General features: G+C 53.9%; 58 protein-coding genes and 2 rRNA genes (2 of these 60 cut by a window edge). 47 read left to right on the top strand and 13 right to left on the bottom strand.

The features are described from left to right. The 3 genes from AAIE02_RS18510 to AAIE02_RS18500 all read left to right on the top strand — a co-directional run. Window positions 1–2482: ribosomal RNA gene (locus AAIE02_RS18510) — 23S ribosomal RNA — on the top strand; it begins 425 nt to the left of the window's first position. Window positions 2483–2580: 98 nt separating this feature from the next. Then, window positions 2581–2696 (top strand): 5S ribosomal RNA (gene rrf / locus AAIE02_RS18505). A gap of 385 nt (window positions 2697–3081) precedes the next feature. Further along, window positions 3082–4380: an MFS transporter gene (locus AAIE02_RS18500; RefSeq protein WP_336981739.1), complete on the top strand. Its 1299-nt coding sequence runs from the start codon at window positions 3082–3084 to the stop codon at window positions 4378–4380. Between the two features lie 40 nt (window positions 4381–4420). Here AAIE02_RS18500 and pssA read toward each other — a convergent pair whose 3' ends face one another. The 4 genes from pssA to trxC all read right to left on the bottom strand — a co-directional run bounded on the left by pssA (window position 4421) and on the right by trxC (window position 9781). After that, entirely contained in the window at window positions 4421–5776 is a 1356-nt protein-coding gene (pssA, locus tag AAIE02_RS18495) for a CDP-diacylglycerol--serine O-phosphatidyltransferase (RefSeq protein WP_034809554.1), read from the bottom strand. 114 nt (window positions 5777–5890) lie between these two features. After that, entirely contained in the window at window positions 5891–8551 is a 2661-nt protein-coding gene (locus AAIE02_RS18490; RefSeq protein ID WP_336981742.1) for a bifunctional acetate--CoA ligase family protein/GNAT family N-acetyltransferase, read from the bottom strand. Window positions 8552–8583: 32 nt separating this feature from the next. Continuing rightward, on the bottom strand, window positions 8584–9285 hold the full coding sequence (locus AAIE02_RS18485; RefSeq protein ID WP_336981744.1) for a tRNA-uridine aminocarboxypropyltransferase: 702 nt from the start codon (window positions 9283–9285) through the stop codon (window positions 8584–8586). 76 nt (window positions 9286–9361) lie between these two features. Continuing rightward, window positions 9362–9781, bottom strand: a complete 420-nt coding sequence (gene trxC, locus AAIE02_RS18480; RefSeq protein WP_038479759.1) for a thioredoxin TrxC — start codon at window positions 9779–9781, stop codon at window positions 9362–9364. Window positions 9782–9987: 206 nt separating this feature from the next. Here trxC and AAIE02_RS18475 point away from each other — a divergent pair, with 206 nt between their 5' ends. Next, entirely contained in the window at window positions 9988–11058 is a 1071-nt protein-coding gene (locus AAIE02_RS18475) for a tRNA/rRNA methyltransferase (protein WP_008459530.1), read from the top strand. Between the two features lie 57 nt (window positions 11059–11115). Here the strand turns inward: AAIE02_RS18475 and ung are convergent, their stop codons facing one another. Then, complete coding sequence (ung, locus tag AAIE02_RS18470; protein WP_336708990.1) at window positions 11116–11805, bottom strand: uracil-DNA glycosylase; 690 nt, start codon at window positions 11803–11805, stop codon at window positions 11116–11118. Window positions 11806–12124: 319 nt separating this feature from the next. Between ung and grcA the strand changes: the two genes are divergently transcribed. Beyond that, complete coding sequence (gene grcA / locus AAIE02_RS18465) at window positions 12125–12508, top strand: autonomous glycyl radical cofactor GrcA (RefSeq protein ID WP_008459527.1); 384 nt, start codon at window positions 12125–12127, stop codon at window positions 12506–12508. A gap of 252 nt (window positions 12509–12760) precedes the next feature. Here the strand turns inward: grcA and srmB are convergent, their stop codons facing one another. Then, window positions 12761–14098: an ATP-dependent RNA helicase SrmB gene (srmB, locus tag AAIE02_RS18460; protein WP_008459524.1), complete on the bottom strand. Its 1338-nt coding sequence runs from the start codon at window positions 14096–14098 to the stop codon at window positions 12761–12763. A gap of 121 nt (window positions 14099–14219) precedes the next feature. Between srmB and trmN the strand changes: the two genes are divergently transcribed. Then, window positions 14220–14957, top strand: coding sequence for a tRNA(1)(Val) (adenine(37)-N(6))-methyltransferase TrmN (gene trmN, locus AAIE02_RS18455; RefSeq protein WP_008459522.1), 738 nt, complete (start codon window positions 14220–14222; stop codon window positions 14955–14957). On the opposite strand, the gene nadB is transcribed toward trmN, so the two are convergent. Next, window positions 14942–16558 (bottom strand): L-aspartate oxidase, encoded by a 1617-nt coding sequence (gene nadB, locus AAIE02_RS18450; RefSeq protein WP_498533020.1) that lies wholly within the window; start codon window positions 16556–16558, stop codon window positions 14942–14944. The two genes, trmN and nadB, sit on opposite strands and share 16 nt — an antisense overlap. Window positions 16559–16832: 274 nt before the next feature. On the opposite strand from nadB, the gene rseD reads away from it, so the two are divergent. From rseD to acpS, 12 genes are all read left to right on the top strand, one after another. After that, window positions 16833–16994 carry a rpoE leader peptide RseD gene (rseD, locus tag AAIE02_RS18445; protein WP_157141424.1) on the top strand — a complete coding sequence of 54 codons (162 nt, stop codon included), beginning with the start codon at window positions 16833–16835 and terminating at the stop codon, window positions 16992–16994. Beyond that, window positions 16991–17566, top strand: coding sequence for an RNA polymerase sigma factor RpoE (gene rpoE, locus AAIE02_RS18440; protein WP_008459517.1), 576 nt, complete (start codon window positions 16991–16993; stop codon window positions 17564–17566). The genes rseD and rpoE overlap by 4 nt, the downstream gene beginning before the upstream one ends. A gap of 31 nt (window positions 17567–17597) precedes the next feature. Next, the gene (gene rseA / locus AAIE02_RS18435; protein WP_008459515.1) at window positions 17598–18245 is read left to right on the top strand and encodes an anti-sigma-E factor RseA; all 648 of its coding nucleotides are present in this window, start codon (window positions 17598–17600) and stop codon (window positions 18243–18245) included. Then, window positions 18245–19210, top strand: coding sequence for a sigma-E factor regulatory protein RseB (gene rseB / locus AAIE02_RS18430; RefSeq protein ID WP_008459512.1), 966 nt, complete (start codon window positions 18245–18247; stop codon window positions 19208–19210). Before rseA ends, rseB begins: the two co-directional genes overlap by 1 nt. Next, a complete protein-coding gene (gene rseC / locus AAIE02_RS18425) occupies window positions 19207–19689 on the top strand; it encodes a SoxR-reducing system protein RseC (RefSeq protein WP_008459510.1) in 483 nt (160 codons plus the stop codon). The genes rseB and rseC overlap by 4 nt, the downstream gene beginning before the upstream one ends. Before the next feature lie 194 nt (window positions 19690–19883). Further along, the gene (gene lepA, locus AAIE02_RS18420; RefSeq protein ID WP_039297355.1) at window positions 19884–21683 is read left to right on the top strand and encodes a translation elongation factor 4; all 1800 of its coding nucleotides are present in this window, start codon (window positions 19884–19886) and stop codon (window positions 21681–21683) included. A gap of 14 nt (window positions 21684–21697) precedes the next feature. Then, a complete protein-coding gene (gene lepB / locus AAIE02_RS18415; protein ID WP_008459507.1) occupies window positions 21698–22672 on the top strand; it encodes a signal peptidase I in 975 nt (324 codons plus the stop codon). 172 nt (window positions 22673–22844) lie between these two features. After that, the gene (gene rnc, locus AAIE02_RS18410; protein ID WP_008459505.1) at window positions 22845–23525 is read left to right on the top strand and encodes a ribonuclease III; all 681 of its coding nucleotides are present in this window, start codon (window positions 22845–22847) and stop codon (window positions 23523–23525) included. Beyond that, window positions 23522–24430: a GTPase Era gene (gene era, locus AAIE02_RS18405; protein WP_008459503.1), complete on the top strand. Its 909-nt coding sequence runs from the start codon at window positions 23522–23524 to the stop codon at window positions 24428–24430. The genes rnc and era overlap by 4 nt, the downstream gene beginning before the upstream one ends. A gap of 5 nt (window positions 24431–24435) precedes the next feature. After that, on the top strand, window positions 24436–25173 hold the full coding sequence (gene recO / locus AAIE02_RS18400; RefSeq protein WP_008459502.1) for a DNA repair protein RecO: 738 nt from the start codon (window positions 24436–24438) through the stop codon (window positions 25171–25173). A 74-nt stretch (window positions 25174–25247) separates the two neighbouring features. After that, window positions 25248–25979, top strand: coding sequence for a pyridoxine 5'-phosphate synthase (gene pdxJ / locus AAIE02_RS18395; protein WP_008459500.1), 732 nt, complete (start codon window positions 25248–25250; stop codon window positions 25977–25979). Further along, complete coding sequence (acpS, locus tag AAIE02_RS18390) at window positions 25979–26359, top strand: holo-ACP synthase (protein WP_008459499.1); 381 nt, start codon at window positions 25979–25981, stop codon at window positions 26357–26359. The genes pdxJ and acpS overlap by 1 nt, the downstream gene beginning before the upstream one ends. Here the strand turns inward: acpS and AAIE02_RS18385 are convergent. Beyond that, window positions 26356–26616, bottom strand: a complete 261-nt coding sequence (locus AAIE02_RS18385; protein ID WP_008459497.1) for a YfhL family 4Fe-4S dicluster ferredoxin — start codon at window positions 26614–26616, stop codon at window positions 26356–26358. The genes acpS and AAIE02_RS18385 overlap by 4 nt on opposite strands. A gap of 261 nt (window positions 26617–26877) precedes the next feature. Between AAIE02_RS18385 and AAIE02_RS18380 the strand changes: the two genes are divergently transcribed. From AAIE02_RS18380 to AAIE02_RS18280, 21 genes are all read left to right on the top strand, one after another. Continuing rightward, the gene (locus AAIE02_RS18380) at window positions 26878–27624 is read left to right on the top strand and encodes a LexA family transcriptional regulator (RefSeq protein ID WP_336981864.1); all 747 of its coding nucleotides are present in this window, start codon (window positions 26878–26880) and stop codon (window positions 27622–27624) included. Between the two features lie 345 nt (window positions 27625–27969). Beyond that, window positions 27970–28305, top strand: a complete 336-nt coding sequence (locus AAIE02_RS18375) for an antitermination protein N (RefSeq protein WP_498533019.1) — start codon at window positions 27970–27972, stop codon at window positions 28303–28305. A 57-nt stretch (window positions 28306–28362) separates the two neighbouring features. Then, entirely contained in the window at window positions 28363–28662 is a 300-nt protein-coding gene (locus tag AAIE02_RS18370) for a hypothetical protein (RefSeq protein WP_008459490.1), read from the top strand. Further along, a complete protein-coding gene (locus AAIE02_RS18365; RefSeq protein WP_034809540.1) occupies window positions 28662–29153 on the top strand; it encodes a lysozyme in 492 nt (163 codons plus the stop codon). Before AAIE02_RS18370 ends, AAIE02_RS18365 begins: the two co-directional genes overlap by 1 nt. Next, the gene (locus tag AAIE02_RS18360) at window positions 29153–29605 is read left to right on the top strand and encodes a lysis protein (protein ID WP_498533018.1); all 453 of its coding nucleotides are present in this window, start codon (window positions 29153–29155) and stop codon (window positions 29603–29605) included. The genes AAIE02_RS18365 and AAIE02_RS18360 overlap by 1 nt, the downstream gene beginning before the upstream one ends. A 50-nt stretch (window positions 29606–29655) precedes the next feature. Next, complete coding sequence (locus AAIE02_RS18355; RefSeq protein WP_008459483.1) at window positions 29656–30534, top strand: esterase/lipase family protein; 879 nt, start codon at window positions 29656–29658, stop codon at window positions 30532–30534. Window positions 30535–30579: 45 nt separating this feature from the next. Then, entirely contained in the window at window positions 30580–31119 is a 540-nt protein-coding gene (locus AAIE02_RS18350; RefSeq protein WP_498533017.1) for a phage neck terminator protein, read from the top strand. A 3-nt stretch (window positions 31120–31122) separates the two neighbouring features. Beyond that, window positions 31123–32262, top strand: a complete 1140-nt coding sequence (locus AAIE02_RS18345) for a DUF3383 domain-containing protein (RefSeq protein WP_498533016.1) — start codon at window positions 31123–31125, stop codon at window positions 32260–32262. Window positions 32263–32272: 10 nt separating this feature from the next. Beyond that, on the top strand, window positions 32273–32713 hold the full coding sequence (locus AAIE02_RS18340; RefSeq protein WP_085541535.1) for a phage structural protein: 441 nt from the start codon (window positions 32273–32275) through the stop codon (window positions 32711–32713). 3 nt (window positions 32714–32716) lie between these two features. Beyond that, window positions 32717–33130 (top strand): phage tail assembly chaperone, encoded by a 414-nt coding sequence (locus tag AAIE02_RS18335; RefSeq protein ID WP_336981877.1) that lies wholly within the window; start codon window positions 32717–32719, stop codon window positions 33128–33130. Between the two features lie 113 nt (window positions 33131–33243). Beyond that, the gene (locus tag AAIE02_RS18330; protein ID WP_441302654.1) at window positions 33244–33318 is read left to right on the top strand and encodes a DUF6889 family protein; all 75 of its coding nucleotides are present in this window, start codon (window positions 33244–33246) and stop codon (window positions 33316–33318) included. Then, entirely contained in the window at window positions 33308–35152 is a 1845-nt protein-coding gene (locus tag AAIE02_RS18325) for a phage tail tape measure protein (protein WP_336981879.1), read from the top strand. The genes AAIE02_RS18330 and AAIE02_RS18325 overlap by 11 nt, the downstream gene beginning before the upstream one ends. A 1-nt stretch (window position 35153) precedes the next feature. Beyond that, entirely contained in the window at window positions 35154–35735 is a 582-nt protein-coding gene (locus AAIE02_RS18320; RefSeq protein ID WP_085541539.1) for a phage baseplate protein, read from the top strand. A 10-nt stretch (window positions 35736–35745) separates the two neighbouring features. Further along, window positions 35746–36054 (top strand): phage baseplate plug family protein, encoded by a 309-nt coding sequence (locus AAIE02_RS18315; protein ID WP_336981882.1) that lies wholly within the window; start codon window positions 35746–35748, stop codon window positions 36052–36054. A 9-nt stretch (window positions 36055–36063) separates the two neighbouring features. After that, window positions 36064–37065, top strand: coding sequence for a hypothetical protein (locus AAIE02_RS18310; protein WP_498533015.1), 1002 nt, complete (start codon window positions 36064–36066; stop codon window positions 37063–37065). A gap of 39 nt (window positions 37066–37104) precedes the next feature. Further along, the gene (locus tag AAIE02_RS18305; RefSeq protein ID WP_336981886.1) at window positions 37105–37788 is read left to right on the top strand and encodes a Gp138 family membrane-puncturing spike protein; all 684 of its coding nucleotides are present in this window, start codon (window positions 37105–37107) and stop codon (window positions 37786–37788) included. After that, window positions 37785–38135, top strand: coding sequence for a contractile injection system sheath initiator (locus AAIE02_RS18300; protein WP_085541543.1), 351 nt, complete (start codon window positions 37785–37787; stop codon window positions 38133–38135). The genes AAIE02_RS18305 and AAIE02_RS18300 overlap by 4 nt, the downstream gene beginning before the upstream one ends. Then, on the top strand, window positions 38136–39335 hold the full coding sequence (locus AAIE02_RS18295) for a baseplate J/gp47 family protein (protein WP_498533014.1): 1200 nt from the start codon (window positions 38136–38138) through the stop codon (window positions 39333–39335). It begins immediately after the preceding gene. Further along, on the top strand, window positions 39332–40012 hold the full coding sequence (locus tag AAIE02_RS18290; protein ID WP_336981890.1) for a DUF2612 domain-containing protein: 681 nt from the start codon (window positions 39332–39334) through the stop codon (window positions 40010–40012). The genes AAIE02_RS18295 and AAIE02_RS18290 overlap by 4 nt, the downstream gene beginning before the upstream one ends. Then, entirely contained in the window at window positions 40012–40716 is a 705-nt protein-coding gene (locus tag AAIE02_RS18285; RefSeq protein WP_498533013.1) for a gp53-like domain-containing protein, read from the top strand. Before AAIE02_RS18290 ends, AAIE02_RS18285 begins: the two co-directional genes overlap by 1 nt. Before the next feature lie 3 nt (window positions 40717–40719). Continuing rightward, on the top strand, window positions 40720–41139 hold the full coding sequence (locus AAIE02_RS18280) for a tail fiber assembly protein (RefSeq protein WP_336981896.1): 420 nt from the start codon (window positions 40720–40722) through the stop codon (window positions 41137–41139). Here the strand turns inward: AAIE02_RS18280 and AAIE02_RS18275 are convergent. Beyond that, window positions 41111–41710, bottom strand: a complete 600-nt coding sequence (locus AAIE02_RS18275) for a tail fiber assembly protein (RefSeq protein WP_336981894.1) — start codon at window positions 41708–41710, stop codon at window positions 41111–41113. The two genes, AAIE02_RS18280 and AAIE02_RS18275, sit on opposite strands and share 29 nt — an antisense overlap. After that, window positions 41710–42243, bottom strand: coding sequence for a phage tail protein (locus AAIE02_RS18270; RefSeq protein ID WP_498533012.1), 534 nt, complete (start codon window positions 42241–42243; stop codon window positions 41710–41712). Before AAIE02_RS18270 ends, AAIE02_RS18275 begins: the two co-directional genes overlap by 1 nt. A 29-nt stretch (window positions 42244–42272) precedes the next feature. Between AAIE02_RS18270 and AAIE02_RS18265 the strand changes: the two genes are divergently transcribed. Further along, window positions 42273–42830, top strand: coding sequence for a recombinase family protein (locus tag AAIE02_RS18265; protein WP_166990415.1), 558 nt, complete (start codon window positions 42273–42275; stop codon window positions 42828–42830). Here the strand turns inward: AAIE02_RS18265 and AAIE02_RS18260 are convergent. Beyond that, window positions 42827–43675 (bottom strand): MurR/RpiR family transcriptional regulator, encoded by an 849-nt coding sequence (locus AAIE02_RS18260; protein WP_166990418.1) that lies wholly within the window; start codon window positions 43673–43675, stop codon window positions 42827–42829. The two genes, AAIE02_RS18265 and AAIE02_RS18260, sit on opposite strands and share 4 nt — an antisense overlap. 207 nt (window positions 43676–43882) lie before the next feature. Here AAIE02_RS18260 and yfhb point away from each other — a divergent pair, with 207 nt between their 5' ends. Together yfhb and tadA are read left to right on the top strand one after the other, a co-directional pair. After that, window positions 43883–44521, top strand: coding sequence for a phosphatidylglycerophosphatase C (gene yfhb / locus AAIE02_RS18255; RefSeq protein WP_498533011.1), 639 nt, complete (start codon window positions 43883–43885; stop codon window positions 44519–44521). A gap of 96 nt (window positions 44522–44617) precedes the next feature. Then, window positions 44618–45088, top strand: a complete 471-nt coding sequence (tadA, locus tag AAIE02_RS18250; protein ID WP_442892767.1) for a tRNA adenosine(34) deaminase TadA — start codon at window positions 44618–44620, stop codon at window positions 45086–45088. On the opposite strand, the gene mltF is transcribed toward tadA, so the two are convergent. Continuing rightward, window positions 44979–46529, bottom strand: a complete 1551-nt coding sequence (gene mltF / locus AAIE02_RS18245; RefSeq protein WP_498533010.1) for a membrane-bound lytic murein transglycosylase MltF — start codon at window positions 46527–46529, stop codon at window positions 44979–44981. The genes tadA and mltF overlap by 110 nt on opposite strands. 248 nt (window positions 46530–46777) lie before the next feature. Between mltF and purL the strand changes: the two genes are divergently transcribed. The 5 genes from purL to glnB all read left to right on the top strand — a co-directional run bounded on the left by purL (window position 46778) and on the right by glnB (window position 55196). Further along, complete coding sequence (gene purL / locus AAIE02_RS18240; protein WP_498533009.1) at window positions 46778–50665, top strand: phosphoribosylformylglycinamidine synthase; 3888 nt, start codon at window positions 46778–46780, stop codon at window positions 50663–50665. Between the two features lie 601 nt (window positions 50666–51266). Next, complete coding sequence (locus AAIE02_RS18235; protein ID WP_442892321.1) at window positions 51267–52703, top strand: sensor histidine kinase; 1437 nt, start codon at window positions 51267–51269, stop codon at window positions 52701–52703. 4 nt (window positions 52704–52707) lie between these two features. After that, a complete protein-coding gene (gene qseG / locus AAIE02_RS18230; protein WP_442892766.1) occupies window positions 52708–53457 on the top strand; it encodes a two-component system QseEF-associated lipoprotein QseG in 750 nt (249 codons plus the stop codon). Next, entirely contained in the window at window positions 53454–54791 is a 1338-nt protein-coding gene (glrR, locus tag AAIE02_RS18225) for a two-component system response regulator GlrR (RefSeq protein WP_008459460.1), read from the top strand. The genes qseG and glrR overlap by 4 nt, the downstream gene beginning before the upstream one ends. 66 nt (window positions 54792–54857) lie before the next feature. Continuing rightward, window positions 54858–55196, top strand: a complete 339-nt coding sequence (glnB, locus tag AAIE02_RS18220) for a nitrogen regulatory protein P-II (protein WP_002438074.1) — start codon at window positions 54858–54860, stop codon at window positions 55194–55196. A 49-nt stretch (window positions 55197–55245) separates the two neighbouring features. On the opposite strand, the gene hmpA is transcribed toward glnB, so the two are convergent. After that, window positions 55246–56144, bottom strand: partial view of an NO-inducible flavohemoprotein gene (gene hmpA / locus AAIE02_RS18215; RefSeq protein ID WP_498533008.1) — the 3' portion only. The gene runs 292 nt beyond the window's last position; the window shows 899 of its 1191 coding nt (coding positions 293–1191); the start codon falls outside the window, past its right edge; the stop codon is at window positions 55246–55248.

Here is a 56144-nt window from a genome sequence, read left to right as displayed (position 1 = left end):
CTAAATACTCCTGACTGACCGATAGTGAACCAGTACCGTGAGGGAAAGGCGAAAAGAACCCCGGCGAGGGGAGTGAAAAAGAACCTGAAACCGTGTACGTACAAGCAGTGGGAGCCTCATTTATGGGGTGACTGCGTACCTTTTGTATAATGGGTCAGCGACTTATATTCTGTAGCAAGGTTAACCGTATAGGGGAGCCGCAGGGAAACCGAGTCTTAACTGGGCGTTAAGTTGCAGGGTATAGACCCGAAACCCGGTGATCTAGCCATGGGCAGGTTGAAGGTTGGGTAACACTAACTGGAGGACCGAACCGACTAATGTTGAAAAATTAGCGGATGACTTGTGGCTGGGGGTGAAAGGCCAATCAAACCGGGAGATAGCTGGTTCTCCCCGAAAGCTATTTAGGTAGCGCCTCGTGAACTCATCTTCGGGGGTAGAGCACTGTTTCGGCTAGGGGGCCATCCCGGCTTACCAACCCGATGCAAACTACGAATACCGAAGAATGTTATCACGGGAGACACACGGCGGGTGCTAACGTCCGTCGTGAAGAGGGAAACAACCCAGACCGCCAGCTAAGGTCCCAAAGTCATGGTTAAGTGGGAAACGATGTGGGAAGGCACAGACAGCCAGGATGTTGGCTTAGAAGCAGCCATCATTTAAAGAAAGCGTAATAGCTCACTGGTCGAGTCGGCCTGCGCGGAAGATGTAACGGGGCTAAACCATGCACCGAAGCTGCGGCAGCGACACTATGTGTTGTTGGGTAGGGGAGCGTTCTGTAAGCCGTCGAAGGTGAACTGTGAGGTTTGCTGGAGGTATCAGAAGTGCGAATGCTGACATAAGTAACGATAAAGCGGGTGAAAAGCCCGCTCGCCGGAAGACCAAGGGTTCCTGTCCAACGTTAATCGGGGCAGGGTGAGTCGACCCCTAAGGCGAGGCCGAAAGGCGTAGTCGATGGGAAACAGGTTAATATTCCTGTACTCGGTGTTACTGCGAAGGGGGGACGGAGAAGGCTATGTTAGCCGGGCGACGGTTGTCCCGGTTTAAGCATGTAGGCGGAGCGTTTAGGTAAATCCGGACGCTTATTAACGCTGAGGTGTGATGACGAGGCACTACGGTGCTGAAGTAACAAATGCCCTGCTTCCAGGAAAAGCCTCTAAGCATCAGGTAACATTGAATCGTACCCCAAACCGACACAGGTGGTCAGGTAGAGAATACCAAGGCGCTTGAGAGAACTCGGGTGAAGGAACTAGGCAAAATGGTGCCGTAACTTCGGGAGAAGGCACGCTGTCGGTAAGTGAAACCCCTCGCGGGTGGAGCTGAAGGCAGTCGAAGATACCAGCTGGCTGCAACTGTTTATTAAAAACACAGCACTGTGCAAACACGAAAGTGGACGTATACGGTGTGACGCCTGCCCGGTGCCGGAAGGTTAATTGATGGGGTTATCCGCAAGGAGAAGCTCTTGATCGAAGCCCCGGTAAACGGCGGCCGTAACTATAACGGTCCTAAGGTAGCGAAATTCCTTGTCGGGTAAGTTCCGACCTGCACGAATGGCGTAATGATGGCCAGGCTGTCTCCACCCGAGACTCAGTGAAATTGAAATCGCTGTGAAGATGCAGTGTACCCGCGGCAAGACGGAAAGACCCCGTGAACCTTTACTATAGCTTGACACTGAACATTGAGCCTTGATGTGTAGGATAGGTGGGAGGCTTTGAAGCGTGGACGCCAGTCTGCGTGGAGCCAACCTTGAAATACCACCCTTTAATGTTTGATGTTCTAACGTAGACCCGTGATCCGGGTTGCGGACAGTGTCTGGTGGGTAGTTTGACTGGGGCGGTCTCCTCCTAAAGCGTAACGGAGGAGCACGAAGGTTAGCTAATCACGGTCGGACATCGTGAGGTTAGTGCAAAGGCATAAGCTAGCTTGACTGCGAGAGTGACGGCTCGAGCAGGTGCGAAAGCAGGTCTTAGTGATCCGGTGGTTCTGAATGGAAGGGCCATCGCTCAACGGATAAAAGGTACTCCGGGGATAACAGGCTGATACCGCCCAAGAGTTCATATCGACGGCGGTGTTTGGCACCTCGATGTCGGCTCATCACATCCTGGGGCTGAAGTAGGTCCCAAGGGTATGGCTGTTCGCCATTTAAAGTGGTACGCGAGCTGGGTTTAGAACGTCGTGAGACAGTTCGGTCCCTATCTGCCGTGGGCGCTGGAGAATTGAGGGGGGCTGCTCCTAGTACGAGAGGACCGGAGTGGACGCATCACTGGTGTTCGGGTTGTCATGCCAATGGCATTGCCCGGTAGCTAAATGCGGAAAAGATAAGCGCTGAAAGCATCTAAGCGCGAAACTTGCCCCGAGATGAGTTCTCCCTGACCCTTTAAGGGTCCTGAAGGAACGTTGAAGACGACGACGTTGATAGGCTGGGTGTGTAAGCGTAGCGATACGTTGAGCTAACCAGTACTAATGATCCGTGAGGCTTAACCTTACAACACCGAAGGTGTTTTGAGAGACGAAAGATTTTCAGCTTAGTTCAGGATTAGATTGATGGTTATATGGAAATATAACGGTCAATAACAGAATTTGCCTGGCGGCCGTAGCGCGGTGGTCCCACCTGACCCCATGCCGAACTCAGAAGTGAAACGCCGTAGCGCCGATGGTAGTGTGGGGTCTCCCCATGCGAGAGTAGGGAACTGCCAGGCATCAAATAAAACAGAAAACCTCAGCCTGATGGCTGGGGTTTTTTGTTTATATGGTATCAGGCCATTCCCTGCACGAGCATGGGCATGCGACAAACGTGTCGGGAACACGTTTGAACGCCGCGTGCGGCGGCCCCGGAGGGGCGAGTATCAGGATGATGCGCGTATTGTAGGGAACGGCCAGGCATCAAATCAGCATTAACCCCGACCGAAAGGCCGGGGTTTTTTGCTTTTTAAAGCATACTTTTTCGCAAAAATATCCGTCCGCTCACAAAAGTTAATGTAACAACTCCGCAACAAGATACTTCACCTCACAAAATTTCTTTCTCCTGCTTTACTGGATCCTGGGTTATTAGACCCATTCAGGAAGACAGGAGAAGAAAATAAAATGATTGAAACAACAAGTGAATCAAATATTGTGCCGTCGGCGGCTGATACCCGTCGTCGCGTCTGGGCCATTGTGGGTGCTTCATCAGGGAATCTGGTTGAGTGGTTTGATTTTTATGTTTACTCGTTCTGCTCACTCTATTTTGCTCATATCTTTTTCCCAACGGGAAACACCACGACTCAGCTTCTGCAAACCGCCGGTGTCTTTGCCGCAGGTTTTTTGATGCGACCCATTGGAGGCTGGTTATTCGGGTATATTGCCGATAAACATGGACGTAAAAACTCCATGCTTATCTCAGTGTGTATGATGTGTTTTGGCTCGCTGGTCATTGCCTGCCTGCCAGGATACGCCACCATTGGCACATGGGCCCCTGCATTATTGCTTTTAGCACGCCTGTTCCAGGGGTTATCTGTTGGAGGGGAGTACGGCACCAGCGCAACTTACATGAGTGAGGTGGCGGTCGAAGGTCGTAAAGGGTTCTATGCCTCATTCCAGTACGTGACGCTCATTGGCGGGCAGCTGGCCGCGTTGCTTGTTGTGGTTGTTCTCCAGCAAGTGCTAAGTGATGAAGATTTGCGTAGTTGGGGATGGAGAATTCCCTTCGCGATTGGAGCCGTACTGGCGATAGTTGCTCTCTATCTTCGCCGTTCTCTGGATGAAACATCGGATAAAGCAAGCCGCGCGCACAAGGATGCCGGTACGCTTTCCGGGCTGTGGAAAAATAAAAAAGCCTTCATTATGGTGCTTGGTTTCACCGCCGGCGGCTCCCTGGCTTTCTATACCTTCACCACCTATATGCAGAAATATCTGGTGAATACTGCGGGGATGCATGCGAACACGGCCAGCGCGTTGATGACCTGTGCGCTGTTTATCTTCATGGTACTTCAGCCGTTTTTCGGTGCGCTGTCGGATAAAATTGGTCGTCGAAGTTCTATGCTTTGCTTTGGCGGACTGGCAGCGGTGCTGACTGTGCCTATTTTGACGACACTGCAGAATGTTAGCTCACCTTATGCGGCCTTTGCTCTGGTGATGGCGGCGATGCTAATTGTCAGTTTTTACACTTCAATCAGCGGCATCCTTAAGGCAGAAATGTTCCCGCCGGAAGTCCGTGCGCTAGGTGTAGGTCTGTCTTATGCAGTTGCAAATGCCTTGTTTGGTGGCTCGGCAGAATATGTCGCCTTATCGCTGAAATCGATGGGCAGCGAAACGACCTTCTTCTGGTATGTCTCTGCGATGGGGGCGCTGGCATTTGCTGTTTCTCTGTTGCTGCACCGTAAAGGCAAAGGGATCAAGCTCTAGAAAGAAAAAGCCCTGCAGTGCAGGTGCAGGGCTTAAACGTTTAGAGAATACGGCTTATTAGTCGGTCGATACGGATACGGCGCAGGCGGCGAATCAGCTTGCGAACTTTCACCGGATATTCGGCGATGCTTTGCAGATCGCGATAATGCTTAACAGCCGTCGTATGGGTGCGGATAAGCTCCAGCTCCTTGGTGCGAATGCCTTCAAGCTCTCTTTTGGGATCGTGAATCAGCAGAGCATTTTCCAGATCCAGGCGCCACGCGCGCGGATTAAGGTTATTCCCGGTCAGCAGCATCCACTCGTTGTCCACCCACATGCCTTTCAGGTGGTAACTGTTATCCCCATCTTTCCACAAACGCACAATCAACTGCCCGGTATTCACATAATATTGCAGGCGGCTCAGGAAGCGGCGCAGGTTAATTTCATAGAGATAAGGTAGCGCGCCAATAATTTTGAACGGCTGATCTTCCGGAATATAAAAATCATTCGCTGTCTTATCGCCAACGATAATCTCAACCTGTTTACCGTCCCGCAGCAGCTGTATGATATTGCGGACCAGGACAGCTGGCAGGTTGAAGTATGGCGTGCAGATAGTCAGCTTCTGCTCTGCGCAAGGCATAAGATGGAAGATGGTTTTATTCAGCAGGCTGGATTTTCCCAGACCGACCAGCGGCGTAACCGAGAGCTGATCGTTATCTGCATCACCGTGGAAGATAAAGCTAGCGTCACGCAATTCCTGGCGGAAGAGACGGATATCGTTTTTGATTTCTGGACTTTTTACGCGCTCAGCGACATCTAAGCGATGAACCGCCCGGCCATTTATCAAATTCTGGTTAACCCAGCCATGCATGATATCTGCCAGGGCGCGATTGCGAATGATTTGATAGCGGTCATAGCGATATTTATCGTGCTGATGCAGGTAAACATCGTTGAGGCTGGCGCCGCTATAGATGACGCTGTCATCAATAATAAAGCCTTTGAAATGCAGCACGCCAAGGGCTTCGCGAGTATTGACGGGAACGCCATAGACAGGAACATTCACGTCGGGGAACTGCTCGGCCATGCGGTGATACCAGTCCGCATTGGTGTTGGACGCGGCAACACCAATACGTCCGCGCTGGGCACGGTGCCAGTCAACCAGCACGGAAACATCTAAATCTGGCCGCTGCTGTTTGGCTTGATAAAGCGCGGACAGAATTCCTTTGCCGCCGTCATCCTGTTCAAGATACAACGCAATAATACAAATACGCTGCGTTGCGCTGGCGATTTTTTTCAACAGCGTTTCGCGGAAATCCGCAGGGGAGAACAGGGTTTCTACATCATCAACTGATTGAGAAAGCTTCGGTAACTGGGCAAGGTGTTGTTGATGTTTATTACGCTTAAATTTAGACAACATCACAGTGCTTATCTTCTCTCTTCATTGGATGGCCTTCTGCAAAATCCAGACGTCAGAACTTGCTGATAATACCACTACTACTGCGCAAAGTGAGTATGTTTTCCAGTACCTTACTCACGAATCTGCGCTTTTGCTCAATGGAAGCGTCAGACTTACAATACCGTCTTCCAGCTGAATATCGACGCTGAAACCCAGTTTGCGGGCCAGGGTAATCATGCCCTGGTTGTTCGGCATCGTTATGCCATTCAGTCGCTGAAGGCCATGCTCTCTGGTGTAATCGATGAGCTTAGTCAGTAAGCGTCGGCCGAGTCCGAGGCCTTTTAAGTCGGAGCGAACCAGCACGGCGAACTCGGCATCAACGTTGTCAGGGTCTGAAATGGCGCGTGTGACGCCGAGGATCTCATCGTTGTCTTTTATTCTTCTGACTGCAACGAACGCCATTTCTCGATCGTAGTCGATCTGCGTCATATTGGCTAAATCTTCGTGGGTAAATTCATTGATCTCGCTGAAATAGCGATAGTAGAGATCCTCTTTTGTTACCTGGGCAATAAAACGCTGCAGCTGAGGTTCGTCCTCGGGCAGGATCGGCCGGAACAGGCAGCGGTCACCGTTCTTAAGCTGCACCAGCTCTTCAAGCTGATGAGGATAAGGACGCACGGCCAGCCTGGCATCCGCATCCCCCGTAAATTCGGCCAATTCCAGAGTGACGTCGAGCAGGGTGAATTCACTGCCGGATGCCAGTAGAGGGTGAATATCGAGTCTGACAATCTCGGGGCAATCAACTATCAGGTTAGAAACTTGCACCAGAACTTCGCTGATCCCGGCGATATCCAGCGGGCGTAATGCGCTCCGGCTACGGATCTTGCCGCTTTTGATCGCCTGAATGACAAGGTATCGGGCCAGATTCATGTTTAGCGGGGGGAGGGCTACCGCCGCCTGCCTTTCAGGTCGCCACTCTACGCCGCCTTCGCCCAGCATGATCAATGGACCAAATACCGGATCGTGCTCAACGACGACTCTTAGTTCCTGCGCGCCTGCGCGGTTTGCCATGCTTTGCACCAGCAGGCCGTGAATACGAGCCTGGGGCCAGGCCATTTTTACACGGTCGATGATGGCTTCGGCGGCCTGTTGTACTTCACTGGCCGTTCTCAAATAGAGCATAACGCCCTGAACTTCCGACTTGTGGGGAATATCCGGAGAACGAAGCTTTAATGCGACGGGATAACCAATTTGCTCTGCGATATGCACCGCTTCTGCACTGTCTCCAGCAATCCATGTCGACAGGGTCGTTAAGCCATAAGCTTCAAGCACCGGCCTGACTTCATGGGTATCCAGCGTCGTAGCTCCCTGATGCAAGGCCTGCTGAATCAGATGGTGGGCGTCGCTGGTGTTTGCCGTCAGGTTAGCCGGCAGGGCCGGCGTTTCGCGCAATTGCTTCTGGTTACGGCGATACTCGACCATGTGCATAAACGCCGTGACCGCACCCTCTGGCGTTCTGTAAGTCGGAATACCGGCATCGCTAAACAGACGTCTCGCTTCCTGGGAGGAATACTCCCCGCACCAGTTGGTGACAATGGTGAGATATTTGCCACGAGGATGCCGCTGCAGAAGATCGATCAGGGCAAGGGCGCTTGCGGTTCCTGGGGCGGCGGCACTGGGGGAATGGATAACCATTAAGGCATCAAAATCATGGCTATCCAGCAATTTCTCTATGGCCAGCAGGTACCGGCCAGGCGTCGCGTCATCCCGTAGATCTATCGGGTTTCCTGCCTCAACGCCAGGAGGAAGCACGCCCGCAAGAGCCTGCAGAGTTTCTTCACTTAACGTCGCTAGTTTGCCATTACGTATCCAAAGCTCATCAAGGGCCAGCGCCGCAGGTGCCGCGCCGTTGCTGACAATCATCAGTCGCTCACCGCGCAGAGGTCGCATGTGGCTAAGGGTTTCTACGGCGGAAAAGAGCTCATGCGTATCCTGAACCCGAAGTAAGCCTGCTCGTTGTATCGCCGCGTCCCAGGCGGCATCCAGGCCCGGATGGGTTTTCAGCAGCGTTTGTGCTTTGCTGCTGCGCCCGCTTTTGATGACCAGAATCGGCTTGTTACGTGAGGCGCTTCTTGCGGCGGAAACAAAGCGGCGGGCATCGCTCAGATGTTCAAGATACAGCAGGATGGCGCTGGTTTTCGTATCCCTGGCCAGATAATCAAGCAGTTCATCCACGTCGATATCCAGGCTATCGCCAAGCGCAATAAACCAGGAAAAGCCCATCTCGCGCTGCTGTGCCCAGTCCAGAATGGTGTTGGACACTGCGGCAGACTGAGAAATAAACGCCAGTTTGCCCTTTTGAATCGGAACAGGGGAGAAGCTGGCGTTTAACCCTTGCCACGGAGCCAGTAGGCCAAGGCTATTCGGGCCAAGCAGGCGAATTTGCCAGCGAGCGGCACAGGCCAGCAATTCGGGTAATTGCTCAGGTGGGGCAGATAAAATAATGCAGGCCTTGCAGCCTTTATTACCCAGGGCTTTCAGTAGCGTAAGATTTCGCCGGGAATGCGTACAAACAATAGCGAGGTCAGGAGCCAGCGGCAGGCTGGCAATATCCGGCCAGGCAAGCACTCCGCACACGGCTTTGTGAGTCGGCGTCACCGGCATTACCGGGCCATTGAAGCCGCCAGCAAGCAAGTTGCGCATCATTAAATAACCGGCGCGGTCGGCTTTTGCCGAAGCGCCGATAACGGCAATGGATTTTGGACGCAGCAGCGCTTCCAGGCCTCGTTGACTCACGACGCTCTCCCCTGAGTGATGTTCAGGAGAGTCTAAACGTTTTCTTCCACTTCTGCTGTGACGCTGCCCTGATGATGGGGTTTCCCCGCCAGATAGCGCTCGCGGAAAAGAGTGAAATGCTGGGTTAATCCTTTGGACGCTACTACATCTCCCGCCAGTTCTAGCAGGGCTGCGGCGACTTCCGCGGTGCAATACTGGCCGTCCGCATGGGCCTCGCGCAGGCGATAAGCTGAGGTAATACTTAAATCTACGGAAATTATCGGCAGCGCATCGAGATAAGGGCTTTTACGGAACATTTTACGTGCTTCAGTCCACGTGCCATCAAGCATGATAAATAGCGGTGGCTTACCGGTGGTTGCTGGCGTGGTCAGTACCTCGCGACTTGCATCGGCATAAGAGGCGGGAAAAACTACCATTGGCTGGTAATCCGGGTTAGCGACAAGATCCAGCAGCGCCTGAGGGGGCTCCGTGCGCGACCATTGAAATGCCTCCGTTTCCGGCAAAATATCGGCAATAAGCCGCCCGGTGTTACTCGGCTTCATCGGTTCGGTGTCAAACATCACCAGGCAAAAGCGACTGCGGGCAAGTTGTGGCTTAAGCGTCTCACACAGGCAATTTTTCAACGGCAGCAGGCAGCGCTGGCAGCGACGAACGCGATTACCCCGGGCGAGAAAGGGACGAGTTGCGCGAGCAAGGCGGGCTGCACGAAGGCGAAGAACGGCGTTTTCGGTCATTAATGAAGGATGTCTGGCTAAAAACGCCATTCTACCGTAGATAGAGAAAGGAGGCCTAAAAAATGCCCCCTTATAATCAGATATTTTCGTCCAGCCAGCTATCAAACGGGGCTTTAGGCATGGCGCCATTCAGCATATCGACGACCTGGCCATTTTTGAAAATCATAATGGTCGGGATGCTTCTGATGCGAAAACGTGCGCTCAGTTCCTGCTCCGCTTCGGTGTTCACCTTCACAAAGCGAACTTTACCGCTGCGTTCTTCGGCAACATCTTCAAAAATAGGGGCGAAGTTCACGCACGGGCCGCACCACGGCGCCCAAAAATCAACCACAACCGGCAGCTCATCTTTCAGGAGTTTATCCAGCGTCGCCGTCGTGGCGTTAACGACTTCACCGTCAAACAGTTCATGGCCGCAGCGACCGCATTTTGCACCGTCATCGATACGGTCGTCAGGAATGCGGTTAATGGCCTGGCAGTCGGCACAAACGGTATTCATAACTAACCTCAAAGAGAATGATTGAAATCGGTGCCATGCACCACGGATGTTTCAAATATGTTACATATTATCGGCGAAGATTGGGAGGCCAACAAAGTGATTTATTCGATGAGTACAATAGTTTTTAGCTTTTAAGCAAAGTTAATGGCTAACCCATGGCACATCAGGTAATCTGCGCGCTTCGCGCTCAGCCAGGTGGAGGAACAATGAACGACGAATTTAAAGGTAAAAGCGGCAAGGTCAAAGTGATGTATGTCCGCAGTGACGACGAAAGCGAACAGCGCAGCCAAAACCCGCGTACCGGGAAAGGCGGTGGGCGTCCTGCCGGTGCGTCACGTGGTGAAGGCGGCGGTCGCCGTCAGTCTCGTCACGATGATAAACCTCGCGGCGGGCGCGATCGTAATGAACGTAGTGACAGAGGCGATCGCGGTGAAGCGGCCTCGCCATGGCGTACGGTTTCCCGTGCCCCGGTAGACTCTTCACTGTCGGCATCAGACAATGAAGGTACAACTAAACATATCGTTGATCCGGAAGTGATTCGTCGCCAGCGCGCCGAAGAAGCCCGTGTGTACGGTGAGAATGCTTGTCAGGCGCTGTTCCAGAGTCGCCCGGAAAGCATCGTGCGCGCCTGGTTTATCCAGAGCGTTACGCCTCGTTTTAAAGAAGCGCTGCGCTGGATGGCGGCAAATCGCAAGGCTTACCACGTGGTGGATGACGCTGAGCTGACAAAAGCCTCAGGCACGGAACACCACGGCGGCGTTTGCTTCATTATTAAAAAACGCAGCGGCATCAGCGTGCAGACCTGGCTGAACAAAGCCGGGGAAGAAGACTGCGTGCTGGCACTGGAGGATGTGGGCAACCCACATAACCTGGGCGGGATCATGCGCAGCTGCGCACACTTCGGCGTGAAAGGTTTGCTGATTCAGGATGCTTCTCTGCTGGAATCCGGTGCGGCGATTCGTACCGCAGAAGGCGGGGCCGAGCACGTGGTGGCGATCAGCGGCGAGACGTTTGGCGATGGGCTGGAAGCTTTCCGTAAAGCGGGCTACACCATCGTGACAACCTCAAGCCACCAGGGCACCCCGCTGTATAAAGCTGAGCTGCCTAAGAAAATGGTGCTGGTGCTGGGCCAGGAGCGCGATGGCGTTTCCGACACGACTTTTGAAAACGCAGATATGAGCGTAGCCATTGAAGGTACAGGTAATGTTGAAAGCCTCAACGTATCGGTAGCGACCGGCGTGCTGCTGGGCGAATGGTGGCGCCAGAACAAGGCCTAAGGCCTTCTCCAGCTATAAAAAAACCAGCGTAATTGCTGGTTTTTTTTCGCCCCGATTTTAGCCATTGTCCTGTGGCAGCTGCGGCACCCAATCAATGGGCTGTTCTCCGCGCCCGGCCAGATACTCATTCGCCTTCACAAAATGCCCGCAGCCCAGAAAACCACGATGCGCAGAAAGCGGAGAAGGGTGCGGTGCGGTCAGGACATGGTGGCGCTGGCGATCGATAATGCTGCCTTTGCGTTGGGCATGAGCACCCCACAGCAGGAACACCACCCCTTCACGGTGTTCATTAATGAGGGCGATAACCTTGTCGGTAAACGTCTCCCAACCAAAATTGGCGTGGGAATGCGCTTTACTCGCTTCGACGGTAAGTACCGTATTGAGCAGCAACACGCCCTGCCGAGCCCAGCTTTCAAGGTAGCCGTGCGTAGGGCGGGTAAAGCCTGGGACAGAAGCCTCAAGCTCTTTATACATATTGACCAGCGAAGGCGGGGGAGCGATTCCTGGACGGACGGAGAAAGAGAGCCCGTGTGCCTGGCCTGGTCCATGATAAGGATCCTGCCCCAGAATCACGACTTTGACATCGCCCAGCTCGGTAAAGCGAAAAGCGTTGAAAACATCCTTTTGCGGAGGGTAAACGGTCACGCCTGCTGCGCGCTCTGCCGCGACGGCGCTGAGCGTATTGATAAAGTAGGGCTGCTGTTTCTCTTCTGCCAGCACGTCGTGCCAGGTGAGGTGGGTCGTCATCTCGCTCTCCCGCGAATCTGTATTGCCCGATAGCTTAACTGCTTCTTCCTTCTGAGCAAAATAGTGCGTGGCATCAATGAGCTACAGTGATAAATAAAGTTGAAAATTTACAAAAGTTTTAGCATGGCGCTGACCGTCTAAGTTGATGTAAAACAAATAAAACCAGCTAAAGCCATTTTTAGTGTGTGGATTTAATTGATTTAAGTCAAAGAATCACGCCTGGTGGACTGATATAAGAACAACAAAGCAACAAAGGTTTTACCAATGAGCCAGAGCGCTGGCCCAAAGAATCAGCACATTACCCTGAGGGAGAAATAAAATGATTACTGGTATCCAAATTACAAAAGCGGCAAACGACGAACTTCTGAACTCTTTCTGGCTGCTCGACAGTGAAAAAGGAGAAGCTCGCTGCGTGTGCGCGAAAGCAGGTTTTGCGGAAGATGAAGTGGTTGCGGTCAGTAAACTGGGCCAGTTTGAATACCGTGAAATTCCAATGGAAGTGAAACCGGAAGTTCGCGTTGAAGGTGGGCAGCACCTGAACGTTAACGTTCTGCGTCGTGAAACGCTGGAAGATGCGGTTAAGCATCCGGAAAAATATCCGCAGCTGACCATCCGTGTTTCCGGCTACGCGGTGCGCTTTAACTCCCTGACTCCGGAACAGCAGCGCGACGTGATTACCCGTACTTTCACTGAAAGCCTGTAATTCAGTTCCTGCCGTTGAGAATAAAGAGCGCCTTCTGGCGCTCTTTCACGTTAATAGAATACATAGTAAACCCGCATCAGCATCCGGTACAGGTTCCCTAAATTTCCTGGGGCTGCCAGCACTACGCTCATTTCTTCGATGTCACTATCTTCGCCGTATACGACAGGGCAGGAATGCCGTAAAGAATGATTGTTTGCAGGAAAACGCAGAACCCGGGCAATAAAAAACGCCGGGATTATCCCGGCGTTCATGTTATTCGTCGACTTTTGGCGACTCTGTCGTGGTAGCTGCCGTTGGTTTACGGCGCTTACCGATGTTTTTCTGATCGCGATGGCGCACTTTAACGCGCGGCTTCTCTTTGTCTTTCTCTTTCTTCTTCTCTTCGCGCTTAGCCAGCACTTTCTTGGATGGCTTACCGGTCAGCTTTTCGCTTGGCGCACGCGTCGTTGGGCGCAGCTCGTCGATAACGCGGGATTTCAGAGGCTCTTTCATGTAGCGGGTAATTTTACCCAGCAGCAGATGATCGTGCGCCTCAACCAGCGAAATCGCGGTTCCTTTCATGCCTGCGCGACCGGTACGACCAATACGGTGCAGATAGATATCCGCGGTACGTGGCAGGTCAAAGTTGAATACGTGGCTAACGTCAGGGATATCGATCCCACGGGCAGCAACGTCGGTAGCAACCAGAACGTTTACGCGACCATCGGTCAGGCGCTTGATGGCCTCGTTACGCTTGGCCTGTACCATTTCGCCTTCGAGATAGCAGGTGTTGATGCCCGCTTCACGCAGCCAGGCAACCAGCTCATGCACACGCTCGCGCTTACGCACAAAGACGATAGAGCGGGTGGTATCTGGCTGGTTCAGCAAATGAACGAGTAACTTCGTTTTGTGCTCAACGTCATCGGCGCGATAGTACCACTGATGGATCTTCTTGCGCTCACGCGTGGATGGCGTGGCGGAAACTTCAACCGGATCTTCCAGCAGGCGTTCAGCAAAATCTTTAACCGCGTTGCCTTCCAGGGTAGCGGAGAACAGCATGGTTTGCTTGCGCCAGCGGGTTTCCGCGGCAATGGTTTCAATATCTTGCGCGAAGCCCATGTCCAGCATGCGATCTGCTTCATCGAGGATCAGCGTTTCAACCGCTCGGCAGTCGAAGTTCTCTTCCTTTATGTATTGCAGCAGTCGGCCGGTGGTAGCGACGACAATATCCTGATTCTCGCTGAAAACTTCAGCGTGGTTCATATACGCTACGCCGCCGGTGATGGTGGCGATATCCAGATGGGTATGTTTTGCCAGTTCACGCGCGTGGTCGGCGACCTGCATAGCGAGTTCACGGGTTGGCGTGACGATCAGAATACGCGGCGGGCCAGATTTCTTACGAGGAAAGTCGACCAGATGCTGTAGCGCTGGCAGCAGGTAAGCTGCGGTTTTACCGGTACCCGTCGGTGCTGAACCCAGCACGTCGCGTCCTTCAAGTGCAGGAGGAATGGCCGCAGCCTGGATGGCAGTCGGGCGAGTAAAGCCTTTCTCCTGGAGCGCGTCCAAAAGGCTTTCATCAAGTTCGAGTTCGGAAAAAGTGCTTACAGTCATGGTCTACCTCTGTTTGGGACGCCGATTATAGACATAATGACCGCGATCTTCATCTGTTTGTGTCTTTCCGTAGATGTCCGTTTCACTTATGCTACGGCGGTTTCTTTGCAAGGTAGATAAGATGTCGGATCAAAAAGCGGTATTACGTCGGGATGGTTTCACCTTCAAACAGTTCTTTGTGGCGCACGATCGCTGCGCCATGAAGGTGGGAACAGATGGGACGCTGCTCGGTGCATGGGTGCCGGTAGTTAATGTAAAAAGCGTCCTGGATATTGGCACCGGCAGCGGTTTGCTGGCGTTGATGCTCGCCCAGAGAACCGCTGATGACGTCACGATTGAAGCCGTGGAGCTGGATCCGGTTGCTGCAGAACAGGCGGCAGAAAACGCCAAAGGCTGCCGCTGGGCTTCGCGTATTCACGTTCACTGCGCGGACATCCGCGAGTGGGCGCAGCAGGCTACTCAGCGCTACTCCTTAATTGTCAGTAATCCGCCTTTCTTTGAGCAGGGCAGTAACTGCGCATCACCAGAACGAGCTCAGGCACGTTATACCACGACGCTGGATCACCAGGCCTTGCTCAGCAGCGCTGAACAACTGATCACCGAAGACGGTTTCTTCTGCGTGATTATGCCGGAAACTGCCGGGACGGCATTCAGCGAGCTGGCGAAATCACAGGGTTGGCACGTTCGTTACCGTACCGATGTGGCCGACAATGAAACTCGCCTGCCGCATCGGGTGATGCTCGCGCTTTCTCCTACGGGCGGAGAATACTACAACGACCGCCTGGTGATCCGTGGGCCAGACCAAACCTACTCTGAAGGCTATTGCAGCCTGACCCAGGACTTCTACCTGTTTATGTAGAGCGGGGAAAGCACGCTTGGGCCGGATTCAGCGAGCTGATCCGGATAATCGAGTGTGTAGTGCAGGCCCCGGCTCTCTTTACGCTGCATGGCGCAGCGCACAATGAGTTCGGCAACCTGCACCAGGTTTCTCAGCTCAAGCAAATTGTTTGAAACGCGGAAGTTGGCATAGTACTCATCAATCTCTTGCTGCAGCATGGTAATTCTTCGCAGCGCCCGCTCCAGCCGACGAGTGGTGCGAACGATCCCAACGTAGTCCCACATAAAGAGCCGCAGCTCATGCCAGTTATGCTGGATAACAACCTGTTCGTCTGGATTATCCACACGGCTGTCATCCCAGTCGGGCAGATTTTTACTTTCGCGCGCATACGGCAGTCGCTTCAGAATATCTTCTGCGGCAGACCAGCCATAAACCAGGCATTCGAGCAGAGAGTTTGAGGCCATTCGGTTAGCGCCGTGCAGGCCGGTATACGTCACTTCGCCAATGGCATACAGCCCGTCAACGTCGGTGCGCCCATGTTCATCTACCATTACGCCACCGCAGGTATAATGCGCGGCAGGGACTACGGGAACCGGATCTTTGGTTAAATCAATGCCTAGCCCAAGCAGCTTCTCATAAATAGTGGGGAAGTGCTGGCGAACAAACGCCTCTGGCTTATGGCTGATATCCAGATACATGCAGTCTGCGCCCAGGCGTTTCATTTCGTGATCGATAGCCCTGGCGACGATATCACGTGGCGCAAGCTCGGCACGTTCATCAAACTCCGGCATGAAGCGTGAACCATCCGGACGCTTCAGGTATGCACCTTCGCCGCGCAATGCTTCGGTAAGCAGGAAGTTTCGGGCCTGAGGATGGAACAGCGCCGTAGGGTGAAACTGGTTGAATTCAAGATTGGCGACGCGGCAGCCTGCACGCCATGCCATAGCGATACCGTCACCGGAGGCGATATCCGGGTTTGTCGTGTACTGGTAGACTTTTGAAGCGCCACCGGTGGCTAGAACGACAGATTTCGCACGGCAGGTTTCGACCTTTTCAAGGTTCCGGTTCCAGACCCAGGCACCGACGACGCGCCTTGTGCCCGGCAGGCCAATTTTGTCCGAAATAATTAGGTCTACGGCGTTGCTGCGCTCGATCACGCGGATATTGGGGTGATTGAGGGCTTTGCCGACTAGCGTGGTTTCAACTTCCTTCCCGGTGGCATCCGCCGAATGAAGAATTCGGCGATGGCTGTGGCCGCCTTCACGCGTCAAATGGTAGCTCTCTTCACCATTTGCCAGCGTGTGGGTATCGAACATGACGCCCTGATCAATCAGCCACTGGACGCAGTGCTTTGCATTGCTTGCCACAAATTCTACGGCCTCACGATCGCAAATTCCTGCCCCGGCTATCAGCGTATCGTCAATATGGGAAGCTATGCTGTCGGTTTCATCGAAAACGGCGGCAATTCCCCCCTGTGCATAAAAAGTTGAGCCTTCGTTAACTGGGCCTTTGCTTAGCACAATGACCTTGCTGGTTTGAGCCAGACGCAGCGCGAGAGAAAGGCCAGCAGCACCGCTACCGACAATTAATACGTCACAGCTCAGATCGCTATTTTTGTTCATGGTGTTTAATTTACTAAACAATAGTGGCCCGAGCATAGCACCGGGTGGGACGCTGAACACGCTTTTTTTGTTTTAGCGTTGTGCAGACTAAACAGAGTCATCGGTAAAGTCATTGGGAGGGCTCGAGCAAACTGCGTAAATAAATCTCACTACGGAAGGATAAATGGCAGATTAGATGATGAAATACCCTGATTCATGAGATACTCTTCTCGCTAACTTTTTGAGCATTGATTCAGAAGAATCGGCGTTACCGTTTTGCGAAGCGGAATTTATAATGAAAAGATGCAATCCGCTAAACATGACAGAAAAACAAAGGCGTAACGGAACTTTGCTGGCCTCGGGCACTCAAACTCAAAGCTTGCTCAAAAATGCAGGGTTCGAGTGGCATTTCGATTACGCGTGGAAATTGGGTTTGGGGAGACATTACCTCGGATGAGCGAGCAGTTAACGGATCAGGTCCTCGTCGAACGGGTCCAAAAGGGAGATCAGAAATCATTTAACCTACTGGTGATACGCTACCAGCATAAGGTTGCGAGCCTGGTTTCCCGCTATGTACCTTCGGGAGATGTACCCGATGTGGTGCAGGAATCTTTTATTAAAGCTTATCGCGCGCTGGATTCATTCCGTGGCGATAGTGCGTTTTATACGTGGTTGTACCGCATCGCGGTCAACACGGCTAAAAATTATCTGGTTGCTCAGGGGCGGCGTCCGCCATCAAGTGATGTGGACGCCATTGACGCTGAAAACTACGAAAGTGGCAGCGCATTGAAAGAAATTTCGAACCCTGAGAACTTAATGTTGTCTGAAGAACTGAGACAAATAGTTTTCCGTACTATTGAGTCACTCCCGGAAGATTTACGCATGGCAATTACGTTGCGGGAGTTGGATGGCCTGAGCTATGAAGAGATAGCCGACATCATGGATTGCCCGGTAGGTACTGTGCGTTCTCGTATTTTCCGCGCAAGGGAAGCTATTGATAATAAAGTTCAACCGCTTATCAGGCGTTGACGATAGCGGATTACTGGAAGGGTATTTAGGCATGCAGAAAGAACAACTTTCCGCTTTAATGGATGGCGAATCTCTCGACAGCGAGTTGCTCAATCGCCTGTCAAACGACAGTGAATTGCAGCAAAGCTGGGAGAGTTACCACCTTATCCGCGACACAATGCGCGGAGATACCAGCGAAGTGCTCCACTTTGATATTTCTGCCAACGTGATGGCGGCTATCGCAAATGAGCCTGTGCGTAACGTCGCGCCGCTCATTACCGAATCTCAGCCGCAGCCTCAGCAGTGGCAGAAAATGCCGTTCTGGCATAAGGTGCGTCCGTGGGCAAGCCAGCTTACCCAAATGGGCGTTGCCGCGTGCGTATCGCTTGCGGTTATCGTGGGTGTGCAGCACTATAATGGCCAGTCTGACAGCACCGCACAGCCGGAAACGCCGGTCTTTAACACTTTGCCGATGATGGGAAAAGCCAGTCCGGTAAGTCTGGGTGTACCGTCTGACACGACCGCCAGCAACAGCAGTCAGCAAGTACAGGAACAGCGTCGTCGTATTAACGCTATGCTGCAGGATTACGAATTGCAGCGTCGTTTACACTCCGAGCAGCTCCAGTTTGAACAGGCGCAAACCCAGCAGGCCGCTGTGCAAGTGCCAGGAAACCAAACTTTAGGAACGCAATCGCAGTAATGAAGCAACTTTGGTGTGCCCTGTCTCTCGTGGCAGGCAGCCTGTTGTTCACCTCCAGCGCCTCGGCGGACACTGTTTCGTCCGGGGCGTTGTTGCAGCAGATGAACCAGGCTAGTCAGTCACTCAATTATGAGCTGGCGTTTATCAATATCAGCAAACAAGGGATTGAGTCCCTTAGTTATCGCCATGCACGTCTTGATAATCGCCCGCTTGCGCAATTCCTGCAAATGGACGGCCCGCGCCGCGAAGTCGTTCAGCGCGGCAATGAAATCAGCTATTTTGAGCCTGGGCTCGAGCCATTCACGCTCACCGGGGACTACATCGTCGATTCTCTGCCTTCCATCGTTTATACCGACTTTAAGCGCCTGACGCCGTACTACGACTTTATTTCTGTCGGGCGTACGCGTATTGCCGACAGATTATGCGAAGTTATTCGCGTCGTTGCTCGGGACGGCACTCGCTATAACTACATTGTTTGGCTCGATACCGAAACCAAGCTGCCGCTTCGCGTTGATTTACTGGATCGCGACGGCGAAACGCTCGAACAGTTCCGGGTTGTGTCATTCTCTGTTGAAAATCAGGCGAGCGGGCTTCTGCAGAATTTAGCAAAAGCGACGTTGCCACCTCTGCTGTCCGTACCGGGTGCGGAAAAGGCCAGTTTTACATGGGCACCGACATGGCTGCCGCAAGGCTTTAGCGAAGTGTCGAGCAGCCGCCGGCCACTGCCAACCGTGGGCGTGCCTATCGAATCCCGACTTTATTCTGACGGGTTATTTAGTTTCTCGGTGAACATCAGCCAGGCCCCGTCTCAGGCAAGTAATGGCGAACAGCTTGTGCGGACCGGTCGCCGGACTATTAGCACAGAAATTCGTGATAAAACCGAAATTACCGTTGTAGGTGAGTTGCCTCCACAAACGGCGAAACGCATTGGCGATAGCGTGAAGTTTAACGGAGCGACACAATGATTAAAGAATGGGCGACGGTCGTCTCCTGGCAAAATGGTGAAGCATTGCTGCACTGTGATGTTAAAGCCTCTTGCAGCAGCTGCGCTTCGCGCTCCGGATGTGGGACTCGTGTCCTAAACAAATTGGGGCCACAAACCAGCCATCTGCTGTCTGTGCCAAGCGAACAGCCGCTGGTTGCCGGGCAAAAAGTGGAGCTGGGCATTGCGGAAGGTAGCCTGTTAGGGTCCGCGCTGCTGGTGTACATGTCGCCGTTGGTCGGACTATTTTTGTGTTCAGGTCTTTTCCAGACGCTGTTTGGTACCAACCTGGCCGCTATGTGCGGAGCTTTGCTTGGTGGCGTAGGGGGCTTCCTGCTTGCTCGCGGTTTTTCCCAGCATTTCAGCCGTCGTGAGAGCTGGCAGCCGGTGATTCTAAGCGTTGCGCTTAGCCCGGATGCAGTGCGCGTCGATACGTCCGCGCCGCCGGCTGAAAATCAATAAATTCCCTTCAAATGACATCTCTTTGCACATCCTGCTTATGGCTTACCTAAGCTTGCAGGATGAGCAGTTTCCTCACTTTCTGGTTGTAGTGTAGAATGCGGCGTTTCAGGCAGAAGACAGTCTCTGACATCCTGCTCCGTACAGCGCGAAGCGCCGAGCTCACAGGCCATTTGTAAGGCATAAAACCTCTAACTATGAAGAACATACGTAACTTTTCTATTATTGCCCACATCGACCACGGTAAATCGACGCTGTCTGACCGTATCATCCAGATTTGCGGCGGCTTGTCCGACCGTGAAATGGCCGCGCAGGTTCTTGACTCAATGGACCTGGAACGCGAACGTGGTATTACCATCAAAGCGCAGAGCGTCACCCTCGACTACAAAGCCAGCGACGGTGAAACTTACCAGTTGAACTTCATCGATACCCCTGGGCACGTTGACTTCTCTTATGAAGTGTCCCGCTCGCTTGCGGCCTGTGAAGGGGCGCTGCTGGTGGTGGATGCCGGGCAGGGCGTTGAGGCTCAAACCCTGGCGAACTGCTACACGGCGATGGAAATGGACCTGGAAGTGGTTCCGGTTCTGAACAAAATTGACCTGCCGGCGGCCGATCCTGAGCGCGTGGCGGAAGAAATTGAAGACATCGTGGGCATCGACGCCACCGATGCGGTTCGCTGCTCGGCGAAAACCGGCGTTGGCGTACCTGATGTATTAGAACGCCTGGTGCGCGATATCCCCGCACCGGAAGGCGATCCAGATGCACCGCTACAGGCGCTGATCATCGACTCCTGGTTCGATAACTACCTGGGCGTTGTCTCCCTGATCCGCGTGAAAAACGGCACGCTGCGTAAAGGCGACAAAGTCAAAGTCATGAGCACCGGCCAGGTGTACAACGCCGATCGTCTGGGCATCTTTACGCCTAAGCAGATCGACCGTAACGAACTGAAATGCGGTGAAGTAGGCTGGCTGGTTTGTGCCATCAAAGACATCCTGGGCGCCCCGGTAGGCGATACTCTGACCCTGTCCCGTAACCCGGCGGACAAAGCGCTGCCAGGCTTCAAAAAAGTGAAGCCGCAGGTTTATGCCGGCCTGTTCCCGGTCAGCTCCGACGACTACGAAAACTTCCGCGATGCACTCGGCAAGCTCAGCCTGAACGATGCCTCTCTGTTCTACGAGCCAGAAAGCTCAACGGCGCTGGGCTTCGGCTTCCGCTGTGGCTTCCTGGGCCTGCTGCACATGGAGATCATTCAGGAGCGTCTGGAGCGTGAATACGATCTCGACCTGATCACCACCGCGCCAACCGTAGTTTACGAAGTGCAAACGACCAGCAAAGAGATTGTCTACGTTGATAGCCCGTCTAAGCTGCCGCCGCTCAACAACATTGAAGAGCTGCGCGAGCCGATTGCGGAATGTCACATGCTGCTGCCGCAGGAGTTCCTCGGCAACGTGATCACGCTTTGTATCGAAAAACGCGGCGTGCAAACCAACATGGTTTATCACGGCAACCAGGTTGCGCTGACCTATGAAATCCCAATGGCGGAAGTGGTGCTCGACTTCTTCGATCGCCTGAAGTCCACTTCTCGTGGCTATGCGTCGCTGGATTACAATTTCAAACGTTTCCAGGCTTCCAACATGGTGCGCGTTGATGTACTGATAAATGGCGATCGCGTTGATGCGCTGGCGCTTATCACACACAACGACAACGCGCCTTACCGTGGTCGTGAGCTGGTGGAAAAAATGAAGGATCTGATCCCTCGCCAACAGTTCGACATCGCGATTCAGGCAGCCATCGGCAACCACATTATCGCGCGTTCGACGGTGAAACAGCTGCGTAAAAACGTTCTGGCTAAGTGCTACGGCGGCGACGTCAGCCGTAAGAAAAAGCTGCTGCAGAAACAGAAAGACGGTAAGAAACGCATGAAGCAGGTCGGCAACGTCGAGCTGCCTCAGGAAGCGTTCCTGGCCATTCTGCACGTTGGCAAAGACAGCAAATAATCTAAGGAGTTGGCATGGCGAATATGTTTGCTTTGATCCTCGTGGTAGCCACGCTGGTGACGGGCATTTTGTGGTGTCTGGACAAGTTTATCTTTGCACCAAAACGTCGTGAAAAACAGGCGGCAGCGCAGGCTGCCACCGGTGACGCACTGGACAAAAAGACGCTGAAAAAAGTCGGCCCTAAACCGGGCTGGCTGGAAACCGGTGCGTCGGTGTTTCCGGTGCTGGCGATTGTGCTGGTGGTGCGCTCATTTATTTATGAGCCTTTCCAGATCCCATCCGGTTCGATGATGCCAACGCTGTTAATCGGTGATTTTATTCTGGTAGAGAAGTTTGCCTACGGCATTAAAGATCCTATTTATCAGAAAACCTTAATTGAAACCGGGCACCCTAAACGCGGTGATATCGCGGTATTTAAATACCCTGAAGATCCGCGCCTGGATTATATTAAGCGCGTTGTTGGGCTGCCGGGCGACCGGGTAAGCTACGACCCGCAGTCGAAAGAAGTCACCGTGCAGCCTAATTGCAGTTCCGGCCAGGCCTGCGACAACGCGCTGCCAATCACGTATTCCAACGTGGAAGCCAGTGATTTTGTGCAGACGTTTGCCCGCCGCAACGGCAGTGAAGCTACCTCCGGGTTCTTCCAGTTGCCGAAAGATCAGACCCGTGAAGACGGTGTCCGCTTGAGCGAGCGTAAAGAAACGCTGGGTAACGTCACCCATAACATTCTGACGGTGCCTATCGCTCAGGATCAGGTGGGGATGTACTACCAGCAGTCAGGCTTGCCGCTTGCGACATGGATTGTTCCGCCGGGTCACTATTTCATGATGGGTGATAACCGCGACAATAGCGCAGACAGCCGCTATTGGGGTTTTGTGCCAGAGCAAAATCTGGTCGGTAAAGCGACAGCAATTTGGATGAGTTTCGAGAAACAAGAAGGCGAATGGCCAACGGGCGTTCGTTTAAGCCGAATTGGCGGCATTCATTAAACAATTAATCCCACAAACTAACGACATCCCCTGCCGTTGTGTATAGAATATTCCCGCCTTTAAAGATTGGCTCCCGAAAGGGAGCCACGGCACACGAAACAGCGTTGGTTTCCTTTTTTCAGGTCTGTTCCGTGTGCTGAATAGTTGACGCATTCATTAATTTTGGTATCGCATGAATCCCATCGTAATAAATAGGCTGCAGCGTAAGCTGGGCTACACTTTTCAACATCAGGATCTGTTGCAACAGGCATTAACCCACCGGAGTGCCAGCAGCAAACACAACGAGCGTCTTGAGTTTTTGGGTGACTCCATTCTCAGTTATGTCATCGCGAATGCGCTGTATCATCGTTTTCCTCGCGTAGATGAAGGCGACATGAGCCGCATGCGTGCGACGCTGGTGCGCGGCAATACGCTGGCGGAAATCGCCCGCGAGTTCGAACTGGGTGAGTGTCTGCGTCTTGGGCCGGGTGAACTGAAAAGTGGCGGTTTCCGTCGCGAGTCGATTCTTGCTGATACCGTAGAAGCGTTGATCGGTGGCGTCTTCCTCGACAGCGACATTCAGAACGTTGAGCGTCTGATTCTCTCGTGGTATCAGACCCGTCTCGACGAAATCAGTCCAGGCGACAAGCAAAAAGATCCGAAAACGCGTCTGCAGGAGTACCTGCAGGGTCGCCATCTGCCGCTGCCGTCGTATCTGGTGGTGCAGGTGCGTGGTGAAGCGCACGATCAAGAATTTACCATTCACTGTCAGGTGAGTGGCCTGCCTGAGCCTGTCGTAGGGACGGGCTCAAGCCGCCGTAAAGCGGAACAGGCTGCGGCTGAGCAGGCGCTGAAAAAGCTGGAGCTGGAATGAGCGAAGAAAAAACGTATTGCGGCTTCGCGGCCATTGTTGGTCGCCCGAACGTCGGCAAATCCACGCTGCTGAATCAGCTGCTTGGGCAAAAAGTTTCCATTACCTCGCGTAAGGCGCAAACCACGCGCCACCGCATCATGGGCATCCATACCGAAGGGCCATATCAGGCGATTTACGTCGATACCCCGGGGCTGCACATGGAAGAAAAACGCGCCATTAACCGCCTGATGAACCGCGCGGCAAGCAGCTCCATCGGTGACGTTGAGCTGGTTATCTTCGTGGTTGAAGGCACCCGCTGGACGCCGGATGATGAAATGGTGCTGAACAAGCTGCGCGACAGCCGTGCGCCGGTCATCCTGGCCGTCAACAAAGTTGACAACGTTCAGGATAAAACCGTTCTGCTGCCTCACCTGCAGTTCCTCGGCAGCCAGATGAACTTCCTCGATATTGTGCCTATTTCGGCAGAAACCGGGATGAACGTTGATACCATCGCGGAAATCGTCCGTAAGCACCTGCCGGAAGCTATCCATCACTTCCCGGAAGAGTACATCACCGACCGCTCCCAGCGCTTTATGGCGTCTGAGATCATTCGCGAAAAGCTGATGCGTTTCCTGGGCGCCGAGCTGCCGTATTCTGTGACCGTAGAAATCGAGCAGTTCGTGACCAACGAACGCGGTGGCTACGACATCAACGGGCTGATCCTCGTTGAGCGCGAAGGGCAGAAGAAGATGGTGATTGGCAACAAAGGGGCCAAAATTAAAACCATCGGTATCGAAGCCCGTAAAGACATGGAAGAGATGTTCGAAGCCAAAGTTCACCTCGAACTTTGGGTGAAGGTGAAATCCGGCTGGGCCGATGACGAGCGTGCGCTGCGTAGTCTCGGTTATACCGACGACCTGAGCTAAAACTTATGGAAGGCTGGCAACGGGCTTTTGTCCTGCATAGTCGCCCCTGGAGCGAAACCAGCCTTTTGCTCGACCTGTTTTCCGAAGAGTCCGGGCGCGTTCGTCTGATTGCCAAAGGCGCGCGCTCTAAACGCTCAAATCTGAAAGGCGCTCTGCAGCCTTTTACCCCTCTGCTGGTTCGCTGGGGCGGCCGTGGCGAAGTCAAAACGCTACGCAGCGCCGAAGCGGTTTCTCTGGCCCTTCCCTTAAGTGGTATCACGCTGTACAGCGGCCTGTACGTCAATGAACTGGTGGCGCGCGTCCTCGAGCAGGAAACCCGCTTCTCCGAACTGTTCTTCGATTATCTCCACTGCATTCAGGCCTTAGCTGGCGCTACGGGCACACCGGAGCCTGCGCTGCGTCGTTTTGAGCTGGCGCTGCTGGGGCACCTTGGCTACGGCGTGGATTTTCTGCACTGCGCTGGTAGCGGGGCAGTCGTCGATGACACCATGACTTACACCTACCGTGAAGAGAAAGGTTTTATTGCCAGCGTGGTGATCGGCCACAGCAGCTTTACCGGCCGCCAGCTCAGGGCGCTAGCCGAACGCGAATTTCCCGATGCCGACACGCTCCGTGCCGCCAAGCGTTTCACGCGTATGGCGCTCAAGCCGTATCTACAAGGGAAGCCCCTCAAAAGTCGCGAACTGTTCCGCCAGTTTGTGCCTAAAAAAACGCCACCTGAGCCATCTGATAGCTCACAGTAATCACAGACCGTAGCCAGGCTTTCCCCGGCAGGTGTACACTGCCCGGCATCTGTCTGCGAACTCTGAGGATTGTCATGGCTGAATTACTGTTAGGCGTCAACATCGATCACATCGCTACCCTGCGTAACGCGCGTGGTACGGCATACCCGGATCCGGTTCAGGCCGCGTTTATCGCAGAGCAGGCGGGTGCCGATGGCATTACCGTTCACCTGCGCGAAGATCGCCGCCACATCACCGACCGTGACGTTCGCGTTCTGCGGGAAACCCTCGATACCCGCATGAACCTGGAAATGGCCGTCACCGAAGAGATGATCGCTATTGCCTGCCAGACGAAACCGCATTTCTGCTGCCTGGTGCCGGAAAAGCGCCAGGAAGTAACCACCGAAGGCGGCCTGGATGTTGCCGGTCAGTTGGATAAAATGCGCGATGCCTGCCAGCGCCTGGCTGACGCCGGTATTCTGGTTTCTCTGTTTATTGATGCCGACCACGCGCAGATTGACGCGGCGGTGGCCGTGGGTGCGCCTTACATTGAAATCCACACTGGCTGCTATGCGGACGCTGAAAACGAAGCGACCCAGGCCAAAGAGCTGGCTCGCATTGCTGAAGCCGCGAGCTATGCCGCCGCTAAAGGGCTGAAGGTGAATGCTGGTCACGGGCTGACGTATCACAATGTTCAGGCCATTGCGCGGATCCCTGAAATGCATGAGCTGAACATCGGTCACGCGATTATCGGGCGAGCGGTAATGAGCGGGCTTAAAGAAGCCGTGGCTGAAATGAAACGCCTGATGCAGGAAGCGCGTCGCTAATGGCCATTCTCGGCCTCGGCACGGACATAGTGGAAATTGCGCGCATTGAGAGCGTCATTTCCCGTTCCGGCGACCGACTGGCAAAGCGCGTACTGAGCCAAAATGAATGGGTCTTGTACCAGGCGCATCAGCAGCCGGTGCGTTTTCTGGCGAAGCGTTTTGCGGTGAAAGAAGCGGCCGCGAAAGCTTTTGGTACCGGAATTCGCAACGGGCTGGCATTCAACCAGTTTGAAGTGTTTAACGACGCGCTGGGCAAACCTCAACTGCGGTTTTGGGAAGAGGCGGAGCGGCTGGCTGAAAAAATGGGCGTGCGTTCAGTTCACGTTACCCTGGCGGATGAGCGCCATTACGCCTGCGCGACGGTGATCATCGAAAGCTAAAGTTTATCCGCATGGTGGAGCAGCACGAACTTATCCCACAGCTGCTCTTCATTCTCAATGTGCGCCGGGTCGTGAATTATCGTGCTGGGGATCGGGCAAACTTTCTGGCAGGTCGGGGTTTCGTAATGGCCCACGCATTCCGTGCAACGATCGGTATCGATCTGGTAGATAGCATCGCCCATGGAGATGGCCTGATTCGGGCACTCCGGCTCGCACATATCGCAGTTGATGCACTTCTTCGTAATTAATAACGCCATTTCAACCTGTTACCAGCCCCACCGGACTAAAAGATATATTCACTTTTCGCGCTCAAAACATTGCAAAAGCCTGTATATTTAACCAGTATTATGTTTGATTAAAGATAATGGATAAAGCAGGGACGTTTCGATGGCGCGCACTTTACCACAAAAGCAGATCATCCCCAATGATACTGCGCCTTTAAGTTTTGTGCTTTGTGTACTTTCAGTACGTGTTATCATTGAACTATTGGTCATGAAAAACACGACGGGGTCGTACTTATGGTACAGAGAGAACAACTGCGCGAAGCTTTTTCCCGCAGGCTGGCGCAGGCCTGCAGCGAAGCAAACCTCGATGAGTTCGGGCGCGGTATGGCGATAGCGCGCGCGCTGGGCGTTTCCTCCAAGGCCGTCAGTAAGTGGCTTAACGCCGAAGCCATCCCCCGGCAGGATAAAATGTACGAGCTGGCAACGTTTCTTCGGGCCGACGCGCTCTGGCTTCAGCACGGCAGTGAAACGGGCTATCAAAGCGAAGGGCGCGAGAATACGGCCAGCCATGAAGAGGCGGCCATTTATCCTTTCCAGCCGCGCGAAGAGCAGGGCTTTCGCATCGACGTACTGGACATTGAGGCCAGCGCGGGGCCGGGGCGACTGGTCTCCAGCGAAGTCACCGAAACCATCAACCACATCGTCTACGACAGCCAGGAAGCGCTGGAGCTGTTCGGCCACCGGCCGGCTTCAACGATAAAAGTCATCACTGTCACCGGTGACAGCATGTCCGGCACCATTGAACTGGGTGACTATATCTTTGTGGATATTGGCAAAGACTACTTCGATGGCGATGGCATCTATGTGTTTCTCTATAAGGGACAGCTGCTGGTGAAGCGCCTGCAGATGACCCATGACTGCCTGCTGGTGCGATCGGACAACCCCAAATATGCTGACTGGCGCATTAGCGAAGAGAACGAACAGCACCTCAAAATTATTGGCCGAGTGATGTACAGCCATTCAATTCGCCGCCACGCCTGAGATAGCTCATCCTCAAGCTCCATCCAGCCTCAGTCACTTACCCAAGTGTGCTCCTGAGGCTGGATCCCTTGCCGCCTTGCCGCAACTCGAATGCTAACCCATCTAAAAATAATCTTATAAATCAATAATTAATTATCAATGCGATCTTTTTTTAAATAATTCGTACTTTTGGTTCTTGACGTAATTGTACTATTGGTTCAATATCAATTCATCGGCAGGACGCACCGACTCACAAGGCAAGTGAACGCTCCTTAACATCAGGCCCTGAAAAAGGGCACATACACCAAAGCAAGAAGCTTTGGGATATCAGAGAGATATCACCAAAGTTGATTGACAGGAGGTTGTATGGACGCACAGGCACGTCGCCGCCAGCGCCGCGAAGATAAACAGGCCGTCTGGAAAGCTGCCAACCCGCTGTTAGTCGGGGTAAGAGCGAAACCTGAGGCACGGCTTATTCTCTCGCTGGTTCGTAAACCCAGGTCTCGCCCCGACAAGGCCCTGGAGGTGATTAACATCTATGGTCTGCAAATCATTCAGCAGGCAGAGCATTATCAACGACTGCGCCAGAAGTTAGACGCCAGGCAAAAAAGCGTTTATCAGGCCGCGCCTCGCAGCGAATCCGGCTTACCGGCAGCGACCGGGAAGCAAACCCGACGCGGAAAACCTGTTCCGCTGATTTAACGCCATACCGCTTCTTTATCCCAACGGCAGTTCGACCCCTCAACCGAAGGTTCTTCCATGAACGACCAACCCGCAAATCTGGTCACGCAGTCTTTTGCGTGGCTGGCGGCGCTTGCCGCCGGTCTGGGTATCACGACACAGGATATGGTCTACATGATATTCGGACTGCTTAGCGTACTGATTTCACTGGCTTCGTGGCTGGGCGGCAGGCTGGATGCCCACCGACAGCATCTCGAAGATCAAAAGCGCACCCGCATCCTCCAGACGCTGGTGGATGACTTGCAAACCTTAAACCGAGCCGAGCAGATTGAGATTATCAGGGCAGTCAGCGAGGTACTGAAAAAGGCAGGTAACTAGTGGCTCTTTCTCCCGGACTCAGAAAAACATTACTCGGATTGTCAGGGGCGGGTGCGCTGACGATTGCAGGCACGCTCCTGCCCGAGCTGGAAGGCGTGAGCTACACGCCATATTACGACGTCGCCGGGGTGCTGACCGTCTGTTACGGCCATACCGGTAAAGACATTATTCCCGACAAAACATACACCCTGTCTGAGTGCAGGCGCTGGCTTGACCAGGATCTCGGCCCAGCGGCTCAGGCGGTCTCAAGGGCCGTCACCGTCCCGGTTAGTGAGTACCAACGAGCAGCTTTGATTAGCTTTACCTACAACGTTGGTACAGCCGCTTTTCTGCGCTCTTCCGTGCTCAGGATGTTAAACGCTGGCGAGTACAAACAGGCCTGCGCTGGGCTGAAAAAATGGATCTGGGCGGGTGGGAAGCAGTGGCAGGGGCTTATCAATCGTCGCGAGGTGGAGTACCAGCTTTGTACCTGGCCGGAGCCGGAAGAATAATGAAGCCGATGACCTCACTTGTGCTGGCGGCCTTTACGCTGCTCATTGCCAGCAGCTGGTGGTTTCACCAACGCTATGCCGTGCAAAAACAAAGGGCAGAGTCAGCCCTGGAGCAGCTGGCTCAGCAAAAAAATGAGCTGCAAAACCTTGTCCGGCGCCAGCAGGCAATAGCTGACCTGGATATCCACTATAGCGAGGAGTTAACCCATGCCCGGCTCACCATTGAAAACCTGCAGCGTGATGTGGCTGCTGGTACTCAGCGGCTGCGCGTCAGCGCCACCTGCAAAGCAGTGCCTGGCACCACCGCCACCGCCAGGCTGGATGATGGAGCCGCCCCCGGACTTACTGACGCCGCTCAACGGGATTATTTCCGTCTTCGGGAGCGAATAGAAACGAGCAACAAGCAGCTGGCGGGGCTGCAGGAGTACATCCGCAATCAGTGCCTGAACTAAGCCTCGAATTTTCGAGGCTTTTTTATTCCTACGTCAAAGAGGTCATTCCTATGTCTACATCCCTGAAGTACCCGATTGTTCTGGTCCACGGTCTGTTCGGTTTCGACAAAATTGGCGGGATCTACCCCTATTTCTACGGCATCAAAGAGGCGCTGGAGAAAGCCGGGGCGAAGGTCTACATCGCCACGATTTCCGCACTGAACAGCAATGAAATGCGCGGCGAGCAGCTGCTGGAATTTATCCGTAAAGTCCTGGCCGAAACGGGTGCGGCAAAAGTTAACCTGATTGGCCACAGTCAGGGGCCTTTGGCCTGTCGTTACGCTGCGGCTACCCACCCTGAACTTATTGCCTCGGTAACCTCCGTGAACGGCGTTAACCATGGCTCCGAAGTGGCAGACCTTGTTCGTCTGGCGCTGAAGCCTGGCCGCCTGCCAGAGTCTATCGCCAATGCTGCTCTGTCGGCTTTCGGCCAGCTGCTTTCCGCCCTGGCGGGGGCACCTCGTCTGCCTCAATCCGGCGTAGATGCCCTGGATGCGTTGACCAGCGAAGGCGTTGCCGCCTTTAACAAGAAGTATCCGCAGGGACTGCCTGCGCAGTGGGGCGGCCAGGGCAAAGAGCTGGATAACGGCGTCTACTACTACTCGTGGAGCGGGATTATCGACTACAACCCGCTGAATCAGGGCGCGAACAACCTGGATCCGCTGCACGTCGCCATGCTGGCGTTTTCCATCCTGTTCACCAACGAACGTTTCCAGAACGATGGCCTGGTTGGCCGTTACAGCAGCCATCTGGGCAAAGTGATTGGCTCCGACTATTCGATGGATCACGTCGATGCCATCAACCAGCTTGCCGGCGTGGTGGCCAGCAACAGCGACCCGGTCAAGCTGTACGTCGACCACGTGGCTCGTCTGCAGGCCAAAGGGCTGTAAGCCTTATCTGAACCGCCTTCGGGCGGTTTTTCTTTGGAGAAATCAATGAATGACACCACGCGTCCGGGCTTTCTGACGCCGCTGGGGGCATCGCCACACTACGACGATGTACTTGATGCCGATCTTACCGGCTGGATTGTCGGCGTATCAGGCCTGCCGCCGGAAATGGTGATGGCGAAGTGGAGCGACCCGCCACCTGCCACGCCTGAGGCCGGTATTACCTGGTGTGACTTTTTTACCAACGTGAAGCAGGCGGAAGCGTCTTTCTTCCACTCACAGGACAGCGATCAAAGCGTACTTCAGAGCACCGAGTCCGTGGACGTGACCTGTGGCTTTTATGGCCCCGGCGCTCAGGCCGTTGCCGCGCTTTTTCGTGATGGCCTGAACGTGCCGCAAAACAATGCCGAGCTTAACCGACTGGGCCTGACGTTTTTGCAGTGCGGCGACATTACGCCGGACCCTGAATTTATCAATAACCAGTGGCTACGCCGCTACACCCTCACCGTGGTGCTAAAGCGCAGTATTGCCCGGCGCTACGGTATTCGTTCCATCCTTTCATCCGCAGTAAAAATCATTGGAGAGTAAGCTATGTCACAGGGTTTACCTGTATCTAACATTGTCAGCGTGACAGTGAATATGGCGCCGCGTGCGGCGCAGTCCCGTAACTATGGTGCGCTGCTGGTCGTAGGCGCGAGCAACGTTATTGACGCCAAAGAGCGTATGCGAGCTTATTCCAGCCTGAGCGGCGTAGCCGCCGATTTTGGTCTGGAAGCGCCGGAATACAAAGCCGCCAGCCTCTACTACCAGCAGTCCCCGCAGCCTGCCGACCTGTATATCGGGCGCTGGGTTAAAGAAGGCGGCGAGGGCAAAGCCGGAGAAACCATCGCCGAATGCGTCTCCGCGCTGAGTGCGCACTCGACCGACTGGTATGGTCTGGTGATTGCCGACGATACCCTTACCGATGAAGGCGTGCTGGCCGTGGCGGCGGTTATTGAAGGCGACGGCGTTTCCCGTATCTTTGGTCATACTTCCGCCAGTGCTAAAGTGTTGGATGCTAACGACAGCACCGATGTCTTCAGCAAGCTGAAAGCGGCTAAGTTCGCCCGCACTTTTGGTCAGTACTCCAGCGCCACGCCGTTTGCGGCAGCCTCCCTGTTTGGCCGCGCGTTTACCGTTAACTTCAACGGCAATAACACCACCATTACCCTGAAATTCAAGCAGGAACCGGGGATTACCGCAGAAACGCTGACCCAAACGCAAATCAATGCTCTTTCCGCGAAAAACGCCAACGTCTTTGTGAATTACAACAACGATACCGCCATTATTCAGGAAGGCGTAATGAGCAACGGCAGCTTCATCGATGAGCGCCACGGCCTGGACTGGCTGCAAAACTATGTGCAGACCAACCTCTATAACCTGCTTTACACCAGCACCACCAAAATTCCGCAAACCGATGCCGGTGTTACCCGTCTGCTGAGCAACGTTGAGCACTCCATGGCGCAGGCGGTCACCAATGGCCTGGTCGCACCGGGTGTCTGGAATGGCGCCGATATTGGCCAACTGGCCTCCGGCGACACGCTGACCAAAGGCTACTACGTTTACGCCCCAGGTGTAGCGACTCAGGCGCAGTCAGACCGCGAGGCGCGTAAGGCGCCAGTGATTCAGGTGGCCTGCAAACTGGCGGGTGCCGTGCACTTCGCTGACGTCGAAATCAATGTTGTTCGTTAAGGAGATTTAAATGGGTACTTATTCTTTTATGGATGTGACGGCTTCTCTTGTGGGGCCAACCGGCGTGATTGATTTGGGCGCGGGCAGTGCGAACGGTGATGCCGGGATCAAAGTGGAAATGGCTGGCACAAAAAACACGATGACCGTCGGCATAGACGGTGAGGTGATGCATAACCTCTCTCCGGCTAAAAACGGTTCGATCACCGTGACCTTGATGAAAACCTCCCCGGTGAACAAAAAGCTGATGCTGGCTTACAACGCCCAAACGCTCTCCTCGGCATTGTGGGGTAAGAACACCATTGTCGTGCGCAACACTTCCTCCGGCGATTTGGTCACCGCTCGTGACGTGGCATTTTCACAGCTACCGGCCAATGCCAATGGCAAAGAGGCGGGCACCATGGACTGGAAGTTTGACTGCGGCAAAATCGATCAGCTGCTTGGGGAGTTCTAAGCCATGGAAATTACCCTGAAAGCGGTGAACTACCGCATTGGCAAGCTCGGCGTTTTCGAGCAGCTTAGCGTTGCTCGGAAGCTGCTGCCGGTTCTGGCAGGCGTTGTGGGTGATTTTCGCAGCTTGCAGGGTAAGGAGGGCGGAAACGCCCTCGAAACCGTGCTGCCAAAAATTGCCCGCACCCTTGCCGACCTCAGCGAGGAAGATTGCAACACCATTCTGTATCCGTGCCTCTCGGTCGTGACGCGCGAACACATGAAGGGCTGGGTGCCGGTCTTTAGTCAGGGCGCATTGTCCTTTGACGATATCGATCTGATGACACTGCTACAGCTGGTGGCCCGGGTGGTGGCCGACTCGCTGGGAAATTTTTTGCAAGAACTCCCCGGCAGCGAAAAACCGGCTCCGTCGGCGGCCTGAGGCTGGAGGCGCTGCCGGGCGGGGAAGATTACATTCTTCGCCCGACGGAGGTCTTCGGCCTCAGCTGGCTGGATCTAAAAAGCGGCGCGGTGGATCTCTACGATATTGCGCTGATGAATGATTACCTTGAGATGCAGGCCGATAACAAGGCCTGTATCACACGCTGGAGAGAGGAAAATGAGCGCTAGCACACAGCTTGTTCCTTACGTCCCGATCCCAGATTTTTTTTATCAAGAAGACCTTAGCTCGCGAATCAACGCCGCTTTTGGGGAACTGGATAAAACGCTGAAAAAGGGAAAAGAAGAGGCGGCAAAAGTTGATTTTGAAAAACTGGCTAAAAGTTTCGAAAACTTCAGTAATCAGGTGCTGTCTCCGCTAACTAAAGCGGGATCCTGGTTTGAAAAGCGGCTGTCTGGCATCGAGAAGGATGCACAGGCAGCTCAATCTCTGAACGCCGATTTAGAGGCTTACAAGGCACTGCAATACGGTGCCAGTCAGTCAGGGGCGGACATTGGTGCGCTGCAAAAGTCGATTAAAAGCGTCAGTGAGTATGTGAACGGTGACTCGCTGCACGAGAGCCTGTTGAAAAGTCTCGGCGTAAAAACGCATGATGACGCTGGCTTAAAGCGGGATAACGCCGATATTTTCACGCAGGTTGCCCGTTCTTTGGGCGCAGTGAACAGAGACAGCGCCGATTTCTATGCATTGAATCTGGGGATTGATGACGACACGCTGCATGCGATGCAGCGCGGATTAAGCCAGTTTGCCGAAGAGTATCAGGACTTGTCCATCCGCATAGGCGGAAGCGCAGAGCAAAGCGCCGACCAGTCCGAAAAATTTATGCAGTCCTGGCGTAAAGCGGACTCCGTGTTTGATTTGTTAGTAGCAAAATCAGGCGGCGATCTGGCCGAAAAATTGGCTGAGCCCGTTGAGAGACTGGCCGAAAAAATGCTGGTTAAAGCGCCACAAATTGAACGCGTGTTGGACAAAATTGGCGCCGTCGTTGAACAGTTTGCTGACATTTTCGTTGATGCACTGAGCGGCACCATCGACTGGGTTACCGACGTGATGGCGTGGTGGGATCGCCTTGACGAAGGTTCTCAGGGGCTAATCGGTGGTTTAGCGGGGCTTACCGCGGCCTGGCTGGTTCTGAACAGCGCATTTCTCGCTTCCCCTGTCGGGATTATCCTCTCGCTGGCTGCGGCCATTGGCCTGCTTTATAACGACTACCAGAAATGGAAAGCTGGGCAAGAGAGCTTTATTGACTGGGGAGAGTGGGGACCGGTTATTGAAAATGTCGTGGGAGGTTTCCGTTTAATCGGTGAGGTAATTAAAGTCGCTGTTTCGGCGGTTGGCGGCTGGGAAACCGTATTTCGTTCCCTGGCAACCTATACAGCTATTTCTTGGGCAACAAAGATGATTACCGCCATCGGAACCGTTATTCAAGCCTTGAGGCAACTAATGGGAATATCAGCCAAAGCGGTTCCCAGAAGCATATTAGGGAGATTAGGTGGCGTTGGAGCAGCTGCTGTCATGCTGGAGCCTATTATTGATAAAGGATTAAATTCAGCCTTTGGCAGTTACGATTATTTTCAACGTATTCGCACTGCACCTACCTTTAAAGATTTGGGTTTGGCATTGTTTGGTAAAGGCGATGCTCATTGGCAGGATGGTAAATGGGTTGATAACAGATTAAATAATGATGAGGCAAGAGATGAGATCAAACCATCTATGGATTTAGGTTCTTATAAACCTTCTTCTTTGTTAAATAATCTGAGTCATCCAGGTATTGAGTCTCTTTTATTAAGCGGATATGGGAATGATCCGGGTTGGCGCTATGCTACACCAAGTGAACTTGGGAGTAATAATGTCAGCAATGTGAGTTCACCTATTATAAATCACAAAGTTGATATTGTGGTAAATGGTGCTGGTGACCCGGCTTCGGTGGCAAGTGAAATTGCACTGCGCCAAACGAGTGCTTATTCATTAGTCACACAGATGAATATGGTTGGAGTGACATGATATGAATATTACTTCAGCATTACTTTGGGCTAAATCTCTTGGCTCAGCCTTTCTTGCACAACAAGTTATTCTTGATGAAAGCCATTCCGATTCTATTGAAATTGCTTCTCATCCCGTTGAAATGGGAGCCAATATCAGCGATCACTTTTGGCGGAAACCCAGCGAGCTCACTATGAATTGTGTTTTCTCCGGCGGAGGGTGGCTTGACTTTAGCAATATCAAAGAGCCAGGGTTTCACTGGGATGGTACGCAGCAAAATATTTATAAAAATCTTTTGCAACTACAAAATCAAGGTGAGCCAATCTCGGTGATTACCAGTAAACGCAGCTATCAGAATATGCTGCTTAAGCAAATTGGTGTTACTGTGAATAAGGAAACCAGTAATATTCTTAAATGCTCACTGACGTTTGCTGAAGTCATTATTTCTTACACTGAGGCATTGCCTGCAGCGCCTAAAGCGAATATGAGAGAGGGAATTTCTACTTCTGCTGTCGCAAGTGGTGGGACTAAAACTACCATGCCAGCGGGTGAGGCTCATATCAACGTCTTGCCGCTGCCCGGCGCAAGAACGTCTGTACGTTAAGGATAGGACCATGTCTATAGAGGAAATTCCACTCACCGCGGAGAACCAACTCTTCACTATTCAGCTTGGCGGGCAAAAACTCCGTTTGAGGCTTATTTTTCGGGATTCTGGTGGTTGGATTCTGGACTTGCTTAACCTGGATGATACGCCCCTTGTTACTGGTATTCCGCTGGTACAGGGCGCTAATTTGTTGGAATCTCACAGCGGGTTAGGTTTTTCTGGTGGTTTATGGGTTATATCAGACGATGAGGCCCATGAATATCCAACGAAAGCTAACCTCGGCACACTCAGTCATCTTTATTTTGTCAGTCAGTATTAAGGGGGCGATATGAGCCGGAACTGGTCACGCCACCTGGAACTTCAACTGGTGGATAACAATGACAAGGGAATATCTCTTTCCGGGTTTAAAGTTACATTCAAAATTTCCTGGCAAAGTGGCGCGAACCCAAAAGTTGCCGAGATTAAAATTTATAATCTCAGTGAGTCTACGTCAAAAAGAATCACCGGGCCTGAATTTACCCGGATTCGTATCTTCGCTGGTTATGGTCGAAGTGTTTATGATGAGTCTGAAGTTGGTACGGTAAAACCTGTAATAGTTGGTGCCAGGTCCAACGAAACTAATGTTGGATTATTATTTGGCGGCGACATTCGTCTAACAGTCACCGGGCGAGAAACATCGCCCGATAATTGGCTGGTAATTCAGGCCATTGACGGGCATGAAGTTATTTCTTCTGCAGTATTAAGTGCCACGCTTGCGAAAGGGTATACCGCGGAAGATATGTATGACCTGATTGGCAACGCATTAAAACCTTACGGTGTAGTTAGTGGTAATAGACCCATATTCCCTATTACAGAGTTTCCTCGAGGATATACATTTCACGGTAAAGTTAGCGCCTATCTAGACAGGCTGGCAAGTCTATGTGGCGCTGAGTGGCAGATATTGAATGACAGGTTAGATCTCTACACGCCAGATCAAATATCTCATGAGCCAATTAATATTAGTAGCCGTAGTGGTGTCATTGGCATGCCACAACAAATATCTGGAAATGAGTTTTCGCTGAAATGTCTTATTAATCCAGATATTCAGGTTTATGGCTTAATTAAGCTGGATAATAACTGGCCTTATCCGGCCGTGCCTGAATTAGGTACGACAGCTGCATCGGCCAATGCGCAAAGGGCCAGCGGTGGAATATATAAAGTGTATGGCATCGTTTATAAAGGCGATTCCCGAGGGACGGAATGGTACATGGATATTATGTGTCGCCCATTAAATAGCCAACACCCGAGTGATGAAAATGTAAATAAATGGTCCACAGAAAAAATGAAATAAGAGGCCAGCCTCGGCGGGCTTTTTACTACTGGAGGTTAGATGGCATTAACAACGTCTTCCCTGATGGGAGAATTTGCCGAGGCTCTTGCCACGAACAATGCTGCGTTGAGTAATACGCTGCGTGTGGCGCTGCCTGGCATTATTCAGTCTTTTGATCCACAAACCGTTACCTGCGCTGTCGCCCCAGCGATCAGAGGCGCACAGTTCGCCAGAGACGGAACTGTGTCCCAAGTCAATTATCCTCTGCTGGTGGATGTGCCGGTTGTTTTCCCGCATGGCGGAGGGTGCTCGCTGACGTTTCCGCTTAAAGCGGGAGACGAATGCCTGGTTATTTTCGCCGATCGCGCCATCGACTTTTGGTGGCAAAGCGGAGGCATTCAGGAGCCGGTCGATGCCCGTCAGCACTCGTTGTCGGATGCCTTCGTGTTGCCTGGCCCTCAGTCACAGGCGAAAAAAATCAGCGGCATCAGCACTTCGGCGGTTCAGCTACGCAGCGAAGACGGCAAAGCCTTTGTTGAGCTGGATCCCAGCAGCCACAGCATCACGCTCGCTACGCCGGGAAAACTTACCGCGACGGCGGCCAGCATTGACCTGACCGGTGAGGTCAATATCAAAGGCAACGTGACCGTGAGCGGAGATGTTACTGCCAGCGGGATAAGCCTGACGAATCACCGCCACGGCGGCGTGCAGTCCGGCGGTGCGAACACGGGAGGTCCGGTATGAAATACCGCAGAGAGAGCAGCGACGGAGATTACACCTTTGGTCAGGGAGAAAACACCTTCCTGGAAAACTCGCCGGAGTGCGTGGCTCAGGCGGTGAGTACCCGGCTCAAGCTGTGGCAGGGTGAGTGGTTTCTGGATAACCGGACCGGCACACCTTACCGCCAGTCCGTTCTTGGCAAACAGCAGGATGACACCTGGGTATTAATGCTGATTGACCGCGTCAGCCAGACCATGGGCGTTAAGTCCGTGCTGGATGTCACCGCCGCGCGCACTGAAAAACGCACCGTAACCTTCAACGCCACCATCGACACCGTTTACGGTCCTACCACTTTAAACAGCGAGGCATAAATGGCCCTCAATTCTGAAACGCTGGGGTTATCGGCAACGGTAACGGCCCAGGGGATAACCGCGCCTGATTATCAAAGCCTGTTAGGGACTTTGATGGATGCGTTCAGGCAAATCTACGGCACCGATGCGTACCTGGAGCCGGACAGCAAAGACGGGCAGCTCATCTCGCTGGTGGCGCTGGCCATTCATGACGCTAACAATGCGGCGATTGCTTCTTACAACAGCTTTTCGCCTGTGACGGCAATGGGGCGGGCGTTATCTAGCAACGTTAAGATCAACGGTATTGTCAGGCGGGCAGCGACTTTCTCGACGGTCGATCTGCTGTTGACGGGCATTCCCGGCACGACCATCACCCACGGTTCCGTCAGGGATGACAGCGGCGTGACGTGGTTTTTGCCTGAGGTGGTGTCGATAGGCGTCGATGGCTCAGTCATCGCCACCGCAACCTGTGCCAGCAGCGGCGTAATGGTAGCCCCTGCGGGGTCTATTACCATTATGGGCACCCCAACGCGCGGCTGGACTGCGGTCACGAACCCTCAGGCTGCCACGCCGGGCGTAGCAGCGGAAACTGATGCCGAATTGCGCATCCGACAGTCGCAGAGCGTTGCCTTGCCTGCGCTCACGCCGTTCGAAGCGGTCGAGGGAGCGATTGCCAACATCGCAGGCGTTACCCGGCATAAGCTCTACGAAAATGATACTGGCACCGTCAACGCCAATGGCCTGCCTCCGCATTGCATCGCTGCGATTGTGGACGGCGGGGATGTGACGGAAATTGCCCAGACGATCAGGGGTAAAAAGGGCCAGGGCGTGGCAACCTTCGGCACCACGTCCATTGTGGTGCCCGATCTCTACGGCAATCCCCACAGCATTGCTTTCTCTCGGTCCGGCAATGTGCCGATTTACGTCGACATCGTGCTGAAAGTGTTCACTGGCTATACGTCGCAAATCGGCGAGCAGATGAAGCAGGCGATTGCCGACTATATCAACGGCCTGGGCATTGGCGACAACGTGCTGCTGAGCCGCATTTACTCACCGGCCAACCTGGGCGTAGTCAGCGGCGGGAAAGCGCGTTATTACGACATCACCGACTTGCTGATCGGTAAATCTACCTCTGCGGTCGCGGCGGCTAACGTCAATATCGGCTACAGCGAAGCTGCCTCCTGCAGCGTGGACAACATCAATATCACGGTGAGCTCATGAGTAAATATACCGGGCGCATCACCAGCTACCACGCCAGCAAGCCCCTGTTTTTTGCTCACGTGGATCTGAGCACCCGTCCTTTCACTGAGACCGCAATGATCACCGAAAGCCTGATCGATGCGTTTGATATCGACACTGCGGTTGGGGTTCAGCTTGATGCGCTGGGGCAGTGGATTGGGCGAAGCCGCATCGTTAGCCAGCCGATTTCCGGCGTCTATTTTAGCTGGGACACCGACGGGCTGGGTTACGACCAGGGCGTGTGGCAGGGACCTTACGATCCCGATGCAGGCTACACCTCACTGAGCGATGAAACCTACCGCATCATCCTCAAGGCAAAAATCGCAATGAACAACTGGGACGGGCAGAACGACACTCTGCCCGTGATTCTGGACGCCGCCACGGCAGGCGCAGGGCTGCGAATGCAAATCGTCGACAACCAGGACATGACCATTTCTGTCTGGGTACTGCCGGAAACGGACATTGCTGACGTGTCCCTCGAGCTTCTCGCGGCCATCAAACAGGGCTACCTGACGGTGAAAGCCGCCGGCGTTTGGGCCGGAGACATTCAGACGCCTTCGGTAGAAGCGCCGTCGCAGGGCGGCAAATTCTTTGGGTTTGATATCAACAATCACTATATCGCCGGTTTTGACGACGGCGCATGGGAGAGGAAACTTTAATGGCTACAAATCAGTTTAAACCTTTTGCAACCAGGCCTGACGCCAACGTCACGCCGCAAAATGAATGGGAAAATTTGCCCGCGCTGTTAAGCGGCTTTGCCGGCGGTAAAGCCAGCAGCGCTCAGGTGAACAAAGCGCTGCGCCAGACGTCATTTATTGCCGCCGCGCTGGCCCAGTTCGTAAGCGATAAAAGCGGGCAGGACGTGCTGGACGACGGTGATATCGCTGCCTTCCTGGCGAAGCTTGCTTCAGGTTTTGGTAACCAATATCTCAGCCGCCAAAACCCCTTCGCGGATATCAAGGCCGACGGTGCCGGGGCGGTTTCTACGGCTCTCGCAAACCTTGGTTTGGGGGAGGCGGCGAAACGGGGAGTAGGGACGGGAGCGAGCCAGGTGCCTGATATGTCTTTCTGGCAAAAAAGTGCAGGTACTAGTCGATGGAGAAAATTTCCAGACGGAACAATAATTCAGACAGGAATTTCCGTTGCTGGTAATTTAGGAACACCATCAAATATTACATTGCCTGTATCGTTCAGCAATACGGCTTATTCTGTTGTAACATCTTATGATAATGCTCGTTCAGGGGTAACTGCCGTTTATAGTTTCTCGGCCTTGCCCGTTACACCATCTCAATTTGCTTTGATGGGTTCGCTAGCATCTCAGACATCTGAGCAATTTGCTTACTGGATAGCGATAGGGGATTAACAGATGAAAAATTACTTTTATTCTAAAAAAGAGAATGGCTTTTTTATTGATTCTGAATATGCACCTGATGATTCGGTTGAAATAAGTGCTGAGCGCTGGTCAGAGTTACTCAAGGGTCAAGAGAACGGGCTTTTTATTTCAGGTAATGAAAATGGGGAGCCAGTACTGCTCGAAAAGCCACCGCTCACCCATGATAATCTTATTCATATGGAAGTAATGAATAAGAACTTTTATATATTAAAAGCAAACGAATTCATTAACAATAAACAATGGCCTGGTAAAGCCGCAATTGGCCGTCTAAAAGACGACGAACGTGTGCAGTACAATTTATGGCTAGATTACCTGGATGCATTGGAAGCTATTGATACTTCCAACGCACCAGATATCGAATGGCCTACGCCGCCGGTTTCTCCGGCCAGCTAACATCAGGCGCGGTGGAGGTATCTATCGCCTTCGCCGCTTTGATGTATTCCATCCAGACGGTTAATTTCTCTTTATCAGCCTCGCTGATAATACCCAGGGTGAGTTCTGTTCGCCAGTCAGCAGTGATATTGTTTGCTTCACTTAACAAGGTTTTCCGTTTTAGTTCTGCATCAGAAATATCGTCTTTTTTCTTTGCGTCAATGTCCGTCACCCATTTTTCGCCATCCCATTTATCATAGGCTGTTGCAGGGGCGATTGTCGTTGTATCTGATGGATAACCCCCCAGCTTTGAAATAGTGATTTTTTCACCATCAAGCGTACTATAAATCGTTTCCCCCCTGTTGTCGGGGATATATTCCCACGCCGTAAGATCATTTTTTCGGCAAATGGCAAACCCTTTTTTTCGTTCGCCTGGTGCATCAATGCAGGAATTGGCAGGTAAACCGACTCCAATAGCAAGATATTCAACCGTTAAAGAAAGATACTCTTTCGTATATCCATCATAGTTAAATACATTAATTTCTCCAGCCAGTGTCGCAATAAGATCGTTGTTTAATTTTGCGTCAGCCATTATGCGGCCCTCACTATAAAGTTAAATGCAATATTTCGAGGTCTATTTTCGTTTGAAGTTGGAACCACTAAAGAGGCATCAAACAAAACACCATAATTTGTCACAGGGTATGAGTTTTGGGGCACGGGGATTATCGAATTATTTACACCTGAATCATATATAGCAAGGGCACCATTAACACCCGTTGGGAGAACTACTGTATTATTTATCTGCCCTTGAGTATAAGCGACTATACTCCCTCGAATATTACGTATTGTATCACCCTGTAATGACAGTAATGCACGGCCAGCATCCCCCCCTCTCCCATCATCCCAACCACGAATAAACTCCCCACGTAAATCAGGAAGCACAAGCGCGGGATATACCTGTGCAAGTTTTGGATATTGAGCCGCTGAAAACGCTGCGCCATTGCATTTCAACCATCCTGCCGGCGCTACAGACAACGCCCACGGAACAGGCACACCAACCGGCAAAGCTGATCCTTCCCCCAAACCAACCTTTAAGAAAATGCACATCCTGCCGCGCCGTGGCATGCTCTCAGCCTTTTGTGAGGCAAAACGTCATGCTGGTAGGCTATGTCAGGGTGTCAACAAATGACCAAAATACTGCGCTGCAGAAAAATGCGCTGGAGTGTGCAGGATGTGAGCTGATTTTTGAGGATAAAATCAGCGGTAAAACGGCGGACAGGCCGGGGTTAAAAAAAGTACTCAGAACGCTGAGTGAAGGCGATACGCTTGTTGTCTGGAAGCTGGACCGGCTTGGGCGCAGCATGCGTCACCTTGTTTCGCTGATTGAGGAACTGCGTTCGCGCGGGATTAACTTCCGCAGCCTGACGGACAGCATTGATACCTCCACGCCAATGGGGCGATTTTTCTTTCACGTGATGGGCGCTTTGGCCGAGATGGAACGCGAGCTTATCGTCGAAAGAACCCGCGCTGGACTGGCGGCGGCCAGAGCGGAAGGGCGAATTGGCGGGCGTCGGCCTAAACTCTCGGCAACGCAATGGGCGCAGGCCGGGAGGCTAATTGCTGCCGGAGAAACAAGGCAGCAGGTGGCGATTATTTACGATGTCGGCGTCTCTACGCTGTATAAAAAATTTCCGGCAAATGCGAAAACCTAAACCAGCTTTTTCACCAGCGCCTCACTCTGGCGGATCCGCTCCGGCGCGTTTTCCAGGTCCTGTTGAACCAAGGCCATAAACAGCAGATCGGTCAACATCATCTGGGCGCTGGTGGAGGAAATTGCGGCGCTGCGCGTGGCCTGTTCTTCCGCGATGGTATACAGGCACAGGCTGGCGCGCTGCTGTAGGGCGTTAGGCGTGAAGCCGGTAATCGCGAGGATTTTCGCGCCGGTGTTCAGCGCTTCATCGGCGGCCAGATTGATCTCACGGCGCTCGCCCGAGTAAGAAATAGCGAGCAGCACGTCTTCCGGCGTCATCGCCTGCACGGTTGCCAGCAGGGCATGCATATCCTGCTCGGCGACAGCGTGAATACCAATCTTCATCAACTTCCACGAGAAATTCTTCGCCACCAGGCCAGAGGCGCCTATTCCCACGAGCAGCACGCGCCGCGCATTGCGCAGCAGCGAAACGCTCGCCAGCAATTTATCTTCCGCATTAATATCCAGCGTGGCGTGCATCGCCGCGATATTCTCTTTAATCAATTTTTCCCCAACAAGCCTCAGCGGATCGTCACCTAAAATTTGGTTATGAACCGGGACAGAGTTAGGATTTTGACCGCTCGCCAGCGCTTCGCTGATCGCCAGTTTCATCGCCGGGAAGCCCTTGAACCCCAGTTTCTGCGCGAATTTTACGACGCTGGACTGGCTGACACCGGCTTCTTCCGCCAGCTGCTGTGAACTGAGGTGGCGTGCGCGATCGGGCTCAGCGAGCAAAAAGTCGGCCAGCTTGCGGTCACTCTGGGCCAGCATGGCGTAACGGCTTCGAATGCGCAGTAAACAGTTCATTTCACCTCCGGGGCGGCACTTCTGATAACGACTTGCTCTGGTAAGCATTTGAGCGAATTATAAATTCCATTATAGAGCAATGTTGCCGAATTAAATATTCTGTTGTGTTCAACCTGCCAGCCAGTAAGGCACGCGGAAAATCGCGGGGCTATCTGTTAGGCTTTAGCTGGCGTTGTTTCGTGAACGCGAGTCCAAAAGGAGCCTGAATTGACACCCCATCACCCGCGCCGCGTCGTCTTTTTTGACCTGGATGGCACCCTGCATCAGCAGGACATGTTCGGCAGCTTTCTGTTTTATCTCCTGTGCCGCCTGCCGTTGAACGTGCCGTTGGTTATTATGTTGCTGCCGCTGATTGGCGGCATGATGCTGATCAAAGGCAGCGCGGCCCGCCAGCCGATGAGCCTGCTGTTATGGGGCATCACGTTTGGGCGCAGCGAGGCCCGGCTTCAGCGGCTACAAAGCGAGTTTGTCGCCTGGTTCCGGCAGAAGGTGAGGGGATTTCCCGTCGTCCAGCAGCGCCTCACGGATTATCTGCACAGCCCGGATGCCGACGTCTGGTTGATTACAGGTTCACCGCAGCCGCTGGTGGAAAAAGTCTATTTTGATACGCCGTGGCTGCCGGAGGTCAAAGTGATTGCCAGCCAGATTGCACGGGCTCACGGCGGCTGGATATTGACCCTGCGCTGTCTGGGCCATGAGAAAGTGGTGCAACTGGAACAGCATCTTGGCTCGCCGCTGCGGCTTTACAGCGGCTACAGTGACAGCCATCAGGATAATCCCTTACTCTATTTCTGCGAGCACCGCTGGCGCGTTACGCCTCAGGGGGAACTGCAGCAGCTTGAGTGAGGCGTTTTGAATCCGTTGAGCGGTGTGTATAATGCGCCGCCCACTTTTGCCGCGGAGAGCATTGTGTCAGACACAGAATTTACCCATGAACACTGGATGCGCCACGCCCTGACCCTCGCTCAACGAGCATGGGATGAAGGCGAAGTGCCCGTCGGTGCGGTGCTGGTACACAATAATCAGGTCATAGGTGAAGGCTGGAATCGCCCGATAGGTCGCCACGATCCTACGGCTCACGCGGAGATCATGGCGCTGCGTCAGGGCGGTCTGGTACTGCAAAATTACCGTCTGCTGGATACCACGCTCTATGTCACGCTCGAACCTTGCGTCATGTGCGCGGGGGCGATGGTGCATAGCCGCATTGGCCATTTAGTGTTTGGGGCGCGTGACGCTAAAACCGGGGCGATAGGCTCGCTGATGGACGTGCTCGGCCACCCCGGCATGAACCATCAGGTGCAGGTCAGTGAAGGGGTGCTCGCGACAGAGTGCTCAGCCATGCTGAGCGATTTTTTTCGTGCTCGTCGCCTGGAGAAAAAGGCCCTAAAGGAAAAGACCCGTAAGACGGACTAGTCAGCTCCACCGGGGCAACCGCAGGGTAAGCCTCGGCAAATTTATCAGCCTGGATCGCCTTCTTCTGTTTCTCCTGCAAATACCCTTCCAGACTTAGCTGATACTTGCGGATGTTTTCTACATACGCGTAAGCCTCGTGTCCACGAGCATATCCATAGGTTGTTTTGCTGTAATAAGGCTTCAGGCTCAGCAACGGCAGGCGTGTTTTCACATCGGCCCAGCTGTCCGGGTTGCCTTTCTGTTTGGCCGTTAGCTGACGGGCATCCAGCATGTGCGCATAGCCCATGTTATAGGCCGCCAGTGCGAACCAGATACGCTCGTATTCCGGTACCGTGGCCGGCACTTTGCTCATCATATCTTTCAGATACCGGCTGCCGCCGCTGATGCTTTGTTCGGCATCCAGCCTGTCGGTGATGCCGAGGCTTTGGGCGGTATTTTTTGTCAGCATCATTAAACCGCGCACGCCCGTAGGCGACGTCGCGTGGGTATCCCAGTGGGATTCCTGATAGGAAATGGCAGCCAGCAGCGGCCAGTCAATATCGTCGGAGTACTTTTCAAACAACGGCTGGAGTTCCGGCAAAACGGCATCCACCGCGTTCAGGAAGGTTCGGGTATCGACGTAATCAAAATCGCCAATATGGCCCAGGTATTTCTCCTCAACCCTTGCCAGCGTACCGTCGCTGCTGATCTTATTATAGAAATCGAGCAGCGCGGCGCTCATGCTGTCATCGCCATCGCGTTTAGAGAACCAGGTGACCGGTTGTTCATCCGTGACGTCCAGGGCTACGGCCAACTGAGGGTGTACGCGTTGGAAAAGGCTGATGGCGATGGAGTCCGAGATGGTAAACGCGATATTGCCATCAACCACCTGCTGCAAGAGCTGGTTGCTGGTTTGTTTGGCGTCGATGTTCCAGCTCAGGTCGGGGTACTGAGCATCTTTTAGCTTTTGCAGATCGCTTACCACTGCCTGGCCCGAAGAAAGCACCAGCTGCGATGGCTTGACGCCGCCGAGAGATTTGGGGCGCGGGCTACCCACGCGGTAGACCATCTGCTGTGACACGGAATAATAGGTCGGCCCTGCCTGGTAGTCGCTGCTGCGGCGAGAGTTATACACCAGGCCGGCGGCGAGCAGGTCGGCGTTGTCGTTATCCAGGTCATCAAACAGCGCGTTAATGTTTGGCCGCACGACCACTAACAGCTTCACGCCCAGGTAGTCTGCAAACTGTTTTGCGAGTTCGTAATCGAGGCCCGTTGCCTTGCCGTTAATCATCGTCCAGGTCAGCGGCGATGAAATGGTACTGACGCGCAAAACCCCCCGCGCTTTGATCGCGGCGATACGGTTTTCGGCCTGATTGAAACCTGGAATGGAGGGCCATAAAGCCACTGCCAGCAACAAGGTGACGATACCGATAAGCAGATAATTAATCTTTATTCTTTTCAAATAGATAACATTCTGCAGCAGGATGAGCCTTAGCCAACAATAACCATGATTTGTCTGAACCCCGTGAGTGAGTGAGGCGCATTTTGCGTAAGAAAACGCCAGTAAGCAACTTTTAAGAATATATCGTTTACTTTTCGTGCAATAAAAACTTCTGCTGTTATTTCTACGCAAACGGTTTCGTCGCGGCGGAGGATTCTCTATAATGACGCCCGTTTTCCCCCCTTCGCCCTGAAGACGAGAGATCTTTAATGATGGAAATTCTGCGTGGTTCGCCTGCTCTTTCGGCATTTCGTATTAACAAACTCCTGGCCCGTTTCAACGATGCTCACCTCCCGGTAAGCGATATTTATGCCGAGTATGTTCATTTTGCCGACCTTGAGGCGCCGCTGAACGCTGACGAGCTTGCCCGCCTGCAGCGGCTGTTGAAATATGGTCCAACCCTCGCAGAGCATGCGCCGGAAGGCACCCTGCTGCTGGTGACTCCGCGCCCTGGCACCATCTCCCCCTGGTCTTCAAAAGCTACCGATATCGCCCACAACTGTGACCTGCCGCAGATTAAACGCCTTGAGCGCGGTGTGGCCTGGTATGTTACCGGCAGCACGCTGACCGCTGAGCAGTTGCAGGACGTTGCCGCTCTGCTGCACGACCGCATGATGGAGAGCGTGTTTACCTCTCTGAACGATGCACAGCAGCTGTTTACCCAGCAGCAGCCGGCCCCTGTGCAGAGCGTTGATCTGCTCGGGAAAGGGCGCGATGCGCTGGTGGAAGCGAACATTCGCCTTGGCCTCGCGCTGGCGGAAGACGAAATCGACTACCTGCAGGATGCGTTCAACAAGCTTGGCCGCAACCCGAACGACATTGAACTGTATATGTTTGCTCAGGCGAACTCCGAGCACTGCCGCCATAAGATCTTTAACGCCGACTGGATTATTGACGGGCAGAAGCAGCCGAAGTCGCTGTTCAAAATGATCAAAAACACCTTCGAGAAAACGCCGGATTACGTGCTGTCTGCCTATAAAGACAACGCGGCGGTGATGGAAGGTTCCGCCGTCGGCCGCTTCTTCGCCGACCGTGAAGCAGGGCGCTATGACTTCCACCAGGAAGACGCGCATATCCTGATGAAGGTTGAAACCCACAACCACCCTACCGCTATCTCTCCGTGGCCGGGCGCGGCAACCGGCTCAGGCGGTGAAATCCGCGACGAAGGCGCTACCGGGCGTGGCGCGAAGCCAAAAGCAGGCCTGGTGGGCTTCTCCGTGTCTAACCTGCGTATTCCGGGCTTTGAACAGCCGTGGGAGCAGGATTTCGGCAAGCCAGACCGCATCGTTACCGCGCTGGATATCATGACCGAAGGCCCTCTGGGTGGGGCGGCGTTTAACAACGAATTTGGCCGTCCGGCGCTGACCGGCTACTTCCGTACCTATGAAGAGCAGGTGAACAGCCACAACGGCGTGGAGCTGCGCGGTTACCACAAACCTATCATGCTTGCGGGCGGGATCGGCAACATCCGCGCCGACCACGTCCAGAAGGGCGAAATCACCCCTGGCGCGAAGCTGATTGTGCTGGGCGGCCCGGCAATGAACATCGGCCTGGGCGGCGGGGCGGCTTCGTCAATGGCTTCCGGCCAGTCCGATGCGGATTTAGATTTTGCTTCCGTGCAGCGCGACAACCCTGAAATGGAGCGCCGCTGCCAGGAAGTGATCGACCGCTGCTGGCAGATGGGCGACGACAACCCAATCCTGTTTATCCACGATGTTGGCGCGGGTGGCCTGTCTAACGCCATGCCTGAGCTGGTCAGCGATGGCGGACGCGGTGGCCGCTTCGAGCTGCGCGATATTCTTAACGACGAACCGGGCATGAGTCCGCTCGAAGTCTGGTGTAACGAATCTCAGGAGCGCTATGTGCTGGCCGTTGCGCCAGAGCAGTTGCCGCTGTTTGATGAACTTTGCCGCCGCGAGCGCGCGCCGTATGCGGTGATTGGTGAAGCCACCACCGAACAGCACCTGACGCTCAACGACAGCCACTTTGATAACCAGCCTATCGACATGCCGCTGGACGTGCTGCTGGGCAAAACGCCGAAGATGGAGCGTAACGTTGAGACGCTGAAAGCCAAAGGCGATGCCTTCAACAGCAGCGAAATTTCTATTGCCGATGCGGTGAAGCGCGTTCTGCACTTGCCGACCGTGGCTGAAAAAACCTTCCTCGTGACCATCGGTGACCGCACGGTAACCGGCATGGTGTCCCGCGATCAGATGGTTGGCCCGTGGCAGATCCCAGTCGCCAACTGCGCGGTGACTACCGCCAGCCTGGACAGCTACTACGGCGAAGCGATGTCTATCGGTGAACGTGCGCCGGTGGCCCTGCTGGACTTCGCGGCATCCGGTCGTCTGGCCGTGGGCGAAGCCTTAACGAACATCGCCGCGACCAAAATTGGCTCCCTGAAGCGCATTAAACTCTCCGCAAACTGGATGGCCGCAGCCGGTCACCCTGGCGAAGATGCCGGCCTGTATGAAGCGGTGAAGGCCGTTGGCGAAGAACTTTGCCCGGCTCTCGGGATCACCATCCCGGTGGGTAAAGACTCCATGTCGATGAAAACCCGCTGGCAGGAAGGTAACGAGCAGCGCGAGATGACCTCTCCGTTGTCGCTGGTGATCACCGCGTTTGCCCGCGTGGAAGACGTGCGCGGCACCGTGACGCCACAGCTGAGCACCGAAGACAACGCCCTGCTGCTGATCGATTTAGGCAAAGGCCATAACGCGCTGGGCGCGACCGCGCTGTCCCAGGTTTACCGTCAACTGGGCGATAAGCCTGCGGACGTTCGTAGCGTTGAGCAACTGAAAGGTTTCTGGGACGCAATGCAGACACTGGTGGCGGATCGCAAACTGCTGGCCTGGCACGACCGTTCCGACGGTGGGCTGCTGGTGACGCTGGCGGAAATGGCCTTTACCGGCCACTGCGGCGTTGAGGTTGATATCGCCGGTCTCGGTAACGATCGCCTTGCTGCATTGTTTAACGAAGAGCTGGGCGGCGTGATCCAGGTTCGCGCTGAGGAGCGCGCAGCCGTTGAGGCGCTGCTGGCTAAGCATGGCCTGGCTGACTGCGTGCATTACCTCGGTAAAGCTGTCGAAGGCGACCGCTTCACTATTAGCGCTGACGGGCACGCTGTGTTCAGCGAAAGCCGCACCACGCTGCGTATGTGGTGGGCAGAAACCACCTGGCAGATGCAGCGTCTGCGTGACAATCCAGACTGCGCGGATGAAGAGCACAACGCCAAGGCGAACGATAACGATCCTGGCCTGAACGTGAAGCTGAGCTTCGATATCAAAGAAGATATTGCTGCGCCGTTTATCGCGACGGGCGCTCGTCCTAAAGTGGCCATCCTGCGTGAGCAGGGCGTTAACTCCCACGTTGAGATGGCGGCCGCCTTCCACCGTGCGGGCTTTGACGCCATCGACGTGCATATGAGCGACCTGCTGGCGGGCCGTACCGGGCTGGAAAGCTTCCATACGCTGGTGGCGTGCGGCGGCTTCTCTTATGGTGACGTGCTGGGCGCGGGTGAAGGTTGGGCGAAGTCCATCCTGTTCAACGCTCGCGTGCGCGATGAGTTTGAAACCTTCTTCCATCGCCCGGAAACGTTGGCGCTTGGCGTTTGTAATGGCTGCCAGATGATGTCTAACCTGCGTGAGCTGATCCCAGGCAGTGATTTGTGGCCGCGCTTCGTGCGTAACCAGTCCGATCGATTTGAAGCGCGCTTCAGCCTGGTTGAGGTGACCTCCAGCCCGTCGCTGCTGTTGCAGGGCATGGCCGGTTCCCATATGCCTATCGCGGTTTCTCACGGCGAAGGTCGTGTGGAAGTGCGTGATGCCGCTCATCTCGCCGCGCTTGAAAGCAAAGGGCTGGTGGCGCTGCGCTTCGTGGATAACTTCGCGAACGTGACCGAGACCTACCCGGCTAACCCGAACGGTTCGCCGAACGGCATCACTGCGGTGAGCAACGAAAGCGGGCGCGTGACCATCATGATGCCGCACCCTGAGCGCGTGTTCCGCACCGTAAGTAATTCCTGGCACCCGGCAGAGTGGGGTGAAGACAGCCCGTGGATGCGTATTTTCCGCAACGCGCGTAAGCAACTGGGCTGATTACCCTCACCCCGACCCTCTCCCTAAAAGGGAGAGGGAGAAAACAGCAAACAGGCTCCGATCCAGTTCCCTCTCCCCTTTGGGGAGAGGGCCAGGGTGAGGGGCTTTTTTTGTCACTAAACCCCGACACCTTCGCTTTTATAGTGTCGTCAAAAAGAGACATTTAACTCATTGATTTTTAATGATGTGATTGAGCGGGTTAAAGAGTGTTGTGAAATGGCGACATAGAGAACAAAAAATACGCACGATATATCCTCCTGCATTCCTTCATAACCATATTTAAAACAATGAGTTAAATTTAAACTTGTAAAGTTGGCATGATATCTGCTTAATAACGCTCAGTGGCTCATTCAATCTCTTATGTCAGCGTCTTTTCAGACAGACTACATAAACCGCCGAATGACGCACAAAAAGGTGCCTGCCGTCCGATTTTTGATAAATGCCTTTCGGCTTATCATGCTCCGGGCGAAACGTTGAGTAAGGCGCCGCCTAATTCCTAAACAAAGGCAGGGTTTTTGACCCTGCCTTTGTTGTTTCCGGGAATCGCACCTTTCCACCACGCGCAATCGCGGCTAGCATCGTGTCATACAGGTAATGTGAGATGAAGCTATTGAACCAGTGGCATTTTTTCCCTCGATCTTTGCGCCAGCTTGTCATGATGGCCTTTTTATTGGTGCTCGTACCGCTGCTGGTGCTTGCGTGGCAGGCGTGGCAAAGCCTTAACGCCCTGAGCGCTCAGGCCGCGTTGACCAACCGCACCACGTTGACCGATGCCCGCCGCAGTGAAGCGATGACTAATGTCGCGCTGGAAATGGAGCGGAGCTACCGTCAATATTGCGTGCTCGATGACTCACGCCTTGCCCAGCTGTATCAGGGGCAGCGTCAGCGCTATGCTCAAATGCTTGAAGCCCACGCCTCCGTATTACCCGATCCGAAACTCTATCAATCGCTCAGCCAGTCTTTGAGCGATCTGGCTGAACTCAAATGTAAAAACAGCGGGCCGGAAGCGCCTGCGGCAAACCAACTGGAACAATTCGCCTCAACCAATGCAGAAATGGTGCAGGCCACGCGGGCGGTGGTGTTCTCTCGTGGACAGCAGCTGCAGCAGGAAATTGCTGAGCGAGGCCAGTTCTTCGGCTGGCAGGCCTTGGTACTGTTTCTGCTCAGCCTGGGGCTGGTCATCATCTTCACCCGCATGATTATCGGCCCGGTTAAAGGCATCGAACGGATGATTAACCGGCTGGGGGAAGGGCGTTCGCTCGGCAACAGCGAGGTCTTTAAAGGGCCGCGTGAGCTGCGTTCCGTTGGGCAGCGCATTGTCTGGTTAAGCGAACGCCTGTCCTGGCTTGAATCCCAGCGCCACGAGTTCCTCCGCCATCTTTCCCATGAATTAAAAACGCCGCTCGCCAGTATGAGAGAGGGGACCGAACTGCTTGCTGACCAGGTTGCCGGGCCGCTCAATGCCGACCAAAAAGAGGTCGTCGCTATTCTGGACAACAGCAGCCGCCACCTGCAAAAGCTGATTGAACAACTGCTGGACTATAACCGCAAGCTGGCGGACGGAACGGTAACGCTGGAAAGGGTCGAACTGGCCCCGATTGTCGAGATGGTTATCTCTGCCCACAGTCTGCCGGCGAGGGCTAAAATGATGCATACCGACATTCAATTGAGCCCAAAAGCCTGCCTCGCTGAGGCGACGCTGCTGATGAGCGTACTGGATAATCTCTACTCCAATGCGGTGCACTATGGCAGTGAATCCGGTACCATTTATCTCCGGAGTTTGCAGGTGGGCGCGATACTGTACATTGAGGTCGCGAATACCGGCGAGCCGATTCCGGCCACGGAACAAGAGATGATTTTTGAGCCTTTCTTCCAGGGTAGCCACCAGCGGAAGGGCTCCGTAAAGGGAAGTGGGCTGGGGTTAAGTATCGCCAGGGATTGCATTCGACGTATGCACGGAAAACTTAGCCTGATCAACGCTAACAGCGCGGAAGTGTGCTTCCGTATCGAATTACCGGTTTTCCCTGAGAATGATTAAAACGATGAAAGTACTTTTATTGCGTGAACCGCGCCGCGGGTCTTTGACTCGCCTGATTTGCTGGGTATCTGGGGCGCTGGTTGGCGCGACGCTGTTGACAGGCTGCGCCCCCGCAAGGGTGTCCAGCAGCCTGGATGAGGCCCACAAACCGCATATTCCAGAACAACAAATCCCTGATTACCTGTCCACGGACTGCACCGAAATATGGGATCTCACGGGGCATGACGTCAGCAGTAACCCGCTTTACTGGCTTCGCGGTATGGATTGCGCCCAGCGCCTGTCACCGGCAGAAGCCCGCGCGGAAGCCCGCCAGTGGCCAGCGGAAACCTGGCAGGACACGTTTAAGCGCGGCATTTTGCTGTCTACGGCTAAAATTACCCCGACCGAGCGCCGCCGCTTCATGACCCAGCTCGAGACCATGACCAGCGAAGTGCCTGTGCAGGTACGTTCTCTGTTTGAGATTTGGCGCGACGGGCAACAGTCTCAGCTTAAACTCTCGGATGAGCGCACGCGCTACAGCAAGCTGCAGCAGTCAACCGACGGCGAGCTGGATACGCTGCGAGAGCAGCAGCAGCGCCTTCGCAGCCAGCTCGATCTCACTACGCGCAAGCTGGAAAATCTGACCGACATTGAGCGTCAGCTTTCCAGCCGCAAGCCGGGAAGCAATCTGGTGCCCGGCACGCACAGCACGGATGACAATGACGACGACGATAGCGGCGCTTCAAACAAATCGCAGCCGGAGGCAAAACCATGACGCAAAGGAAACCTGCGCGCTTACTATTAGTGGATGATGATCCTGGCCTGTTAAAGCTGCTGGGAATGCGCCTGTCGAGCGAGGGCTATACGGTCACCACGGCTGAAAGCGGGGCTGAGGGGCTGAAAGTCCTGGCACGGGAAAAAATCGACCTGGTGATAAGCGATCTCAGGATGGACGAAATGGACGGCATGGCGCTGTTCGCGGAGATCCAAAAAGGCCAGCCGGGGATGCCGGTGATCATCCTGACTGCGCACGGTTCAATTCCTGACGCGGTGGCGGCGACCCAGCAGGGTGTATTCAGCTTCCTCACCAAACCGGTGGACAGAGACGCACTTTATCAGGCCATCGACAACGCGCTTGAGCATACCGTCATCGCTGGCGATGACATGTGGCGCGACACCATTGTGACCCGCAGCCCGATTATGCAGCGTTTACTCGAGCAGGCGCGCATGGTGGCGCAGTCGGACGTCAGCGTGTTGATTAACGGCCAAAGCGGCACCGGGAAAGAGATTCTGGCCCAGGCGATACACAACGCCAGCCCGCGCAGCAAAAAAGCGTTTATTGCGATTAACTGTGGCGCGCTGCCTGAACAGTTGCTTGAGTCAGAGCTGTTCGGCCACGCTCGCGGAGCCTTTACCGGGGCGGTGAGCAGCCGCGAAGGCCTGTTCCAGGCGGCAGAAGGTGGAACGCTATTTCTGGATGAGATCGGCGATATGCCTATCCCGCTGCAGGTTAAGCTGCTGCGCGTTTTGCAGGAGCGAAAAGTTCGCCCGTTGGGCAGCAACCGCGATCTGGACATCGACGTGCGGATTATCTCCGCCACGCACCGGGACTTGCCGAAAGCCATGGAGCGCGGGGAGTTTCGTGAAGACCTCTTCTACCGCCTCAACGTTGTGAACCTGAAAATTCCTGCGTTGCATGAACGTGCCGAAGATATTCCGCTGCTGGCGAATCATTTGTTACGCCAGTCCGCCGACAGGCATAAACCTTTCGTTCGGAGTTTCTCCACCGACGCCATGAAGCGGTTGATGACCGCAAGCTGGCCGGGTAACGTACGTCAGCTAGTGAACGTGATTGAGCAGTGCGTGGCGCTGACCTCAGCCCCGGTGATTGGCGAAGCGCTGGTGGAGCAGGCGCTGGAAGGCGAAAACACCGCCTTGCCGACATTTGTCGAAGCCCGTAACCAGTTCGAACTAAACTATCTGCGTAAGCTGCTGCAAATTACCAAAGGAAATGTCACCCATGCCGCACGCATGGCGGGGCGTAACCGAACCGAATTCTATAAATTACTGGCCAGGCATGAACTCGAGGCCAATGACTTTAAAGAGTAGGCTGTGGTAGTGTGAGCAACCGATTACTAACAGTACAAAACGCCGCGCGGGGACACCGGTAATACCATGAAAAAAATTGATGCGATTATTAAACCTTTCAAACTGGATGATGTGCGCGAAGCGCTGGCTGAAGTGGGCATTACCGGCATGACGGTGACGGAAGTCAAAGGTTTTGGCCGTCAGAAAGGGCATACCGAGCTGTACCGCGGTGCCGAATACATGGTGGACTTTCTGCCAAAAGTAAAAATTGAAATTGTGGTGACCGACGATATCGTTGATACCTGCGTGGACACCATTATCCGCACGGCCCAGACCGGCAAGATCGGTGACGGTAAGATTTTCGTGTTTGATGTGGCGCGCGTGGTGCGTATTCGTACCGGCGAAGAAGACGACGCGGCGATTTGATTTAGATTTTGCCCCTCACCCTGGAAGGGCGAGGGGCAGTCTTACTAAACTACATCACCTTGTGCGGGCCAAAGCACTCATAGTGAATGCTGTCTTTATTCACGCCAATCTTCACCAGCTGTTCCGCCGCAAAACGCATAAAGTTGATCGGGCCGCAGAGATAGAACTGCATCGCCGGATCGCTTAACTTCCCTTCGATTTCCAGCAGATTCATCAGTCCTTCACGGTCAAAGCGCGCCTGAGCACGATCCTCTGCGGAGGGTTCACGGTACCAGACGTGGCTTTCAAATTTCGGCAACTGAGCGCCAAGCCCTGCCACTTCTTCGCTAAACGCATGCACATCCCCGTGCTCGGCGGCGTGCAGCCAGTTGACCTGTGCCTGATGGCCACCGTTCGCCAGCGTGTCCAGCATCGAGAGCATCGGCGTCTGGCCGACGCCTGCGGAAATCAGCGTTACCGGCGTGTTCGATTTTACGTCCATAAAGAAGTCGCCTGCCGGTGAAGCCAGATGCACCCGATCCCCCGCCTGAGCATGATTGTGCAGCCAGTTTGAGACCATACCTTTCTCTTCACGCTTCACGGCAATGCGATAACTTTTCCCGTTCGGCTGGCGGGTCAAAGAGTACTGACGAATTTCCTGATGCGGGAAACCAACAGGTTTCAGCCAGACGCCGAGGTATTGCCCCGGCTGATAACCTGCCACCGGGCCGCCGTCTAACGGGGCAAGTTCGAAGCTGGTGATCAGTGAGCTTTGCTCTTTTTTCTCTACGATAGTGAAGGGACGCGTGCCTTCCCAGCCACCCTGCTTAGCGGCGTTATCCTGGTAAATTTCTGATTCACGGTTAATAAAGACCTGCGCCAGAACGCCGTAGGCTTTTCCCCATGCGTCCAGCACTTCCTGCCTCGGGCTGAACAGCTCGTCTAACGTGGCCAGCAGATGGCCGCCCA

The sequence above is a fragment of the Cedecea sp. Ae19-4 genome, from assembly GCF_059801165.1.
This window is presented reverse-complemented; position numbering and strand designations above follow the sequence as displayed.

Excerpts from the sequence above, each read along its gene's own strand:
- srmB (WP_008459524.1), bottom strand. The coding sequence starts at position 14,098 with ATGACTGTAAGCACTTTTTCCGAACTCGAACTTGATGAAAGCCTTTTG.
- lepA (WP_039297355.1), top strand. The coding sequence starts at position 19,884 with ATGAAGAACATACGTAACTTTTCTATTATTGCCCACATCGACCACGGT.
- AAIE02_RS18315 (WP_336981882.1), top strand. The coding sequence starts at position 35,746 with ATGTCTATAGAGGAAATTCCACTCACCGCGGAGAACCAACTCTTCACT.
- recO (WP_008459502.1), top strand. The coding sequence starts at position 24,436 with ATGGAAGGCTGGCAACGGGCTTTTGTCCTGCATAGTCGCCCCTGGAGC.
- AAIE02_RS18295 (WP_498533014.1), top strand. The coding sequence starts at position 38,136 with ATGGCCCTCAATTCTGAAACGCTGGGGTTATCGGCAACGGTAACGGCC.
- AAIE02_RS18475 (WP_008459530.1), top strand. The coding sequence starts at position 9,988 with ATGAACGACGAATTTAAAGGTAAAAGCGGCAAGGTCAAAGTGATGTAT.
- rseC (WP_008459510.1), top strand. The coding sequence starts at position 19,207 with ATGATTAAAGAATGGGCGACGGTCGTCTCCTGGCAAAATGGTGAAGCA.
- AAIE02_RS18310 (WP_498533015.1), top strand. The coding sequence starts at position 36,064 with ATGAGCCGGAACTGGTCACGCCACCTGGAACTTCAACTGGTGGATAAC.
- AAIE02_RS18275 (WP_336981894.1), bottom strand. The coding sequence starts at position 41,710 with ATGGCTGACGCAAAATTAAACAACGATCTTATTGCGACACTGGCTGGA.
- AAIE02_RS18355 (WP_008459483.1), top strand. The coding sequence starts at position 29,656 with ATGTCTACATCCCTGAAGTACCCGATTGTTCTGGTCCACGGTCTGTTC.
- AAIE02_RS18260 (WP_166990418.1), bottom strand. The coding sequence starts at position 43,675 with ATGAACTGTTTACTGCGCATTCGAAGCCGTTACGCCATGCTGGCCCAG.
- AAIE02_RS18270 (WP_498533012.1), bottom strand. The coding sequence starts at position 42,243 with ATGCCACGGCGCGGCAGGATGTGCATTTTCTTAAAGGTTGGTTTGGGG.
- AAIE02_RS18350 (WP_498533017.1), top strand. The coding sequence starts at position 30,580 with ATGAATGACACCACGCGTCCGGGCTTTCTGACGCCGCTGGGGGCATCG.
- trmN (WP_008459522.1), top strand. The coding sequence starts at position 14,220 with ATGTCGGATCAAAAAGCGGTATTACGTCGGGATGGTTTCACCTTCAAA.
- era (WP_008459503.1), top strand. The coding sequence starts at position 23,522 with ATGAGCGAAGAAAAAACGTATTGCGGCTTCGCGGCCATTGTTGGTCGC.
- rseD (WP_157141424.1), top strand. The coding sequence starts at position 16,833 with ATGAAAAGATGCAATCCGCTAAACATGACAGAAAAACAAAGGCGTAAC.
- AAIE02_RS18335 (WP_336981877.1), top strand. The coding sequence starts at position 32,717 with ATGGAAATTACCCTGAAAGCGGTGAACTACCGCATTGGCAAGCTCGGC.
- rseB (WP_008459512.1), top strand. The coding sequence starts at position 18,245 with ATGAAGCAACTTTGGTGTGCCCTGTCTCTCGTGGCAGGCAGCCTGTTG.
- AAIE02_RS18300 (WP_085541543.1), top strand. The coding sequence starts at position 37,785 with ATGAAATACCGCAGAGAGAGCAGCGACGGAGATTACACCTTTGGTCAG.
- AAIE02_RS18325 (WP_336981879.1), top strand. The coding sequence starts at position 33,308 with ATGAGCGCTAGCACACAGCTTGTTCCTTACGTCCCGATCCCAGATTTT.
- rseA (WP_008459515.1), top strand. The coding sequence starts at position 17,598 with ATGCAGAAAGAACAACTTTCCGCTTTAATGGATGGCGAATCTCTCGAC.
- AAIE02_RS18305 (WP_336981886.1), top strand. The coding sequence starts at position 37,105 with ATGGCATTAACAACGTCTTCCCTGATGGGAGAATTTGCCGAGGCTCTT.
- AAIE02_RS18320 (WP_085541539.1), top strand. The coding sequence starts at position 35,154 with ATGAATATTACTTCAGCATTACTTTGGGCTAAATCTCTTGGCTCAGCC.
- tadA (WP_442892767.1), top strand. The coding sequence starts at position 44,618 with ATGCGCCACGCCCTGACCCTCGCTCAACGAGCATGGGATGAAGGCGAA.
- AAIE02_RS18370 (WP_008459490.1), top strand. The coding sequence starts at position 28,363 with ATGAACGACCAACCCGCAAATCTGGTCACGCAGTCTTTTGCGTGGCTG.
- AAIE02_RS18485 (WP_336981744.1), bottom strand. The coding sequence starts at position 9,285 with ATGACCGAAAACGCCGTTCTTCGCCTTCGTGCAGCCCGCCTTGCTCGC.
- glrR (WP_008459460.1), top strand. The coding sequence starts at position 53,454 with ATGACGCAAAGGAAACCTGCGCGCTTACTATTAGTGGATGATGATCCT.
- AAIE02_RS18375 (WP_498533019.1), top strand. The coding sequence starts at position 27,970 with ATGGACGCACAGGCACGTCGCCGCCAGCGCCGCGAAGATAAACAGGCC.
- glnB (WP_002438074.1), top strand. The coding sequence starts at position 54,858 with ATGAAAAAAATTGATGCGATTATTAAACCTTTCAAACTGGATGATGTG.
- AAIE02_RS18280 (WP_336981896.1), top strand. The coding sequence starts at position 40,720 with ATGAAAAATTACTTTTATTCTAAAAAAGAGAATGGCTTTTTTATTGAT.
- AAIE02_RS18500 (WP_336981739.1), top strand. The coding sequence starts at position 3,082 with ATGATTGAAACAACAAGTGAATCAAATATTGTGCCGTCGGCGGCTGAT.
- AAIE02_RS18285 (WP_498533013.1), top strand. The coding sequence starts at position 40,012 with ATGGCTACAAATCAGTTTAAACCTTTTGCAACCAGGCCTGACGCCAAC.
- AAIE02_RS18385 (WP_008459497.1), bottom strand. The coding sequence starts at position 26,616 with ATGGCGTTATTAATTACGAAGAAGTGCATCAACTGCGATATGTGCGAG.
- nadB (WP_498533020.1), bottom strand. The coding sequence starts at position 16,558 with ATGAACAAAAATAGCGATCTGAGCTGTGACGTATTAATTGTCGGTAGC.
- qseG (WP_442892766.1), top strand. The coding sequence starts at position 52,708 with ATGAAAGTACTTTTATTGCGTGAACCGCGCCGCGGGTCTTTGACTCGC.
- rnc (WP_008459505.1), top strand. The coding sequence starts at position 22,845 with ATGAATCCCATCGTAATAAATAGGCTGCAGCGTAAGCTGGGCTACACT.
- pssA (WP_034809554.1), bottom strand. The coding sequence starts at position 5,776 with ATGTTGTCTAAATTTAAGCGTAATAAACATCAACAACACCTTGCCCAG.
- purL (WP_498533009.1), top strand. The coding sequence starts at position 46,778 with ATGATGGAAATTCTGCGTGGTTCGCCTGCTCTTTCGGCATTTCGTATT.
- trxC (WP_038479759.1), bottom strand. The coding sequence starts at position 9,781 with ATGAATACCGTTTGTGCCGACTGCCAGGCCATTAACCGCATTCCTGAC.
- AAIE02_RS18345 (WP_498533016.1), top strand. The coding sequence starts at position 31,123 with ATGTCACAGGGTTTACCTGTATCTAACATTGTCAGCGTGACAGTGAAT.
- acpS (WP_008459499.1), top strand. The coding sequence starts at position 25,979 with ATGGCCATTCTCGGCCTCGGCACGGACATAGTGGAAATTGCGCGCATT.
- rpoE (WP_008459517.1), top strand. The coding sequence starts at position 16,991 with ATGAGCGAGCAGTTAACGGATCAGGTCCTCGTCGAACGGGTCCAAAAG.
- AAIE02_RS18290 (WP_336981890.1), top strand. The coding sequence starts at position 39,332 with ATGAGTAAATATACCGGGCGCATCACCAGCTACCACGCCAGCAAGCCC.
- AAIE02_RS18360 (WP_498533018.1), top strand. The coding sequence starts at position 29,153 with ATGAAGCCGATGACCTCACTTGTGCTGGCGGCCTTTACGCTGCTCATT.
- pdxJ (WP_008459500.1), top strand. The coding sequence starts at position 25,248 with ATGGCTGAATTACTGTTAGGCGTCAACATCGATCACATCGCTACCCTG.
- AAIE02_RS18265 (WP_166990415.1), top strand. The coding sequence starts at position 42,273 with ATGCTGGTAGGCTATGTCAGGGTGTCAACAAATGACCAAAATACTGCG.
- AAIE02_RS18340 (WP_085541535.1), top strand. The coding sequence starts at position 32,273 with ATGGGTACTTATTCTTTTATGGATGTGACGGCTTCTCTTGTGGGGCCA.
- grcA (WP_008459527.1), top strand. The coding sequence starts at position 12,125 with ATGATTACTGGTATCCAAATTACAAAAGCGGCAAACGACGAACTTCTG.
- lepB (WP_008459507.1), top strand. The coding sequence starts at position 21,698 with ATGGCGAATATGTTTGCTTTGATCCTCGTGGTAGCCACGCTGGTGACG.
- AAIE02_RS18380 (WP_336981864.1), top strand. The coding sequence starts at position 26,878 with ATGGTACAGAGAGAACAACTGCGCGAAGCTTTTTCCCGCAGGCTGGCG.
- AAIE02_RS18235 (WP_442892321.1), top strand. The coding sequence starts at position 51,267 with ATGAAGCTATTGAACCAGTGGCATTTTTTCCCTCGATCTTTGCGCCAG.
- ung (WP_336708990.1), bottom strand. The coding sequence starts at position 11,805 with ATGACGACCCACCTCACCTGGCACGACGTGCTGGCAGAAGAGAAACAG.